This window comes from Nocardiopsis gilva YIM 90087 (genome assembly GCF_002263495.1).
In the GTDB taxonomy this organism is placed as follows: Bacteria; Actinomycetota; Actinomycetes; order Streptosporangiales; family Streptosporangiaceae; genus Nocardiopsis_C; species Nocardiopsis_C gilva.
On record NZ_CP022753.1, the window covers coordinates 504,215 to 558,766 of the forward strand.

Annotated in this window: 59 protein-coding genes, 2 tRNA genes and 1 pseudogene (2 of these 62 only partly in view); 31 read left to right on the forward strand and 31 right to left on the reverse strand. The window is 69.3% G+C overall.

The annotated features are described in order from the left end of the window. The 4 genes from CDO52_RS02525 to CDO52_RS02540 all read right to left on the reverse strand — a co-directional run. A protein-coding gene (locus tag CDO52_RS02525; protein ID WP_094932184.1) for an FtsW/RodA/SpoVE family cell cycle protein crosses the window boundary here: on the reverse strand, positions 1-1,347 show its 5' portion. It extends 54 nt beyond the left edge of the window; only the first 1,347 of its 1,401 coding nucleotides appear in the window; it begins with the start codon at positions 1,345-1,347; its stop codon lies beyond the left edge, outside the window. After that, positions 1,340-2,764 carry a Stp1/IreP family PP2C-type Ser/Thr phosphatase gene (locus CDO52_RS02530; protein WP_017621846.1) on the reverse strand — a complete coding sequence of 475 codons (1,425 nt, stop codon included), beginning with the start codon at positions 2,762-2,764 and terminating at the stop codon, positions 1,340-1,342. Before CDO52_RS02530 ends, CDO52_RS02525 begins: the two co-directional genes overlap by 8 nt. Then, the gene (locus CDO52_RS02535; protein WP_017621845.1) at positions 2,761-3,228 is read right to left on the reverse strand and encodes an FHA domain-containing protein FhaB/FipA; all 468 of its coding nucleotides are present in this window, start codon (positions 3,226-3,228) and stop codon (positions 2,761-2,763) included. Before CDO52_RS02535 ends, CDO52_RS02530 begins: the two co-directional genes overlap by 4 nt. Before the next feature lie 270 nt (positions 3,229-3,498). Beyond that, the gene (locus CDO52_RS02540) at positions 3,499-4,257 is read right to left on the reverse strand and encodes an FhaA domain-containing protein (RefSeq protein ID WP_449406722.1); all 759 of its coding nucleotides are present in this window, start codon (positions 4,255-4,257) and stop codon (positions 3,499-3,501) included. A gap of 254 nt (positions 4,258-4,511) precedes the next feature. Here CDO52_RS02540 and CDO52_RS02545 point away from each other — a divergent pair. Together CDO52_RS02545 and CDO52_RS02550 are read left to right on the forward strand one after the other, a co-directional pair. Continuing rightward, positions 4,512-4,594: transfer RNA gene (locus CDO52_RS02545), tRNA-Leu, on the forward strand. Positions 4,595-4,777: 183 nt separating this feature from the next. Further along, entirely contained in the window at positions 4,778-5,353 is a 576-nt protein-coding gene (locus CDO52_RS02550; protein ID WP_394296744.1) for a TenA family protein, read from the forward strand. 4 nt (positions 5,354-5,357) lie between these two features. Here CDO52_RS02550 and CDO52_RS02555 read toward each other — a convergent pair whose 3' ends face one another. Continuing rightward, positions 5,358-5,831 (reverse strand): SSI family serine proteinase inhibitor, encoded by a 474-nt coding sequence (locus CDO52_RS02555; RefSeq protein WP_017621842.1) that lies wholly within the window; start codon positions 5,829-5,831, stop codon positions 5,358-5,360. A gap of 84 nt (positions 5,832-5,915) precedes the next feature. Here CDO52_RS02555 and CDO52_RS02560 point away from each other — a divergent pair, with 84 nt between their 5' ends. From CDO52_RS02560 to pheA, 7 genes are all read left to right on the forward strand, one after another. Beyond that, positions 5,916-6,248, forward strand: a complete 333-nt coding sequence (locus CDO52_RS02560) for a rhodanese-like domain-containing protein (protein WP_026126436.1) — start codon at positions 5,916-5,918, stop codon at positions 6,246-6,248. Between the two features lie 122 nt (positions 6,249-6,370). Then, positions 6,371-8,272: a PAS domain S-box protein gene (locus CDO52_RS02565; protein WP_051060949.1), complete on the forward strand. Its 1,902-nt coding sequence runs from the start codon at positions 6,371-6,373 to the stop codon at positions 8,270-8,272. Between the two features lie 247 nt (positions 8,273-8,519). Continuing rightward, entirely contained in the window at positions 8,520-8,984 is a 465-nt protein-coding gene (locus CDO52_RS02570; RefSeq protein ID WP_026126435.1) for an ATP-binding protein, read from the forward strand. Between the two features lie 103 nt (positions 8,985-9,087). Then, the gene (locus CDO52_RS02575) at positions 9,088-9,444 is read left to right on the forward strand and encodes an STAS domain-containing protein (RefSeq protein ID WP_193373720.1); all 357 of its coding nucleotides are present in this window, start codon (positions 9,088-9,090) and stop codon (positions 9,442-9,444) included. Positions 9,445-9,505: 61 nt separating this feature from the next. Further along, entirely contained in the window at positions 9,506-10,342 is an 837-nt protein-coding gene (locus CDO52_RS02580) for a glycosyltransferase (RefSeq protein WP_017621837.1), read from the forward strand. Positions 10,343-10,385: 43 nt separating this feature from the next. Then, on the forward strand, positions 10,386-10,952 hold the full coding sequence (locus tag CDO52_RS02585; protein ID WP_232524366.1) for a DUF4446 family protein: 567 nt from the start codon (positions 10,386-10,388) through the stop codon (positions 10,950-10,952). A 78-nt stretch (positions 10,953-11,030) separates the two neighbouring features. Next, a complete protein-coding gene (gene pheA, locus CDO52_RS02590) occupies positions 11,031-11,978 on the forward strand; it encodes a prephenate dehydratase (RefSeq protein WP_017621835.1) in 948 nt (315 codons plus the stop codon). A gap of 161 nt (positions 11,979-12,139) precedes the next feature. Here pheA and CDO52_RS27135 read toward each other — a convergent pair whose 3' ends face one another. Together CDO52_RS27135 and CDO52_RS27140 are read right to left on the reverse strand one after the other, a co-directional pair. Then, positions 12,140-12,298 carry a hypothetical protein gene (locus CDO52_RS27135; RefSeq protein WP_017621834.1) on the reverse strand — a complete coding sequence of 53 codons (159 nt, stop codon included), beginning with the start codon at positions 12,296-12,298 and terminating at the stop codon, positions 12,140-12,142. Continuing rightward, the gene (locus CDO52_RS27140) at positions 12,295-12,477 is read right to left on the reverse strand and encodes a hypothetical protein (RefSeq protein ID WP_152471897.1); all 183 of its coding nucleotides are present in this window, start codon (positions 12,475-12,477) and stop codon (positions 12,295-12,297) included. Before CDO52_RS27140 ends, CDO52_RS27135 begins: the two co-directional genes overlap by 4 nt. A gap of 311 nt (positions 12,478-12,788) precedes the next feature. Between CDO52_RS27140 and serS the strand changes: the two genes are divergently transcribed. Further along, positions 12,789-14,057 (forward strand): serine--tRNA ligase, encoded by a 1,269-nt coding sequence (gene serS, locus CDO52_RS02600; protein ID WP_026126434.1) that lies wholly within the window; start codon positions 12,789-12,791, stop codon positions 14,055-14,057. Between the two features lie 117 nt (positions 14,058-14,174). On the opposite strand, the gene CDO52_RS02605 is transcribed toward serS, so the two are convergent. Then, a complete protein-coding gene (locus CDO52_RS02605) occupies positions 14,175-14,741 on the reverse strand; it encodes a bacterial proteasome activator family protein (protein ID WP_017621831.1) in 567 nt (188 codons plus the stop codon). 39 nt (positions 14,742-14,780) lie between these two features. Further along, a complete protein-coding gene (locus CDO52_RS02610; RefSeq protein WP_017621830.1) occupies positions 14,781-15,764 on the reverse strand; it encodes an NAD(P)H-quinone oxidoreductase in 984 nt (327 codons plus the stop codon). 2,075 nt (positions 15,765-17,839) lie between these two features. Here CDO52_RS02610 and CDO52_RS29650 point away from each other — a divergent pair. Further along, positions 17,840-18,769: pseudogene (locus CDO52_RS29650) on the forward strand (nucleotide-binding protein); the annotation flags it as partial. Positions 18,770-18,827: 58 nt separating this feature from the next. Here CDO52_RS29650 and CDO52_RS02625 read toward each other — a convergent pair. The 3 genes from CDO52_RS02625 to CDO52_RS02635 form a co-directional block, all read right to left on the reverse strand. Further along, positions 18,828-19,727, reverse strand: a complete 900-nt coding sequence (locus CDO52_RS02625; RefSeq protein ID WP_017621827.1) for a phosphorothioated DNA-binding restriction endonuclease — start codon at positions 19,725-19,727, stop codon at positions 18,828-18,830. 342 nt (positions 19,728-20,069) lie between these two features. Then, entirely contained in the window at positions 20,070-20,420 is a 351-nt protein-coding gene (locus CDO52_RS02630; protein WP_017621826.1) for a GntR family transcriptional regulator, read from the reverse strand. Next, on the reverse strand, positions 20,404-21,375 hold the full coding sequence (locus tag CDO52_RS02635; protein WP_152471896.1) for a hypothetical protein: 972 nt from the start codon (positions 21,373-21,375) through the stop codon (positions 20,404-20,406). The genes CDO52_RS02630 and CDO52_RS02635 overlap by 17 nt, the downstream gene beginning before the upstream one ends. Positions 21,376-22,027: 652 nt before the next feature. On the opposite strand from CDO52_RS02635, the gene CDO52_RS02640 reads away from it, so the two are divergent. Beyond that, positions 22,028-22,246: an SHOCT domain-containing protein gene (locus tag CDO52_RS02640; RefSeq protein ID WP_157745387.1), complete on the forward strand. Its 219-nt coding sequence runs from the start codon at positions 22,028-22,030 to the stop codon at positions 22,244-22,246. A 100-nt stretch (positions 22,247-22,346) separates the two neighbouring features. On the opposite strand, the gene CDO52_RS02645 is transcribed toward CDO52_RS02640, so the two are convergent. Next, entirely contained in the window at positions 22,347-22,622 is a 276-nt protein-coding gene (locus CDO52_RS02645; protein ID WP_017621823.1) for a hypothetical protein, read from the reverse strand. A 181-nt stretch (positions 22,623-22,803) separates the two neighbouring features. On the opposite strand from CDO52_RS02645, the gene CDO52_RS02650 reads away from it, so the two are divergent. The 7 genes from CDO52_RS02650 (at position 22,804) to CDO52_RS02680 (ending at position 26,186) form a co-directional block, all read left to right on the forward strand. Beyond that, positions 22,804-23,049 (forward strand): SHOCT domain-containing protein, encoded by a 246-nt coding sequence (locus tag CDO52_RS02650; protein ID WP_232524367.1) that lies wholly within the window; start codon positions 22,804-22,806, stop codon positions 23,047-23,049. A 224-nt stretch (positions 23,050-23,273) separates the two neighbouring features. Beyond that, on the forward strand, positions 23,274-24,290 hold the full coding sequence (locus CDO52_RS02655) for a cytochrome c biogenesis CcdA family protein (RefSeq protein ID WP_017621821.1): 1,017 nt from the start codon (positions 23,274-23,276) through the stop codon (positions 24,288-24,290). Next, complete coding sequence (locus CDO52_RS02660; protein WP_017621820.1) at positions 24,280-25,005, forward strand: peroxiredoxin family protein; 726 nt, start codon at positions 24,280-24,282, stop codon at positions 25,003-25,005. Before CDO52_RS02655 ends, CDO52_RS02660 begins: the two co-directional genes overlap by 11 nt. 3 nt (positions 25,006-25,008) lie before the next feature. Continuing rightward, complete coding sequence (locus CDO52_RS02665; protein WP_017621819.1) at positions 25,009-25,287, forward strand: glutaredoxin family protein; 279 nt, start codon at positions 25,009-25,011, stop codon at positions 25,285-25,287. 33 nt (positions 25,288-25,320) lie between these two features. Continuing rightward, positions 25,321-25,527 carry a hypothetical protein gene (locus CDO52_RS02670; protein ID WP_017621818.1) on the forward strand — a complete coding sequence of 69 codons (207 nt, stop codon included), beginning with the start codon at positions 25,321-25,323 and terminating at the stop codon, positions 25,525-25,527. An 11-nt stretch (positions 25,528-25,538) separates the two neighbouring features. Continuing rightward, positions 25,539-25,757: a hypothetical protein gene (locus CDO52_RS02675; RefSeq protein WP_157745390.1), complete on the forward strand. Its 219-nt coding sequence runs from the start codon at positions 25,539-25,541 to the stop codon at positions 25,755-25,757. Between the two features lie 57 nt (positions 25,758-25,814). Further along, complete coding sequence (locus CDO52_RS02680) at positions 25,815-26,186, forward strand: BlaI/MecI/CopY family transcriptional regulator (protein WP_017621816.1); 372 nt, start codon at positions 25,815-25,817, stop codon at positions 26,184-26,186. 214 nt (positions 26,187-26,400) lie between these two features. Here CDO52_RS02680 and CDO52_RS02685 read toward each other — a convergent pair whose 3' ends face one another. The 5 genes from CDO52_RS02685 to CDO52_RS02705 all read right to left on the reverse strand — a co-directional run bounded on the left by CDO52_RS02685 (position 26,401) and on the right by CDO52_RS02705 (position 29,781). Further along, positions 26,401-26,586: a hypothetical protein gene (locus CDO52_RS02685; protein ID WP_157745393.1), complete on the reverse strand. Its 186-nt coding sequence runs from the start codon at positions 26,584-26,586 to the stop codon at positions 26,401-26,403. Further along, a complete protein-coding gene (locus CDO52_RS02690) occupies positions 26,583-27,350 on the reverse strand; it encodes a class E sortase (RefSeq protein ID WP_232524368.1) in 768 nt (255 codons plus the stop codon). The genes CDO52_RS02685 and CDO52_RS02690 overlap by 4 nt, the downstream gene beginning before the upstream one ends. Next, the gene (locus CDO52_RS02695; protein ID WP_017621813.1) at positions 27,347-27,976 is read right to left on the reverse strand and encodes a TlpA family protein disulfide reductase; all 630 of its coding nucleotides are present in this window, start codon (positions 27,974-27,976) and stop codon (positions 27,347-27,349) included. Before CDO52_RS02695 ends, CDO52_RS02690 begins: the two co-directional genes overlap by 4 nt. 58 nt (positions 27,977-28,034) lie before the next feature. Next, positions 28,035-28,697: a tRNA-dependent cyclodipeptide synthase gene (locus CDO52_RS02700; RefSeq protein ID WP_017621812.1), complete on the reverse strand. Its 663-nt coding sequence runs from the start codon at positions 28,695-28,697 to the stop codon at positions 28,035-28,037. A gap of 319 nt (positions 28,698-29,016) precedes the next feature. Continuing rightward, complete coding sequence (locus CDO52_RS02705) at positions 29,017-29,781, reverse strand: cytochrome c biogenesis CcdA family protein (protein ID WP_017621811.1); 765 nt, start codon at positions 29,779-29,781, stop codon at positions 29,017-29,019. A gap of 371 nt (positions 29,782-30,152) precedes the next feature. Between CDO52_RS02705 and CDO52_RS02710 the strand changes: the two genes are divergently transcribed. Beyond that, a complete protein-coding gene (locus tag CDO52_RS02710; protein ID WP_017621810.1) occupies positions 30,153-30,524 on the forward strand; it encodes a BlaI/MecI/CopY family transcriptional regulator in 372 nt (123 codons plus the stop codon). Next, complete coding sequence (locus CDO52_RS02715) at positions 30,521-31,531, forward strand: M56 family metallopeptidase (RefSeq protein ID WP_017621809.1); 1,011 nt, start codon at positions 30,521-30,523, stop codon at positions 31,529-31,531. Before CDO52_RS02710 ends, CDO52_RS02715 begins: the two co-directional genes overlap by 4 nt. Positions 31,532-31,567: 36 nt before the next feature. On the opposite strand, the gene CDO52_RS02720 is transcribed toward CDO52_RS02715, so the two are convergent. The 4 genes from CDO52_RS02720 to CDO52_RS02735 all read right to left on the reverse strand — a co-directional run bounded on the left by CDO52_RS02720 (position 31,568) and on the right by CDO52_RS02735 (position 35,056). Then, complete coding sequence (locus CDO52_RS02720; RefSeq protein WP_152471894.1) at positions 31,568-32,224, reverse strand: SCO family protein; 657 nt, start codon at positions 32,222-32,224, stop codon at positions 31,568-31,570. Next, positions 32,221-32,814, reverse strand: a complete 594-nt coding sequence (locus CDO52_RS02725; RefSeq protein ID WP_017621807.1) for a TlpA family protein disulfide reductase — start codon at positions 32,812-32,814, stop codon at positions 32,221-32,223. Before CDO52_RS02725 ends, CDO52_RS02720 begins: the two co-directional genes overlap by 4 nt. A gap of 146 nt (positions 32,815-32,960) precedes the next feature. After that, a complete protein-coding gene (locus CDO52_RS02730; protein WP_017621806.1) occupies positions 32,961-34,286 on the reverse strand; it encodes a hypothetical protein in 1,326 nt (441 codons plus the stop codon). 5 nt (positions 34,287-34,291) lie between these two features. Then, entirely contained in the window at positions 34,292-35,056 is a 765-nt protein-coding gene (locus CDO52_RS02735) for a cupredoxin domain-containing protein (protein ID WP_017621805.1), read from the reverse strand. Positions 35,057-35,198: 142 nt separating this feature from the next. Here CDO52_RS02735 and CDO52_RS02740 point away from each other — a divergent pair, with 142 nt between their 5' ends. Beyond that, positions 35,199-35,942, forward strand: a complete 744-nt coding sequence (locus CDO52_RS02740) for a hypothetical protein (protein ID WP_083920149.1) — start codon at positions 35,199-35,201, stop codon at positions 35,940-35,942. 361 nt (positions 35,943-36,303) lie between these two features. After that, a tRNA-Ser gene (locus tag CDO52_RS02745) sits at positions 36,304-36,394 on the forward strand. 71 nt (positions 36,395-36,465) lie between these two features. On the opposite strand, the gene CDO52_RS02750 is transcribed toward CDO52_RS02745, so the two are convergent. Both CDO52_RS02750 and CDO52_RS02755 read right to left on the reverse strand, forming a co-directional pair. Further along, positions 36,466-37,635: a serine hydrolase domain-containing protein gene (locus tag CDO52_RS02750; RefSeq protein WP_083920148.1), complete on the reverse strand. Its 1,170-nt coding sequence runs from the start codon at positions 37,633-37,635 to the stop codon at positions 36,466-36,468. 170 nt (positions 37,636-37,805) lie between these two features. Beyond that, positions 37,806-38,729: a GNAT family N-acetyltransferase gene (locus CDO52_RS02755; RefSeq protein ID WP_083920147.1), complete on the reverse strand. Its 924-nt coding sequence runs from the start codon at positions 38,727-38,729 to the stop codon at positions 37,806-37,808. Between the two features lie 425 nt (positions 38,730-39,154). Here CDO52_RS02755 and CDO52_RS02760 point away from each other — a divergent pair, with 425 nt between their 5' ends. The 6 genes from CDO52_RS02760 to CDO52_RS02785 all read left to right on the forward strand — a co-directional run bounded on the left by CDO52_RS02760 (position 39,155) and on the right by CDO52_RS02785 (position 45,133). Further along, on the forward strand, positions 39,155-39,613 hold the full coding sequence (locus CDO52_RS02760; RefSeq protein ID WP_017621801.1) for a hypothetical protein: 459 nt from the start codon (positions 39,155-39,157) through the stop codon (positions 39,611-39,613). Positions 39,614-39,687: 74 nt separating this feature from the next. After that, positions 39,688-40,593 carry a LysR family transcriptional regulator gene (locus CDO52_RS02765; protein ID WP_017621800.1) on the forward strand — a complete coding sequence of 302 codons (906 nt, stop codon included), beginning with the start codon at positions 39,688-39,690 and terminating at the stop codon, positions 40,591-40,593. A gap of 244 nt (positions 40,594-40,837) precedes the next feature. Then, a complete protein-coding gene (gene alc / locus CDO52_RS02770; protein ID WP_017621799.1) occupies positions 40,838-41,965 on the forward strand; it encodes an allantoicase in 1,128 nt (375 codons plus the stop codon). Between the two features lie 153 nt (positions 41,966-42,118). After that, the gene (locus tag CDO52_RS02775; RefSeq protein WP_017621798.1) at positions 42,119-42,583 is read left to right on the forward strand and encodes a DUF4442 domain-containing protein; all 465 of its coding nucleotides are present in this window, start codon (positions 42,119-42,121) and stop codon (positions 42,581-42,583) included. Between the two features lie 231 nt (positions 42,584-42,814). Then, positions 42,815-43,969, forward strand: coding sequence for a DNA polymerase III subunit beta (gene dnaN, locus CDO52_RS02780; RefSeq protein WP_026126427.1), 1,155 nt, complete (start codon positions 42,815-42,817; stop codon positions 43,967-43,969). Between the two features lie 171 nt (positions 43,970-44,140). Continuing rightward, positions 44,141-45,133, forward strand: a complete 993-nt coding sequence (locus CDO52_RS02785) for an IS481 family transposase (RefSeq protein WP_094932186.1) — start codon at positions 44,141-44,143, stop codon at positions 45,131-45,133. Here the strand turns inward: CDO52_RS02785 and CDO52_RS02790 are convergent. Both CDO52_RS02790 and CDO52_RS02795 read right to left on the reverse strand, forming a co-directional pair. After that, positions 45,130-45,555: a PPOX class F420-dependent oxidoreductase gene (locus tag CDO52_RS02790; RefSeq protein WP_017621667.1), complete on the reverse strand. Its 426-nt coding sequence runs from the start codon at positions 45,553-45,555 to the stop codon at positions 45,130-45,132. The two genes, CDO52_RS02785 and CDO52_RS02790, sit on opposite strands and share 4 nt — an antisense overlap. A gap of 329 nt (positions 45,556-45,884) precedes the next feature. Beyond that, positions 45,885-46,703: a DUF2786 domain-containing protein gene (locus CDO52_RS02795; protein WP_033302280.1), complete on the reverse strand. Its 819-nt coding sequence runs from the start codon at positions 46,701-46,703 to the stop codon at positions 45,885-45,887. Positions 46,704-47,119: 416 nt separating this feature from the next. Between CDO52_RS02795 and CDO52_RS02800 the strand changes: the two genes are divergently transcribed. Continuing rightward, complete coding sequence (locus tag CDO52_RS02800) at positions 47,120-48,229, forward strand: DegT/DnrJ/EryC1/StrS family aminotransferase (protein ID WP_017621665.1); 1,110 nt, start codon at positions 47,120-47,122, stop codon at positions 48,227-48,229. Positions 48,230-48,328: 99 nt separating this feature from the next. Here CDO52_RS02800 and CDO52_RS02805 read toward each other — a convergent pair whose 3' ends face one another. From CDO52_RS02805 to rfbA, 5 genes are read right to left on the reverse strand one after another with little or no spacing between them, the layout of a single operon-like run. Continuing rightward, positions 48,329-49,792, reverse strand: coding sequence for an NDP-hexose 2,3-dehydratase family protein (locus CDO52_RS02805; protein ID WP_094932187.1), 1,464 nt, complete (start codon positions 49,790-49,792; stop codon positions 48,329-48,331). A 59-nt stretch (positions 49,793-49,851) separates the two neighbouring features. Further along, complete coding sequence (locus CDO52_RS02810; protein WP_017621663.1) at positions 49,852-50,808, reverse strand: NAD-dependent epimerase/dehydratase family protein; 957 nt, start codon at positions 50,806-50,808, stop codon at positions 49,852-49,854. Between the two features lie 46 nt (positions 50,809-50,854). Then, the gene (locus CDO52_RS02815) at positions 50,855-51,421 is read right to left on the reverse strand and encodes a dTDP-4-dehydrorhamnose 3,5-epimerase family protein (protein ID WP_017621662.1); all 567 of its coding nucleotides are present in this window, start codon (positions 51,419-51,421) and stop codon (positions 50,855-50,857) included. Further along, positions 51,418-52,485 carry a dTDP-glucose 4,6-dehydratase gene (rfbB, locus tag CDO52_RS02820; protein ID WP_017621661.1) on the reverse strand — a complete coding sequence of 356 codons (1,068 nt, stop codon included), beginning with the start codon at positions 52,483-52,485 and terminating at the stop codon, positions 51,418-51,420. The genes CDO52_RS02815 and rfbB overlap by 4 nt, the downstream gene beginning before the upstream one ends. A gap of 27 nt (positions 52,486-52,512) precedes the next feature. Further along, positions 52,513-53,424, reverse strand: a complete 912-nt coding sequence (gene rfbA / locus CDO52_RS02825) for a glucose-1-phosphate thymidylyltransferase RfbA (protein ID WP_026126390.1) — start codon at positions 53,422-53,424, stop codon at positions 52,513-52,515. Between the two features lie 710 nt (positions 53,425-54,134). Between rfbA and CDO52_RS02830 the strand changes: the two genes are divergently transcribed. Next, positions 54,135-54,552 carry the beginning of a cytochrome P450 family protein gene (locus tag CDO52_RS02830; RefSeq protein WP_017621659.1) on the forward strand. It continues 833 nt past the right edge of the window, so only the first 418 of its 1,251 coding nucleotides appear in the window; it begins with the start codon at positions 54,135-54,137; its stop codon lies beyond the right edge, outside the window.

Here is a 54,552-nt window from a genome sequence, read left to right on the forward strand (position 1 = left end):
CTTACGGGCGTTGTTGCTCATCCGCATCAGCAGGGCGAGCATGACCCAGCTCGACAGCAGCGCGGACCCGCCCTTGGCAACGAACGGGATGGTGGCACCCGTCATCGGGATGACCCGGGTGACACCGCCGATGACGACGAAGGTCTGGAACGCCATCAGGAAGGCGATGCCCGAGGCGAGCATCTTGATGAAGATCTCCTTGGACGCCAGCGCGATCCGCATGCCGCGCTCCACCAGCAGCGCGAGCGCCATCAGCATCACCATGATGCCGGTCAAACCCAGCTCCTCGCCGAAGGCGGAGAAAATAAAGTCGTTCTGCACCTCGGGGACGAACCCGGGCTTGCCGCCGCCCAGACCGGAGCCGAACAGCCCGCCCTCGGCCATGGCGAACAGTCCGCGGACCAGCTGCTGGCTGTTGGCGCCGAGAGGGCCGTTGATGATGCCGTCCGCGAACGGGTGCAGCCAGGTGTCCACACGGACGCTGAAGTGGTGCACCAGCGGGTACAGCGCGAAGCAGGCGGCCAGGAACGGCACCAGGCCGAGGAGGATCCACGAGGAGCGGTGCGTCGCCACGTAGATCATCGCCAGGAAGGTGCCGAACAGCAGCAGGGACGTGCCCAGGTCGTTCATCACGCCGACCATCACGATGATGCAGAACCCCCACATGGCCGCGAGGGGGGCCAGGTCGCGCATCCGCGGGAGGTCGAGCACCTTCAGCGGGCCGACCTTGATCTCCTTGCTGGCCAGGGAGAGCACGTCGCGCTTGCTCACCATGTACCCGGACAGGAAGACGACCAGGGCGAGCTTGGCGAACTCCGAGGGCTGCAGCGAGGTGAAGCCGAGGGAGATCCACTGCCGGGCGCCGTTGATGGTCTGGCCCAGGCCCGGGACCAGCGGGAGCAGCAGCAGGATGATGGCGCTGAGCCCCATGATGTAGGGGTAGCGCTGCAGCGTGCGCGGCTCCTTCAGGAAGAAGATGATCCCCGCGAACACGGCCATGCTGATCGCGGTGAGCACCAGCTGGCTCATCGCGCTGCCCTTGTCGGTGTCGCCGGTGGCCTCGAACAGCCGCCAGAGCATGGCGATGCCCAGGCCGTTGAGCAGCACGGCCAGCGGCAGCAGCAGCGGGTCGGACCAGGGTGCGAAGAAGCGGATGAAGACGTGGGCGAGGATCGCCAGCCCGCCGAAGAGCCCCGCGTAGAGGAAGAGGTCGGGCGGCATCTCGTTGTTGCGGGTGAGGCCCGCCTCGATCATCGCGAACAGGGTGATGGCGATGGCGAACAGCGTCATCACCAGTTCCGCGTTGCGCCGTTTCACCGGCGGCAGCGCGGTCTGAGGTTCACTCATTGCGTCCCCCGGGGGTGGGCGCACCACTCGCACCGCTCTCCCCGGGCGCGGTGCCGGGGAGGTTCGGGGAATCGGTGGCCCCGTCCTTGGCGTCGTCGGCGGCGTCCTTGGCCTTGTCGTCCTGGGCCGTGCCCGTGTCAGCCGGCATACCGCAGGACTCGGGGTCGCGCTCGCAGTCCTGTGCCTTGCCGCGCAGTTCCTCGACCCGCGCGTCGGCCGCCTTGCGGTCGTCCATGGGGATGGTGTTGTTGACCGCGTTGCGCTCGTTCTCCGGGAGCCGGTCGAGCGGGACCTTGGTGTCCAGGATCTCCTCGGCCAGGCTGTAACCGGCGATGTCGGTGTTGATGCCCTGGAAGATGGCGACGCTCTTGTCGTCGGCGGAGGGGCCGATGAAGTACTGGGAGTTGATGTAGTTGGAGCCGAAGTAGTACCCGCCCCCGGCCAGGAGCGCGACGACCACCACGAACGGGATGACCATCGGCCACCATCGGCGGGTGCGCGGCTCGGGATCGGGGTCGTCGTCGTTCGCGTCGAACTCCGGCGGCCGGGTCATCTCGGCGGTGTCGCTACCGCGGCTGTTGTTGAGGCCCTGCGCGCGCCCGGCGGGGGTGTCGGGCGTCATGATGGGCTCGCGCCGCTGGTCGGCCGCGCCGACGACCATCGGCTCCTGCGTGGGGCCGCGGGGGTCGGTCGCGGTGTCGATGACGTCGGCGACGACGCACGTGATGTTGTCGGGTCCGCCGCCGCGGTTGGCGAGGTCGATCAGCCGCCGCGCCGCGGCGTCGGGGTTGGCCTCGGACGCCAGGGTCTCGTGGATCGTCTCCTTGCTGACGATGCCGGACAGGCCGTCGGAGCACAGGAGGTAGCGGTCGCCCACCCGGGCCTCACTGACGGAGATGTCCGGGTCGACCTGGCTGCGGCCGTCGAGCGCGCGCAGCAGCAGGGACCGCTGGGGGTGGGTGGCGACTTCCTCCTCGGTGATCTTCCCCTCGTCGACGAGCGTCTGCACCAGCGTGTGGTCGTGGGTGATCTGCCCGAACTCGCCCTCGCGCAGGAGGTAGGCGCGGGAGTCGCCGACGTGGATCATGGCCACGCGTGCGCCGGACCACAGCATCGCGGTGAGGGTCGTCCCCATGTTCTCCAGCCGGGGCTCCTCGCGGACCCGCTGGGCGAGGGAGGAGTTGGCCAGGTCGACCGCCTGCTGGAGGGAGGAGGCCATTTCGTCGGTGGGAGGGACGTCTTCGTCGAGCGCCATGAGCGTCGAGATGGCGATCGAGCTCGCGATCTCGCCGCCCGCGTGCCCGCCCATCCCGTCGGCGACCGCGAGGATGTAGGGGCCGGCGTAGGCGGAGTCCTCGTTGCCTTCGCGAAGGCATCCCACGTCGGAGTACGCGGCGTAGCGGAGAGCGATTGTCATTTGCGCAGTTCCAGGACGGTCTTGCCGATGCGGATGGGCTGTCCCACCGTAATGGGCTGGGGACGGGTCAGGCGCTCCTGGCCGACAAAGGTGCCGTTCGTCGAGTTGAGGTCCTCGACGATCCAGCGGCCGTTGTCGGTGAAGATACGCGCGTGCCGACCGGACGTGTAGTCATCGTTGATGACCAGGGTGGAGTCACCCGCTCGGCCGATCGTGATCGGTTGGGAGGTGAGGTTGAGCGTGGTCCCGGTGAGCGGGCCCTTGGTGACAACGAGAGTGCGCGGCTCGTTGCGCCGCCCGCGCGGCAGCGAGGGTTTGCGCTGCGGGCTCTTCTTCGGGCGCTTCTCCTTGGACTTCGAGGGGCCGAAGAGGTCGGTGCGGATCACGCCGACAGCCATGATCACGAACAGCCACAGCACCCCGAGGAACAGGATCTTGATCAGCATGAGGGTCAATTCGGACATTGAACTGCTCTTCGGCCCCTGTCGTGCTCCGGCTGGGGATGGCGGTCGTCTTCAGCCGCCACCGCGTCTATCTCGGCGTCCAACCCGTGGGATCGCGTCGTCTGACCTGGCGCCCCACTGGCTGCCGCCATTCTGCCCGGACACGCAGCGTCCTGTCCCGTGCCCGGTGATCACGATCCCGTACTGGTCTGTTGCGCTCAACGTACGCCCCTTCAGACGCCAAGGGGGCGCTGTTGGTTTCGACTCGTTTCCTCGGGTTTTCGAGGAACGTCAGTCCCGGCGGAAGGTCATGGTCGTCCGTCCCAGGCTGATCCGGGTGCCGTCGACCAGACGTGCCCGCTTGACCTGCTGCCCGTTGACGAACGTGCCGTTGGTCGACCCGAGGTCCACCAGGACCGCGTCGTCGTCCTCGACACGGATCTCCGCGTGGTGCCGGGAGACGCCGTTGTCCACGAGCCGCAGGTCGCAGTCGGTGCCGCGGCCGAGCAGCGTGACCTGCGTGTTGAGTTCAAAGGACTGCTGCATGCCCTGGCTGGCCTCGCTGCCCTCCTGCGCGCCGCCGGGGGAGATCAGCAGCCGCGGCTGCCCCTGCACCTGCTGGCCGCCGCGCGGGTGGTCGCTCACGGGCTGGCGGATCTCGCCGCTCTCGACCGTGGACCCGCGGATGACCCCGGAACGGATCCGGAACCGGCCGATCTGCAGGCTGTCATCGGCCTTGAAGTGCACCCGTACCGGGCCGACGAAGGAGTACCCCTGCTCCGTGGCGTAGTCGCGGGCGAGCTTGGCCAGCTCCTGTCCGATGGTGTCGGCGAGGGCCTCCATGCTCTCCTTGTCCTCGGCCGACAGCTCCACGACGAAGTCGTTGGGAACCAGCGTCCGGCCTTGGGCCACGATGGCCGCGCGCTCGTCCATCTCCCGCTGGACGGCGCTGGCGATCTCCACTGGCTCGAGCTTGGACTTGAAGGCTCGCGCGAAGGTGCCTTCGATCATGCCGCCAAGCCTGCGCTCGAAGCGTTGGAGCACTCCCACGAGGTACCTCCCTTGCTCTACTCCGGCTTTACTGGTCGATCGTAGCCGGGTAATCGTTCGGTTGGTTTCACGCACACCTCATCACCACCGCCCGCGGTGGGGGCTCCGCGAGGGGGCCGGGGCCGGGAGGCATCGGATTATGTGTGCACGACCGGTCTCGCGACCGTGCTAGCCTTATCTCTGTCGCCAGGCGGACGGAGCCGGAAAACCGGACTCATCCGACCAGATGCGAACACTCTATATATATGTCACTCGGGCGGGTGGCGGAACGGTAGACGCGCACGGTTCAGGTCCGTGTGTCCGAAAGGATGTGAGGGTTCAAATCCCTCCTCGCCCACACGAATGAAGACCCCGGTCTCGTGGAGATGGTTCTCCCGGACCGGGGTCTTTCTCGTTCCCGTGTCCCCGGCGTGCCAACCTCTCCCGGCAGGCCGCCTTCTCCCGACATGCCACCTTCTCCCGACATGCGACACTGTGCCGCGTGCTGGTGAGCGAGGAACTTCACGAGATCGGCCGCCCGATGGTGGCGGAGCAACTGCGGCATCCGACCGTGGCCGGGATCGCCCGGGGCGACTTGGACGAGCGCGTGTTCGCCTCCTGGCTGGAACAGGACTACCTCTACCTCCTCGACTACGCCCGGGTGTTCGCCCGGCTGGCCTGGCAGGCGCCCGCGCGGCGGGTCGGTGATCTGGTGGATTTGGCGCACTCCACCCTGCACGACGAGCTCGACCTCCACCGGTCGCTGGCCGCCGAGTTCGGGGCCGACCTCGAGGGCGCGGTCAAGGGGCCGGCCTGTGCCGCCTACACGTCCTGGCTGCTGGAGGCGGCGGCCGACTACACCGACGGGCTGGCGGCGCTGTACCCGTGCATGTGGGGCTATTCGACGCTGGGCACGCTGCTGGCCGACGCCACGCCCGCCGACGCCCGCTACCGGCGCTGGATCGACACCTACGCCGACCCCGGTTTCGTCGAGCTCACCGGCATGTGCGCGGAGATGCTCGACGAAGCCGAGCCGGAGCCGCGGCGCGCGCAGCGGCTCTTCGTGGAGGGCATGCGCCACGAGCTCGCCTTCTGGGACGTGCCGGACGGGCCCTGATCCGTCACGGCTCCAGGACGGAGCCCATGTTCTCGTAGCGGGTGATCTCGCAGCCGCCGGACTTGTTGAACTCGGTGTCGATCTCGGTGCCGTCGAGGTGCCCGGTGACCGCGGCGATTTCCGGGCCGCCGTAGATGTGCGTGCACATCTGGTCCTCGGGGACCTCCTCGAAGGCCCTGGGGCCGCCGGCCTTCTCCAGGTCGGCGCAGGCCTGTTCGGGGTCGGGGTGATCGCCGCCCGCGGGGGAGCACGTCAGCGTCCACTCCTTGGGCTCGGCGTCCTCCGGGGTCAGCTCGGACCCCTCGTCGTAGCTGATCTTGATGGTGAGTTCCGTGGCGGCGCCCTCGGCGCCGTTCTCGGTCTCGGTGTCCGGCGCGGGTGTGACCGGGGTGGCATCGCCGCCGCAGCCCGCGACCAGGACGCCGACGGCCGCGAGCGGCGCGAGGCGTGCCAGCACGGTGCGTGTGTGCATGCGCATACTCTGTTCGACGCGGAGGTGTGCGGCGGGGTTCCCTTGGTCACATCCTCCGCGAGTGAATGTCATGAATGAGGGGTTTTCAGCGTGTTCGAAACAAATGTGCCGGTCGTCGCGGTCGGTTCGGTCCCGGACGACAGCTACGTGCTCGACGTCCGGGAATCCGACGAATGGAGCGCGGGGCACGCTCCGCAGGCCGTGCACATCCCGCTGGGTGAGCTGGCACAGAGAGCGGGCGAGGTGCCGCAGGACCGTCAGGTCTATGTGGTCTGCCGGGTCGGTGGCCGTTCGGCGCAGGCGGTGCGGGCGCTGAACGAGGCCGGGTGGCAGGCGGCCAACGTCGCCGGGGGCATGCAGGCGTGGGCGCTTGCGCGCCGCCCCATGGTCAGCGAGGGCGGAGCGGAACCGCAGGTCATCTGAGCCCCCGTCGGCAACGGGGCGGAATTTCGGTTGCCGAAACCGGTCGGTTCCGGCTGAACCGTCGCATCTCGCTTTGGGAAAACGTCAGCCGCGGGGTCGGTGGTCGGTGGCACTATGACCGCGTGGCCCACGAACGAGCTCCCCTCAGCGCTGAATCGGTGCTGGCGTTCTCGGCCGACGCCATCGTCGCCGTGGACACAGAGTTCCGTGTCGTGCTGTGGAATCCGGCCGCTGAGCGGATGTTCGGATGGTCGGCGGAGGACCTCGTCGGGCGCCCGCCGCCGATCATCCCCGACGAGCTGCTCGCCGAGCACCACGCCGTGCTGGAGCGCGTGCGTACCGGAGGCCCGCTGTCGATCGTGAGCCGGCGGCAGCGGCGCGACGGCACGCTCGTCGATGTCCGCATCGACACCAGCTGCCTGTTCGACGACTCGGGCCACGCCACCGGCTGGGTCAGCGTCCTGCACACCCATGAGGACACCGCCGGCGCCGGAGGCCCCCTCCAGGCCCACATGACCGAGCGGGCGCGGCTGGTGCGCCGACTCACCGACGTCGTCGCCGACATCAACGCCGACCTCGACCTGTGCGCGGTGCTCGACCGCATCGCGCACAGCCTCACCGAGCTGACCGGCGCGGACGCCGGAGGCTTCGTGCTCATCGAGGACGACCGGCTGCACCTGGTCAGCCTCACCCAGCTCTCCGACCACCTGCGCGGCTACAGCGCGCCACTGGAGTCCAGCCTTTTCGGCGAGCTGCTGCGCAGCGGGAAGACGGTGCTGCTGGCCACCGACGAGACGCGCAGCCTGGACGACCTGATCTGGGCCGACCTGGACGGCCTGCACACCATCGCGCTGGGCGTGTCCAACGTGCAGGGGCGCCCGTACGGCGCGCTGTACGCGCTCTACAGCCGCCGCAAGGTCGGCCACCTCGAACTGGAGCTGCTGGAGCTTCTGGCCGCGCACGCCGGGAGCGCGCTCGCCAACGCCATGGCCTACCAGGAGATGGTGCGCCAGCGCGCCTACGAACACGCCGTGGTCGACTCCAGCGCCGACGGCATCGCCGTGCTCGACCGCGCCGGGCGGGTGCGCAAGTGGAACCGGTCGGCGGCGGAGCTGACCGGGTACTCCGCGACCGACGTCGCCGGGCGGCTGCCGCCGTTCCCGCTGCCCGCGTCCGTGGACGGGCACATCAAGCACCGGCTCGACAACGGGCGCTGGCTGGAGATCCTGGTGACCGACATCCCGGCGACCGCCGAGCGGGTGGTGGACTTCCGCGACATCACCGAGGCCAAGGAGCTGGAGGAGCAGAAGGACCTGTTCCTGGCGACAGCCGGGCACGAGCTGCGCACCCCCATCACCGTCATCCAGGGGCTCGCCGGGACGCTGATCCAGCGGTGGGGGCGGCTGGGCGAGGGAGCGCGGCGCAACGCCGTCGACACCATCGCCGACCGCGCCCGGACCCTCGCCGAACTGGTGGAGAACCTGCTGCTGGGATCGCACGCGGGCAACGGGGACCTGAAGGTCAACCGCGGCCCTTTCGACCCGGCGCGGCTGCTGCGCGCGAACGCCCTCGCCTTCGAGGGGTTCTCCGACCGGCACACCCTCCGCCTGGAGGTGCCCGACGACCTCCCGGAGGCGGACGGGGACCCCATGGCCACCGAGGTGATCGTCGACCACCTGCTGGAGAACGCCTTCAAGTACTCCCCCGAGGGCGGCCGCGTGGTGCTGCGCGCGCGGGCGCAGAACGGGGAGGTCGTCGTCACCGTCGAGGACGAGGGCATCGGCATCACCCCGGGCGACGAGGAGCGCATCTTCGGACGGTTCGCCCAGGGCGAGGCGGGAGACCGCCGCAGGTTCGGCGGCATCGGGCTGGGGCTCTACATCGTGCGCCGCCTGGCCCGCGCTCAGGGCGGAGATGTCACAGCGCACGCCCTTGAACGTGGCACGCGGATGAGATTTACATTACAGTCAGCTGACGGTGTGATGGCCGACTCGCCTGCCGAGACGGCGGATCCGCGACGCTGAGCAGCGCCGCGACGGCGGCCGGATCAGGTCGATACCGGCATTCAGCGGCGATGACGTGTTTCCCCGGGGACCTAACGGGGCATTTCGGCCCTGGCGAGGTTCACGGTCGTAGATTTGCCGAAAACCGGCCAACGGAATACCGAGCGGGCCCGGAGCCGGTCGTCGGCAAACGCCTGGTCACGTTCCGGCCGGTGCCTGAAGTAGACCGAGCGCGCATCAGGGGCGCCGGGGAACAGGAGAGAGGGACGTGTCGAGGGCCGTACTGCTGCCACATGCGCCGTCGAGCGTGAGCACCGCGCGCCGACGCCTGTGCTCCGACCTGCGCGACGCGGGACTCGACTCCGCGCGGGTCAACGACGCCGCGCTCGTCATGAGCGAACTGCTGAGCAACGCCCTGCGCCACGCCTCGCCCCTGCCCGACCCGTTCCCGCCCGACTGCATCGAGGCGGCGTGGAGCGTCGGTACCGATGACGGCGACGGCTGGCTGGAGATCGCCGTGACCGACGGCGGGGCGGCGACCCTGCCGCGCATCGCGCGGCCGTCGGCATCGGCGCTGGGCGGCCGGGGGCTGGAGATCGTCGCGCACCTCGCGGCCAAGTGGGGCACCGAGGTCGACGGCGGGGTGACCACGGTATGGGCGGTACTGGAGGTCGCGATGGAGGACGTCGCCGAAGCGCCGGTCCTCGACGAACCCGAGACCGCAAGGGCATGACATTCCCCGGATCAGGGGGTTCTAACCGTCGGATCGTGATCCAAGCCACGAAACGCCGCCAACGAGGTGGCCAGCAACCTCCGTGGCCGCTACAGTCACGACTGTGGAGTTGAAGATCTCAAGTCAGTCGCGCGCGGATTACGCGGTGGTCGCCGTGTCCGGCGAGATTGATCTTTACACGGCACCGCAGCTGCACAGCGAGCTGGTCGACGCGCTCGAGGATGGGGCCCGCCGCCTCATCATCGACATGTCGCGGGTGGAGTTCTGCGATTCCACCGGGATGAACGTCCTGCTGTCGGCGATGAAGCGCGCGCGGGAGAAAGAGGGCGACCTCGAACTCGTGGCGCCGAAGCCGGCGGTCATGAAGATCCTTGAGGTCACCGGATTGAACGCTGTCTTCACCCTCAAGGAGTCGACCGACTCCCTTCCGATCACCGCCGGAACCAACGCGGCCAAATAGTCCGGTCGGGCGCGCGTGCGGACACCGGACCCGCGCCCTGGAACCGAGCGGGAGACGCACGATGGGCTCTGATCCAGCGAGCGGCCACGCGGGTGTCGCGGTCGTCATCGCGGCCAAGGACGAGGAGGAGCGGATCGCGCGGACCGTGCGCGCCGCGCGTGAGCTGCGCGATGTCGACCTCGTCGTGGTGGTCGACGACGGTTCCGCGGACGCCACCGCCGAGGCCGCGGCCGACGCCGGTGCCCGGGTGCTGCGGCACAGCCGCAACCGGGGCAAGGGCGCGGCCATGGAGACCGGGGCCGAGGGGGTCCGGCTCATCGAGGAGCACGAGGCCGCCGATGGCGCCGTCGCGCCGCCGCGCCACCTGCTCTTCCTGGACGCCGACCTCGGGGCGTCCGCCGCCGGGGCGGCGCCGCTGATCGACCCGGTGGTCTCCGGCAAGGCCGACATGACGATCGCCCTGTTCCCCGCCACCCGCATGCGGCTGGGCGGGCACGGATTCGTGGTGCGCCTGGCCCGCGACGGCATCCGCCGGGCCACCGGCTGGGAGCCCGAGCAGCCGCTCAACGGACAGCGGTGTGTCACGCGGGCGGCGTTCGAGACGGCTCTGCCGCTGGCGGCCGGATTCGGTGTCGAGACCGGTCTCACCATCGACGTACTGCACCTGGGGTACCGGGTCATCGAGGTCGAGGTGCCGCTGGAGCACCGGGCCACCGGGACCGACCTCCACGCCCAGATGCACCGCGCACGGCAGTTCGCCGATGTCGGGCGCGCGCTCGCCGCACGCGAGCTGCGTCCGGCGATGATCCGGCGGATGCGACGCGCCCGGGAGACGGCACGGGTGGCGGCGGCGTCGGTGACGCGAAAATTCCCGGGTGGTAAGGGCGGGAAACGCTGACAGCGTCCTGCGTCAATCGTGGTCGAGCGGTTACGCTCGGAGTGTGCTCACTCTCACTATGACCCTGGCCGGACTCGGCATGCTGACAGGTGTGGGCGGGCTGGCCGTCGGTGGATACGCGGTCATGCGGTCCCGCACCGCGATCGGTGATTACCAGGCGCTGCTCCAGCGGCAGGTCCCCGATACCGGAGAGACGGACGCGCGGGCCATCCGCGATGTCGCGGTGGTGCGCTACGACGCGCTGGAGGAGATGTCCGGCGCGCGGTCGTTCTCGCTCGCGCTGCTGAACGCCGCGGGCGACGGCATCGTCATCTCCTCGATCAACGGGCGCACCGAGTCCCGCACCTACGCCAAGTCCATCCAGGCCGGACGCGCGGCCGAGACGCTCTCCCCAGAGGAGTACCGCGCCATCCGCGCCGCCCGACTGGGGCAGGGGCTCGGGCAGGTCACCGTCACGGACGCCCAGCCCGTCTCGCGGATCCCCCCGATGGAACCGGCGCGCGCCGCCGCGGAGGAGAAACGGCAGACGGACGCGCCGCAGACGCGCGAGGCCGTCCCGGACACCGGTCCGGCGGTGCGGCTGCGCGAAGCGCCCGATGCCGTGACCTGACGCCGCCGCGCGCTCCCGCACGCGTCGACAACCGCGTTAACTCTCGTCACTTTGGGTAACGGGTATAGCCTTGGCGCTATGCGGAACCGTTACGCCTATCTCGGACCAGCGGGCACCTTCACCGAAGCCGCGCTGCGCGAGCTGCACCCCGGTATCCCCGAGGGTGCCGCCGTCGCCTGCTCCGGTGTCGACGACGTGTTCGCGGCGGTCCGCAACGGCGAGGTCGACGCGGGCGTGGTGCCGCTGGAGAACTCCGTCGAGGGCGGGGTCACCACCACCATCGCCGAACTCATCAACGGCACGCCGCTGCTCATCTCCGCCGAGGCCGCGATCCCGGTGCGCTTCACGCTGGCCGCCCGGGAGGGCGCCGCCATCGCCGACGTCAAGCGGATCGCCACGCATCCGCACGCGCTCGCCCAGGTCCGCGGCTGGATCTCGGCCCACCTGCCCGAGGCCGAGACGTTCACCGTGGCGTCCACCGCCGCGGCGGCCCAGGCCGTGGCCGAACCGGGCGCGCCCTATGACGCGGCCGTGTGCGCCGCCATCGCCGCGGAGCGCTACGGGCTGCGCCCGCTCGCCAACGACATCGGCGACCGGTCGGAGGCCGCCACCCGCTTCATCCAGCTGAGCCGCCCCGGCGCGCTGCCCGCCCCGACGGGCGCCGACCGCACCTCGCTCGTGGCGTTCATCGCCGACGACCACCCCGGCGCCCTCGTCGAGCTGCTCAACCAGTTCGCGCTGCGCGGTGTGAACCTGACCAGGCTGGAATCCCGGCCCACCGGTGACGGCCTGGGCCGGTACTGCTTCTGCATCGACGCCGACGGGCACGTCGCCGACGCCGCCGTCGGCGAGGCGCTGATGGGTCTGCGCCGGGTCTGCCGGGACGTCCGCTTCCTCGGCAGCTATCCGCGCGCCGACGAGGGATCGGGCCCCACCCAGTGCATGCCGGCCAAGGGCACCAGCAACGCCGAGTTCCACGACGCGAAGCGGTGGCTGGAGCGCATCCGCTCGGGCGACGTCGCCTAGACGCGACCGCTCACCTTCGGCAGTCTGCGCGGGCGGCGCGACGGCCGTTCGCGCACCGAGAAGCACCTCCTGAACGCTCCCCACGCCGTGTTCGCCTGACCGTTAGGTCGGCGGGGCGGCCCGGCGAGCCGCCCATGCCTCCGTGGCCCTCCCCGCGGCCGTTACCGCGCCGCGGTACCCTTCGCCGAGTCGCTTTCGCTGCGGGGCGCGTGGTCGCGCACCGCGTCCACCCGGCCAAACCGGGTGCGTCCGGTGCGTGCGCACAGGCGGCAGCCCAGGTGGGGGGTCGCGTGACGCTCCTCTTTCTTCTCAACGCTCATGCCAGGCTCCATTCGGGCTCGGTCGTCGGCTCCTCGCCCAAGATGAGGGCGAGTCGGCCGCGCAGGGCCTTCTCCAGTGCGACGTCGTCCGGGGACACGTAGGCCAACCGCCGCAGAGCCGCCACGAGCTCCGCGGTCGTCATCGAAGCGACCGGCTTCATCGGCCACCATTGCGTCATCGTGATCTCCTCCGTCCGCGTGGGGGACGCGGTCAACAGGCGTGCGGTGTACACCCGGGTCGGGCCGGCCGCGCGGTGCGGCCGGTGGCGAACCGGACGCGGCCCCTCCCGCGAGTCCCGCCCGCCACTTGTGAAACGGGCGTCCTCCCGGGTCATGACGCGAGAAGCGCGGATTTTTTTCTGCGGGATCCCGATCCCGCGATGTGCCCCGCTCGTGTCGAGACGCTAGGGCAAGGCGGTGACGCTTTTGGCGGGGCATCGGCGCGGTGATCGATGTGGCTCCGACGCGCATCACCGGTAACCTGCTGAACGTGATCGACCTTCGCGCACTCCGAGACGAACCTGACCGCCTTCGCGCCTCGCAGCGGGCCCGCGGGGAAGACGACGCCGTCGTCGACCGGCTGCTCGGCCTCGACTCGCGCCGCCGTGCCGCGCTGACGCGCTTCGAGACGCTGCGCGCCGAGCAGAAGAGTGTGGGCAAGTCGGTGTCCAAGGCGTCGCCGGAGGAGCGCGAGGAGCTGCTGACCCGCGCCAAGACGCTGGCCGCCGAGGTCAAGGAGGCCGAGGCCGAGGCGGACCGGCTCGGCGAGGAGCTCGACGCGACCCTCAAGGACGTGGCCAACCTCGTCGAGGAGGGCGCACCCGAGGGCGGCGTGGACGACTTCACCGTGCTGGAGGAGATCGGCACCCCGCGCGCGTTCGACTTCAGCCCGCGTGACCACCTGGAGCTGGGCGAGATGCTCGGCGCCATCGACATCGAACGCGGCGCCAAGGTCTCCGGCGCGCGCTTCTACTTCCTCACCGGGGTCGGCGCCATGCTGGAGCTGGGCCTGCTCAACATGGCCATGCAGCAGGCGGTGGCCCACGGGTTCACTCCGATGATCCCGCCGGTGCTGGTGAAGCCGGAGACCATGGAGGGCACGGGGTTCCTCGGCGCCCACGCCGACGAGGTCTACCGCCTCCCGGCCGACGACCTCTACCTCGTGGGCACCTCCGAGGTCCCGCTCGCCGGGTACCACGCCGGGGAGATCCTGCCCGCCGACGCGCTGCCGAACCGCTACATCGGCTGGTCGTCCTGCTTCCGCCGCGAGGCGGGCTCCTACGGGAAGGACACCCGGGGCATCATCCGCGTGCACCAGTTCAACAAGGTCGAGATGTTCGTCTACACGCATCCCGACCAGGCGCACGAGGAGCACAAGCGGCTGCTGGGCTGGGAGCGCGAGATGCTCGACAAGCTGGAGCTGCCCTACCGTGTCGTCGACATCGCCGGCGGCGACCTGGGGTCCAGCGCCGCGCGCAAGTTCGACTGCGAGGCGTGGATCCCCACGCAGGGCCGCTACCGCGAGCTGACCTCCACCTCCAACTGCACCGACTACCAGTCCCGGCGGCTGAACATCCGGTACCGGGACGCCGACGGCAAGCCGCGGTTCGCCGCCACGCTGAACGGCACCCTCGCCACGACCCGCTGGATCGTGGCCATCCTGGAGAACCACCAGCAGGCCGACGGTTCCGTCGTGGTGCCGGAGGCGCTGCGCCCGTTCGTCGGTCGCGACGTCCTGGAGCCGGTGGCGAAGAAGTAGCGGCCGCGCCGGGCCTCACCCGCCCGGGCGCGTGGACCCGACCTGTGACAAGGGGCGGGGTGGGAGTCGTCGACGACTCCCACCCCGCCCCTTGTCTGTGAAGGAGGCGAGAGGGGGCTACAGGTAGGGCCCGGATCCGGGACCGCCCTGACCCAGGGGGTCCTGCCCCGGCTCCTGGCCGTGGGACGAACCGGCGGGGAGGGCCTTGCGCATGTTCTCCAGCTGGGCGCGGGCCGCCATCTGCTGGGCGAAGAGGGTGGTCTGGATGCCGTGGAACAGGCCTTCCAGCCAGCCCACCAGCTGGGCCTGGGCGATCCGCAGCTCGGCCTCGGTCGGCGTCGTCTCGCCGGTGAAGGGGAGGGTGAGCCGCTCCAGCTCCTCGATCAGCTCCGGGGCCAGTCCGTCCTCGAGTTCCTTTATCGAGTTGGTGTGGATCTCGCGGAGCCGCGCCCGGCTGGCCTCGTCGAGCGGGGCCGCCTTCACCTCGTCGAGGAGCTGGCGGATCATGCTGCCGATGCGCATGACCTTGGCGGGCTGCTCCACCATTTCCCCGACAGAGCGGTCCCCCGACTCCTCCTCCGCGGCGTGCTCGGAGTCGCCGTTGGGGGCGGACCCCAGGGCGGCGCCGCCGGGGCCGACGACCAGGACCTGCGGCTGCTGCTGTTCGTTCACTCCGTCGTTCATTGAACCCTCACCTTGCGGCTGTATCGATTCCCGGCGTTGTCAGGTTGTGAGCACGATCTTGCCGATGTGTGCGCTCGCTTCCATGATGCGGTGCGCCTCGGCGGCCTGTGGCAGCGGAAGCGTCTGATCCAGCACCGGGCGGATGGTGCCGGCGGCCACCAGTGGCCACACCTGCTCGGCGACCCCGGCGACGATCCGTGCCTTCTCGTCGGCGGGGCGCGACCGCAGCGTCGTGGCGTGCACGGACAGCCGCTTGACCAGCATTCGGCCGAGGTCGATCTCGGCCTTGCGCCCGCCCATCAGGCCGATGATGACCAGTCGGCCGCCGATGGCCAACGACCGGATATTGGACTCCAGGTAGGAGCCACCCATGATGTCCAGGATGACGTCGACACCGGAACCGCCCGTCGCGTCCTTGACCCGTGCGGCGAAGTCCTCTTCACGGTAATTGATGCCGACGGCGGCGCCCAATTCCCGGCAGCGGTCGAGCTTGGCCTCGCTCCCGGCGGTGACGATGACGCGGGCGCCCAAGGCGCAGCCCAGCTGGACGGCGAAGGTGCCGATGCCGCTGCCTCCGCCGTGGACCAGCAGTGTCTCCCCGGCACTCAGACCGGCCACCATACGGAGGTTCGACCAGACGGTGCAGGCGACCTCCGGCAGGGTGGCGGCCTCGACCAGGGAGACGCCCGACGGGATCGGGAGCAGCTGCCCGACGGGGACCGCGACGCGCTCGGCGTAGCCGCCCCCGGTCAGCAGGGCGCACACCTCATCACCGACCGACCATCCGGAGCCCTCGGTGCCGGGGCCGAGTTCAGCGATGCTTCCCGAACACTCCAGGCCCGGGTACTCCGAGGCGCCGGGCGGGGGCGGGTAGGCGCCCTGGCGCTGGGCGACGTCGGCGCGGTTGACGGCGGTCGCGGTGACGTCGACGAGCACCTCGCCGAGGCTCGGGACCGGGTCCGGAACCTCGCGCCAGGCGAGGACGTCGGCGTCGCCCGGCTCGTTGATCACGATGGCATGCATGCCTGAACGCTACCCAGGATGCGCGGGTGCGCGGCGGAGGCGGGGGAGCCGTGTGGGGCTGATCCAGTGGCTCTCCCACGCCTGGTGGACGGTGGGCCGGAGTCGGTCAGGATGTGGTGTCCGCGTCGCCGTCGGATGGTTTTATGTTTGTTGACTGAGCTGAAGATAATCGCGAGGCTGGGGGATCGGTCCCCCCGATCCATCCCGAATGAAAGGGGCTCCCGGCTGCGATCGTTCACGCCCCCATGGAAAGCGTCTTGAGGAGAACCGCGGTGGCACACAGAGAACACGACGGTTCGGAGTTCGCGGGTGCGCGTCCGCGAGACGGGGAACGTGACCACGACGCCGCTGCTGAGAACGTCTACGCGGAGCACGGTGAGCAGGCGGGTGGTGCGGGGTACACGACTCCGGCCGATGACTGGTTCGGTGACGGTGGCTTCCCTCCCCCACCACCGTACGCGATCGGGGACATGCCGCCCCCGCCGCCGTACGCGGTAGGCGGGGGAGACGATGCCTCACCCGCTCCGTGGAGCGGGCCGCAGCCTCCACCGGGCCCAGAGTGGCCGGGCGGTCCAGAGACTCCCGGCGACGGTCACCTCCAGCACGACGGCGGCCAGCAGTACCAGGGCCAGTACGGGGAGCAGGACGCACCGGCGGTGGGTCCGCAGGCAGCCCAGCCGCCCGCCGACCCGACGCCGGAATCCGCGCCTGAGCCGTACTGGGGCCAATGGGAGCAGCCGGCCCAGTCCCCGCATGCCCAGATGTCGGCGCCCGCGCCCGTCCAGGAATCTCAGCCCCAGCCGGACGCACAGGTCGACGCGCCTCCCGTGGCGCCCATGGGCCACGACCAGGTACCCGGGGCGCCGCCGGTGTGGCCGGAGGCGAGTCACGCCCCCGCGGCGTGGCCGGACCATGCCGCGCCCCAGCCACCGGAGCCGCCGGAGCCCGCCCCCTCTCAAGAAGCGTGGGACGCGCCCGCGCCCCCCGTCATGCCCGAGGCGGACGCGACCGCGTGGGCACCGTCCACCCCTCCGGGGAACGAGGGGTGGGACCAGGTGGCCCCGCCGTCGACGCATGCCCCCGGCGTGGGGGAGGGCGACTCCCCCGCTGGCGCGTCCATGGGAACGACCGCGGACCCGTACGAGCCGATACAGGCGCCGGACCAGACCGCGTTCGACGACGTCCCCGAGCCCGAGCAGCTCCCCCCGCTGGAGCAGCCCGCCGCGGAACAGCCGCCCGCGGCGGACCCGGCACCCCTGGACGCCCCCGCCGAGGCACCTGTCGAGGGATTCGCCGAAGCGCCCGCTGATCCGGTCGCCGAGGAGGCGCCGCCCGCGACACCGCTGCCTCCAGCGGAGCAGGCGGAGCGGTTCGAGCAGGCCCCCGCCCAGCCCCCCGAGAGTGACCCGGCCGTTCAGGGACCGGCACTCCAAGGACCGCCGAGCGGCCCGCAGGTGCCCCCGCATCTGCCCAACGGGCAGTCCACCCCGAACCAGAACGCCCCCGCCTACCCGGAGCAGCCCCAGCCCTACCCGCCGTACCCGTCCCCCGGCCCGCAGCAGCCCCCGCATCCCCAGCAGCCGGGACCGGGCCCGCAGTACACGGGTCCCCAGACGCCGTACCCGGGGCCGCCGCGGCCGACGGGCCCGCACCAGGCCGGTCCCTATCAGCAGGGTCCGCACCAGCAAGGGCCGCGGCAGCAGGGCCCGCAGCAGCACCCCCACCACCCTGGCCCGCCGACGCAGCAGCCCGGCCCCGGTGGACCGCAGCAGTACCCGGGCCCACAGCAGACGGGACCTCAGCACCCCCACCCGCACCAGCCGGGACCTCAACAACCAGGCCCCCACCACGCGGGGCCGCAGCAACCACAGCAGCAGCCCGGTCCGCCCCCGGTCGGCCCGCCCCAGGGCTACCCGACGGGCGGCCAGCCGCCGATGGGACCGAACAACCCCTGGGGCGGCCCGCAGCAGCAGGTGACGCCGGGCCCGGCGGCGCATCCTCCCACTGGTGGGCACCCCTTCCAGTACCGCGCGCACATCGCCGGAGAGAGTGAGGGAACCCAGGGCGGTTCCAGCGAGACGTCGGACATGCTTGACGCCGATTCGCTGGTGCGCAACCGCCCCAAGCCCTCGGCCACGGGGTGGCGCAAGGTCGTGCAGTCAGCGACGTTCGGCCTGGTGAATCCGGGTGAGTCGGCCAACGAGGTGCGTCGCCGGGAACTCACCGCCCGCGCGACCACGCACGTCGCGGGCGGGCACCACCGTGTGGCCGTGCTCAGCCTCAAGGGCGGTGTCGGCAAGACCACGACGACGGTCGCGCTGGGCTCCATGCTGTCCTCCCTGCGCGGTGACCGCGTCCTCGCCGTGGACGCCAACCCCGACCGCGGCACGCTCTCGGACAAGGTGCGGCTGCAGACGGCCGCGACCATCCGCGACCTACTGAACGAGCGCGACTCGATCCGGCGCTACGCCGATATCCGCGGGTTCACGTCCCAGGCGGCGAGCCGCCTGGAGATCCTGGCCTCCGACCGGGACCCCGCCGTGTCGGAGGCGTTCAGCGAGGAGGACTACCGCCAGGTCACGCGGATACTGGAGCACTACTACTCGATCTGCCTCACCGACTGCGGCACGGGGCTGCTGCACTCGGCGATGCGCGGCGTCCTGGGCCTGGCCGACCAGGTGGTCCTGGTCAGCTCGGCATCCGTCGACGGCGCGCGCAGCGCCAGCGCCACTCTCGACTGGCTGGAGGCCCACGAGTACGGCTACCTGGTCCGCGGCGCGGTCGTCGTGCTGTCGATGGTGCGCACGGACGGCAAGAGCACCATCGACCTCGACCGCTTGGAACAGCACTTTTCCAGCCGCTGCCGCGCGGTGGTCCGCGTCCCGTGGGACCCCCACCTGGAGGAGGGAGCCGAGGTCGACCTGGACCTCCTCACCCCGGCCACGCGCGACGCCTACCTCCAGCTGGCCGCCACGGTCGGCGAGGCCTTCGCCTGGCCCCGCTAGGCGCCGGACGGACGTGGTCAGGCCCGCTCTCTCGTCGAAAGGGCAGGAGAGAGCGGGCCTACGCGGCGGCCGCCTGTCGTGCGGGTCCCCGAAAGACCTGACGGCAATGCCAGTCGATGCGCTCCAACTCGACAGCCGGGAATCCGGCCTGCGGCTCCGCTGCGGGCCGTCCGCTGAGCGCCACCACCAGGTCCTGCGCACTGCTGGCTCGCCCGACGAACTTTGCCGAAACGGCGATCGAATGCTCATCGGTGAGCCCGAGCACGCCTTTGTCGAACAGCTTGTGGTGCAGCGAGCACAGACACAGCCCATTGTCTGGCCGGTCGGGCCCATCAAAGGCCCACCACTGCACGTGAGCGGCCTCCAGGGCGACGGCCACGTTGTCGAGCCAGCCGTCGTAGCCGCAGAAGGCGCAGCGATACTCATAGGCGACGAGCACCTGCTCCCGAAACGCGGGATCTCGGGGCTCAACCGCGCACTGCGCCCCATTCGGCGGAACCTCCACCGCCTCCAGGCTCAGTCCCGTGAGCATGCAGATGTCGGCGTGCAATGAAGGCTCGAAATTGGCATCCAACAGCGACCGCGCGATCCGCGCCAGCAACTGCGGATCCTCCCTCAACGCCACCACCAGCTCCGGTGTGAGCCGCCCCCGCGCATCGCTCTCCCGCAACCGCGTGACATAAGGACCAGGGGATCCGTGGTGGTACGCCGTGTCCACCATCCACAGGCCATCGTTGGTCAGATGATGAAAGGGGTAGGCAGGCGTTGTCGCCGTCGACGGCCCGAACTCATCGAGCAACCTCTTCAGGTGCCCCTCGGCGGCCCGATAGGGGATCGGAGCATCCCCCTCAGCCTGAAACCGGCCAAGCGCATACAAGATCAGCAACGGCTTGTGCGGAGCCCGATACCCACCACGCGACCACCGCTTGATCCCGGCGATCCGCTCAACCCAATCCACAGCGGGAGTCTACGACCCCCGATTCCCCGCCCGTGCCGTGGTTACGTCGGATGTGCCCGCCTCCGGCGTTGTCGCGGGAAACCCCGGTAGATCTCGAACTTGTGGCCAGGGAAGCCGTTCTGTTCGGCTGAGCCCACGCGCCCGGCTTTCCTCCCCGAGCTCGCAGGTTCGGCCCTCCTCCTGAACAGAATCGGAGCCGTCCGGACGCTCCCGAACCGGATGGCGTAGGTTTCTCGCGCCGTGCGGGCGGAGCACCGCACGCGAATTGCCGAGAACGAACGAAATGAGCCCACACCCGACGTGCGGTCTGTCTGGGTACACAGGCGCGCATAATGAGCGACGTCAGTCGCGCATGGCGTTGCGGAACACCTCGATGGCCTCCTCCTCGGTGGCCCCGAAATGCCGGACCGCCTCGGCAAACGTCCGGGCGGCGTCGTTCAGCCCGGAGTGGCTGCCGCAGGCGATGATCACTGCTCCTCTCCCGCGGCGAAGTTCGACGAGGCCCTCGTCGCGGAGCTGTTGGTAGCCGCGGAGCACCGTGTGCAGGTTGATCTGGAGCGCGGAGGCTACGGTCCGGGCCGAGGGTAGCTTCTCGCCGGGCTGCGCGATTCCCTTGGAGAGGGCGGCCCGGACCGATGCCGCGACCTGGTCGGCGAGAGGCTGGGAGGACGTCGGATCAATCGTGATCAGCATGGTTCCGTTCCCGGTGCAGGTAGCCGTTGACCAGAGCGGCCGCCATCTCGGCCTTGCCAGTGGAGAACACGAAGGCCCGGCCGTCGGTCAACCGGAGACCGAGAGCTGGCCCCCTTCCGGTGGACGCGCCCCAGCCACAGTCGCTGCCTGAGGGCGGGAAAGACGTGGTGGGCGGTGACGCCGCCAAAGCGTCGGCCTGGCTTATGTGCTGGTAGGGGACGGTTGAGCGCACCAACCCCGCGATGACGAGCGTGGCGCCTCGATCGTCGATGAGGAGCCGGGCGTGCGCCTGTCCGATTTTCAAGAAGCCGAGAGCGACGAAGAGTAGCCCCGGGACGAGTGCCTGGCCGTCCCTGACGCCTGCAACCGCCAATGCGAGACCCACGGCGAGCAAGGGCGCTCCCATCTGTAGGTTCGACCGCAGCCAGGTCGTGGCGGCGAACATGGCCTTCTGCCGTGGGGCGAGGCGGAGGGTCGGTGCGCCGACGGGCGGCGCCTCCGTCGCGACCGGGAGCGCCTCGGTCCGGCCGAGCGCCCCCGCCAGGGCCGCGACGGCGGCCGCGACCGCGATACCCGGAAGCCAGAACCAGCCGGGCGCTTCCGACAGTCCGAACCAGCTGATGTCAGCGGGCGCTGGGGTGTCGATCAGCGAGACGACATGCAGCGTGGCGTACGTGCCGAAAAGACCGGATATGGCCGCGCTCTCGGTGGCGGCCTGGCGTTGCAGTGCCGCGCTCCGCGGGTGGTTCGCCAGGGCCACCATCGTCGTCCCCCCGATGGCAATCGCCATCAGCACCGAGACCAGGACCACGCCCTTGAACATCTGTTCGGCGATGCGCGACTGGTAGAAGAGGGCGATCACGGAGGGGATAGCGGCCATCAGAACGACGGGTACCAGGGCCACCAACCAGCGGCGCGTCCGTCCGGAGCGGCCGGTTCCGGGATTCGGGTGCATGCGAAACCTCCTACTGTTTGCATAGGACTATAACAGTAGAAACTTTGTGCTGTTATGTCGCGACGTGCGGGAGAGGTCCGAGGGGTAGATGCACCCGAAACGCGGCGGTCGTGCCGTGCACGCAGGTAGCCATCCGGCCGGAGCGAAACCGGTCCGGGCACCCACGGCCGCAACAGCGGGATCTTCGCGCGGATTGTCACCTGGCGGTTTTCCGTCGCGCCCCGTAGAAGGAGCACACCGCCCGCATCGCGTTGGCACGAGCGTGTGGGCACCGACCGTCGGCCCCAGGGCCTGTCAGGGGAGTTTGGCCCAGTCGCGTCCGCGGAGCCAGCCTGTGGCATACCTGGCCACCAGCGCGTCGGCTATGGCGGCGAAGCGGATCTCGCTGACCTGCTACAGCCTTTCCGGCTTGTGCTCGCGGTCGTCATTGGTGCGCCAGCGGGGGTGGGCATCAAGAAGTGCCTGCGGATACCGCACACAGCGTGGAGCTGTAGGACGCGGCGCCGCCGGGCGCTACCAGCGGCGAATAACTATTCGCCTTAGGTGTATGGGTAGAGTGGGGTGCGCGGAAGTCGACATCCGCGCGGAGAGGAGGCCAGCGATGGGATGTGGTGAGTGGATGGCCGCGGCGGGGCCGGCGTGGCAGGGTGTCGTGGCATCGACTCTGTCGACCTTGCTGCTTGTCGCCGCCATCGCAGCTGTCGCCGTGCTGCTCCTGCGCCACGGTCGTCCTGCGGTTGCGGCCGTCGCGCCGCAGGCATCGGTCCCCCAGGGGGAGAGCGCGGTGGACATCCTCAAGGAGCGCTACGCGCGCGGCGAGATCGATCACGAGGAGTTTGACCGTCGGCTGACTCATCTGCTGAACCGGTGAGGCGAGTGGCCGCGTCGTTCCGGGGGTCGAATCCGGCCTCCTTCGGCCGCGCGGCGCCGCCCCCGCCCCAGTGGGTACTGGCGCGGGGGCGGGGTAGTGGCTAGCAGGCCATGTCGCACTCGCGCTGCTCCATCATCCCGGCCATCTCCAGGGGCAACTGCATGTGCTGCATCGCCTCCTTCATGGCCGGGGTGTGCATCGACTCGCACATCCCCGGGGGGCACTCGCCCAGCTGCTCGCACGCCTTGCTCATGGGGCACCCGCATTCGGATGCGGCGAGCGCAGGCGTCACCCCGGCAAAGGCCAGGGCTCCGACGGCGGTGGCCAGCGTGGCCACGGCTCGGGTGCTCCAACGGACGGCCTTGCTCCTGCTCATAACGATCTCCCGAGTGTTGTCGCGGGTTGAACCGGCTTGGCGGCGCCGGCGGAGATCACATTAACAACTAAAATCCTTAGGTGTAGGGGAATCGCCGTGCGGGGCCAGATACCCGGCGGGCACAGGGCTCGCACCGCTTGTTCGGGTGGCTGGCGCGGGTGGGGAGGAGGTGATGGCCGTGATGGACGGCACGGGAATGGGCATGGCCTGGATGCTGCTGTGGGGCCTGGTCGGGCTGGCGCTGCTGGTGCTGATCGTGCTCGGCATCGTGTTGACGGCGCGACGACTCTCCGGCGGGTCACATTGGACAGAAGTCCGCCGCCTGCCGGAGGAATCTCCTCGTCAGGTACTCGATCGGCGTCTGGCCGCGGGTGAGATTGACGAGGAGGAGTACCAGCGGCTGCGCGCGCGGATCGAGGGCGGGTAGCAGCCCGTCGAGCCTCGGTTCGGCCGTGCTCGCGTCACGTAGGTGCCGCTGGCTCATCGGCCCCTGTGGGGCTGTCCCGTGTTGGTGAGGCCATGTGGCTCCGCAGAGCTGGACGACGAGATTCTCACCCGACTCTCACTCTTATTGGCCGAATTACCTAAGGTGTTTCGGTATATTGGTCCGCGACATGCTGACGCCGGAGGAGGAGCGGATGGGGATGGCCGATGGGTGAGGTGCTGTTCGGGACGACGTTGCTGGCGTCGTTCCTGGCCGGGTTCGTGGCGCTGCTGGCGCCCTGCTGTGTGTCGGTGATGCTGCCGGCCTATTTCGCGACGGGTTTTCGCAGCCCCGGGCGAGTGGTGGGCGCGACGCTGGTGTTCGCCGCCGGGATCGCCGCGATCATCGTGCCGATCGGCCTGGGAGCGGCTGCGGTGTCGGCGGCCCTGTCGGACCATCACACGCTGCTCTTCGGTATCGGTGGCGCGGTGATGCTCGTGGCCGGCGTCCTCGTGCTCGCCGGGGTCAAGCTGTCGATGCCGATGCCGGGTGGCAGCGCCCCGATGGGGAGGGGGATCGGGTCGACCTTCGCACTGGGGGCCTTCTCCGGTATCGCGTCGGCCTGCTGCGCCCCGGTGCTGGCCGGGGTGGCCATGCTCTCCGGCGCGGCCACCTCCTGGCTGGCCGCGCTGGGCGTGTCGCTGACCTACGTGGCGGGCATGGTGGCCCCGTTGATGCTGCTGGCGCTGCTGTGGGACCGCCACACCGCCCGGGTGGAAGGTTTCCTGCGCGGTCGCAGCGTCCGGCTGCGCCTGGGCCGGTACGAACACGTGCTGTCGGTGGGCGCCGCGGCCACCGGCGTGCTGCTGGTCGCCATGGGCGTGATCACCCTCGTCTCGGCGGTCAAGGGCCCCGGAGTGCCCAACGACGGCTGGCAGGTCCGGGTGTCGGCGTGGTTGCAGCATGTGGCCGCCCAGGTCACCGACGCGCTGTCCTGGTTGCCCGGCGTCGCCTTCGCCCTGGTGCTACTGGCCGCGGCGATATTCGTGGTGCGCCGGGCCCTGCGGCCCCGCACCTCTTCCGTGGCCGCACCTACTGGCCATCCCACGGATCAGCCCACCGAATCGGGTCCGACCGCAGCGGCCACCGGCCCTGAGATGCCTGGCTCCTGCTGCGGCGACGGCAGCGCCGAGGCACCGGCCGCACCCACCGCGACCGAGAGGAGCGCCCCGGATGAGCGCTAACCGTACCGCCCGGCCCCGCAGCGCCGCCCTGCGCGGCGCGTCCACCAAGCAACAGGCGAGCCGCCAACGACGCAGGACGCTGCTCGTCCTCGGCGCGGCGCTGGCGGCCGTCGTCCTCATCGCCGGAGGCGTCTACCTGCTCAAGCCCGGCCCGGAGTCCTCCGAGGGTGGCCAGGCCGCCGGGGAGATGACCGTGCACGGCACTGACAAGTACCCCTACCTCGTCGGTGAGCCTGGCGCGGGGGAGCAGGCGCCGGACTTCACGCTGCCGGCCACCACGGGCGAGGACGTCTCGCTGTCGGACTATCGCGGCCAGAGTGTCCTGCTGTACTTCCAGGAGGGCGTGATGTGCCAGCCCTGCTTCGACCAGATCACCGCCTTGGAGAAGCAGGCCGACGACCTCGAGAAGGCCGGAATCGACCAGGTGCTGTCGATCAGCACCGACCCGGTCGAGGTCTCCGCGCAGAAGTCGCGCGACATGGGGCTGTCGACCCCCACCCTCGCCGACCCCGACCTGACGGTGTCCAGGAATTACGACACCAACTCCTACGGGATGATGGGCGGCTCGCACAACGGCCACAGCTTCCTGCTCATCTCGCCCGAAGGCGAGATCCGCTGGCGCGCCGACTACGGCGGCAAGCCCAAGTACGTCATGTTCCTGCCCGTGGACCAGCTGCTGGCCGACATGCGCGCCGACCTGAAGGAAGGGGCCTGAGGCGTGACCGCCGAGATCACCCTGCTCACCCAGGCCGACTGCGACCTCTGCGAGCACGCCAAGCGGGTGCTGGAGGCCGTCGGCGCCGACCACGACATCCACGTCACCGAGATCGACCTGGACACAGACACCGGCCGTCGGCTGGCGCAGAAGGCGCGGGTGCTCTTCGCCCCCGGGACCCTGCTGGATGGCGAACCCTTCGGCCACGGCCGGCTGTCCGAACGCAAACTCCGACGCACACTCCAGCGCCGCGCAACCACCCCACCACCCGCCACCCGCTGACACCCAGAACCCATCGACCAAGGGAGTCCGAGAATGGACATGCTCTACATCCTGGCCCTGCTGGCCTGCCCCATCGGCATGGGCGGCATGATGTGGATGATGATGCGCAGGCCCTCCGGCGACCAGGGACAACACCAGTCCCGCACCAGCGCCCACGAGCAGGAACTCGCCCGGCTGCGCGCGGAGATCCACGAGCTGCGCACCGAGCCCGGCCGTGCCGCCACCCCGGACGGGCGGTGATGGTCGTGGAGGTGTTGTTGCCACTGGCCGCGGTGGTCGTGGCCTTCACCGCCACCTACTTCTGCTGTATACGCCCGATGCGTCGCGGCACCTGCGCCATGGGCGGCGCACCACAGCACATGGACGAACGGGCCGAGCGTCTGGAACAGGAACTGCGCGCCGCTCGGGAGGAACTGGCCGAACTCAAACAGCACCAGGCCCACTCCACTGACACCGCCCCCTCTACCTAACCGCGAGGCCGAGTTCTGAAGGCCACGAGAGAGCGATTCGACCGAGAGAGGAGGGCGATGCTGCGGTTTGGCGAGTTGGAGGCGGCGATCATGCGAGCCGTGTGGGCGGCGGACACGCCTGTGCGGGTGCGTGACGTGCTGGAGAACCTGCAACAGGAGAGGGACATCGCCTTCACCTCGGTGCAGACGGTGATGGACATCCTCTACCGCAAGGGGTGGCTGGACCGGGTTAAGCGGGGGCGCGGCTACCGGTACTGGGCCGCCGCCAGCCAGGAGGACTACGCCACGGAGCTGGTGGAGGAGGCACTGGAGGCCGCGCCCGACCAGGCGGCGGTGCTGTCGCGACTGGTGGCGCGGCTGCCCAGTGAGGATCTTGCCGAGCTGCAGGAGGCGCTGGAGGAGTCCAAGCAGCGCGAGGGCCTGAGTTGACCACCGCGCTTCTTCTCCTGGGCTAGGCGTTACTGCTCGCCACGGCCGGGTTGGCTGTCATACGGCGGGCGCGCTGGGTGGAGCGGGGCCGTGCAGCGGTTATGAAGATTCGGCACAGCCCGGGCTGGTCGGGCCGCGACCTGGCGGCCGCGCCTATCGGGACCCGTCCTGTACCAGGGGTCCGCGGGAACGGACGTCGCTCCCTGCCGTCTCGTCACCCCTCCGACTGGTCGACGGCCAGGGTGCTTTCGTTGAACGGCAGGTAGGGATCGGCCCACGGGAAGACGGTGAACCACAGCAGGGCCACCGCCCCCGCGACGAGGCCGAGGGCCAGCACGAGCTTCACCGGCCGCGGCCCCGGCAGGATCCGCCAGATCAGGCTGTACATCGTCCGACTCACCCCTCCTGGTTCTCGGTGTCGGGCGCCATGTGGGCGATGCTCTCGGGCATGCCCTGGTCTTTGGGGCGGGTGTCGGACAACTCGGCGTAGACGATCAGCCGCTTCTCGTTCGACAGCTTCGGATAGCAGGTCGTGAGCGTCACCAGGGCCCGCTCCGGCTCGTCGTTGCCGGGGTCGAACGGGTCGGGTCCGACGACGTCGACCCGGTCGGGGGTCACCACCTCGTTGCCGATGACCTCGTAGGTGTGGAAGTTCTCCCGGTCCTCCAGCACGATGGCGTCGCCTTCCTCCAGCAGGTCGACATCCCAGAACATCCCGGGGCTGCGGTGGGCCGCGATGGCGTAGTTGCCCACTTGCCCCGGCTCGGCCGAGTCCGGGTAGTGGCCGGGCGCGTGCCGGATGTCCTCCTGGGTGACCCCGTGGACGACAACCCAGTCCAGATCCAGGGAGGGGATGTACATCCGGCTGTGCGCTGACCCCGGCAGCGGCTCGGCATCCGGTCCGGCGGTCTGGGACCACTGCTCGTCGAGACCGGTCGCGAGCTGCTCCTGCCCCCGATCGACCTCGATTTGTTTGCCGTGCAGCTCCCATGCCGCCAGCAGCAGCATGACCAGGCCCGCGGTGAGTGCGAGCTCGCCGACCAGGCCGACCACGCCGCGGATGAGGCCGCCGACGGTGAACCGGGGACGACGGGCCGGGGCGCGCCGACGGCGTCGCCCAGCATGGCGTTGTGGTGGGCCGACCTGCGGGATCCTCGTTGTCACGGCGCGTCCGTCTCCTCGTTGCGCTCGTCGAGCACCGGCACGACGAGGTCGGTCAACTGGTTGTAGGTGGTTTCGCCGACGACCGCGGAGGCGATGCGACCCTCGTGGTCGATGACGATCGTGCTGGGGATCGCCTGGGGCGGGACGGTGTCCCGAAAGGCCTGCGGCACCATGCCCGGCTGGTCGTAGATGCTGGGGTAGCCGACCTCCAGTTCCCGCTCGAAGGCCTGTGCGGCGGTACGGTCGTCCTTGATGTTGATGCCGAGGAACTCCAGGCCTCTGCCCTTGTGGTCGGCGTAGACCTCCTTGAGGACGGGGATCTCCGCGCGGCAGGGCCCGCACCGGCTCGCCCAGACGTTGAGGACGAGGACATCGCCGCGGTAGTCGTCCAGGCTGACCGGGTCGCCGTCGAGGGTCTCCCCGCTGACCTCGGGCGCTGGCATCCGCTCGTCGGGGGCGAATTCGGTGGCGGTGCCGTCGCCTTGGATGTAGCGCTGGTCGCCCCCGCCGCCGGTGGAGGCCTCGGTGCTGGCGCAGGACGCGAGCGCGAGCGTCAGCGCGGTGGCGGCCGCACCTGCCCGGAATGCCGGGTACGGGCGGCCACCGGGTCTGTCGAAGAGCATCATCGGGAACCTCACTGAGTGGGTCGGGGCGTGCCCCTAGCGGACGTGCCGCGGTCCGCGGTCACGGGCGAGTGACCACCGCGAACCCCTGCTTGGGTAAGGGGCACCAGGCCAGGCGTCGGTGGACCAGGTGTTCCACGAACTCCGGCGGCCGGTGGTAGCAGAACACCGACACGGATACGTCGACGATCTCGGGGGTGTGGCTGAACAACGGGAGCTCTGCGAGCAGGTAGGGGACCGCGGTCCGCAGCCGCTCCTGGCTCATCTCATCGGGGGCGATCCGGCCGTGCAGAACCCACCGGGCCGCCTCCAGGCACGATCTTCGGAACTCGGAGTCGTGGTCGAAGAGGGCGTGGGCGTCGTTCAGGAGCTCCTGGTAACGCGTGTTGTCCGCGAGCGCGGCCGAGTCCAGGATGAGCTCCTCCGGGGCGGGAACCCCGAGATCGTCCAGGGCACGGACCATCTTGTTGCGCAGGTACCTGCACTGGGAGCGGGCCTTGGCGGCAGCCCGAGCGGGCGCGTATCCGAGGGCTGCCAGCGTCGTCGCCGTCGGCCCGTCGGGCATGTACAGGTGCATCGACTCGAAGCGGTTGAGCGCCCACGCGGCCAGATCCCTGATCCGCCCGGTGGTGAAGTAGCCGTTGAACGGGCTGATGCCAAGGCAGGCGTGCGTGCGCTCGGCTAGGGCGGGGACGCAGTAAGGCGACAACGGTCGTACCAGCATCCCCTCCTCCTCGGTCGGACTCGGCGGGTGGGCATGCCCGTTGGGTGTGTCTTCCGCCGCCTTCTGAGGCTCCGGTTTTCTGTGCACAGCTGCGGTTCTCCCCGTCTGCTCGCCGTTGCCGCGAAGCGCGTTTCGTTGAGTCACGGACTGACGCCCCCGTCGACTATGCAGCTTAGGTGTAGGCGGACTGGGTTGTCCTGGATTTCGGGAGTCTCGCGAGGCGTAGGCGGTCATGGCGTCGGCCGCGTAGTCGGCCGTGGCCGGGGTGGAGGGAGAGGAAGTCGAAGGGGCTGACAGCCAGGAGGTCCGGCTGGAGCCGTCAGAGCCACAGCTCATAGCCGCCGGACCATTGCTGCATGACGAGGATGAACGCGGTCCACAGACCGCTGAGCTGGGCGGCGCCGACCAGGACGAGCATCACCCCGCCGACGCGGGTCACCGTCTGGGCGTGTCTTCGCGCCCAGGCCAGCGCGCGCATCGTCTTGGTCAGCGCGATGGCGGCGATGAGGAAGGGTAGTCCCACGCCCAGCCCGTAGGCGAAGGCGAGAAAGGCTCCGCGCCCTGCGCTGCCCGTCGCCGTGGAAAGCGCGAGTACCGCGGCCAGGGTCGGTCCCATGCAGGGTGTCCAGCCCAGGCCGAACAGTACGCCCAGCAGCGGGGCGCCGGCCAGGCCGCCGCGTGGCAGGAGGCGGATGTGCAGGCTGCGGTTGACCCAGGGGATGCGCTGGAAGGCGCCCACGAACATCAGGCCGAGCAGGATGGTGATCACGCCCAGCGTGCGGATCATGATGTCCTGGTACTCGAACAGCAGGCTCCCCAGGCTGCCGAAGAACGCCCCGTAGGCGGCGAAGAGACCGGAGAACCCGGCTGTGAACAGGAGTGTGCCCACCACCGTGCGCGCGCGGAGCGTACCGCCGCGCGCCTGGCTCTGGCCTTCGGCGCCCGACATGCCGGTGACGTAGGAGAGGTAGCCCGGTACGAGCGGCAGGCAGCAGGGGGACAGGAACGTGATGGCGCCGGCCGCCAGAGCGAGCGGAATGGCGAGCAGCAGTGGGCCGGCGGTGACGATCTGCGAGATGTCCATTGGTCCGGATGCGGTCCTTGTGGCGGTTCGGTCGGATACGCGGTGCGCACCAGTCGGGCATGGATGCACCCAGGAACCTAAGGTGCATAGGTGTACTCTGCCATCCCCTCCCTCAGGTGGTGCATGGGGGTGTAGTTGGGGTAATAAGGGACGTTCCAGGTCGCTGGGAAGGCGCCAGGGTGACCGTTGTGCGAAATTGTCCAAATGCCTAGGTTTCTCAGGCAAATCCGCACCCTCGGGAGCTGAGTGGCGACGCGCCATCATCGCCTAGGCTGGTTGGGCGTACTGGTCGGCCGAGTGGCAGTGCCCCCGTCGGCTCCACGCCACAGGTGGTGACGCCGGCCACGAGGTGAACAGGAAGAGGGGTCCGAATGCCGCGGTTCGGAGATCTGGAAGCGGCGATCATGAGATCGGTGTGGGCCTCCGCGACACCCGTGCGGGTGCGCGAGGTGCTGGCGGATCTGCAGCGCGAACGGGACATCGCGTTCACGACGGTGCAGACGGTGATGGACATCCTGTTCCACAAGGGCTGGCTCGACCGCGCCAAGCAGGGCCGCGCTTATGTCTACTGGGCGGCCGCCAGCCAGGAGGACTACGCCACCGGCTTGGTCGAAGAGGCCCTGGAAGCGGCACCCGACCAGGCGGCGGTGCTGTCCCGGCTGGTGGCCCGGCTGCCGAGCGAGGAGCTCGTCGAATTGCGCGGCGCCTTGGAGGAGGCCAAACGGGGCGAGGGCCTGACGTGACCGTCGCGCTGCTGTTGCTGGCCTACGCCGTGCTGCTGGCCGCGGTCGGCCCCCACGCCATGCGGCGGGCGCGCTGGGTGGAGCGGGCGCCGCGGCTGGGCATCGCCGCGTGGCAGGCGCTGAGCCTCGCCTTCGTTATCTCTCTGGTGCTGGGCGGCCTCGCGTTGAGCGTGCCGGATCTGCGCCTGGGCACCGACCTCGCCGAGTTGCTGCGGGCGTGTCTGGCGGCGCTGCGCGTCCAGTACGCCACGCCGGGCGGGGCGGTGATCGGCGTCAGCGGCGCCGTGCTCGCTCTGCTGGTGGGGGTGCGCTGTGGATGGCGTCTGGCCGTAACGCTGGCGCGAGCGATCACCGATCGCCGCCGTCACCGCGAGACGCTGCGCCTGCTCGGATCCCAGCCTCACCGTAGCGGCGCGGTTGTCATCGAGCACTCGGTGCCTGCCGCCTACTGCCTGCCCGGCATCCGTCAGGACATCGTGTTGACCAGTGGTGCCCTCAACGCCCTCAGTGAGGAGCAGCTCCGGTCGGTGCTGGCACACGAGCGCGCCCACCTGCGCGGTCGCCACGATCTCGTGGCCGCCGTGGCCATCGCCCTGAACTCCGCCTTCCCCGGGCTGGCGCTCTTTCGAGCGGCCAGGGAAGAGACCGTGCGCCTGCTGGAGCTGGTCGCCGACGACGCCGCCGCGCGCTCTACCCACCGCCTGGTCGCGGCCGAGGCGCTGCTCAACGTTGCCGGTCAACCCAGCCCCGCGGGAGCCTTCGCGGCCGGCGGGTCCGGCACAGGCGATCGGATCAGGCGCCTGATCACCGGAGTGCGTCCGTTCGGCCGGGCGCAGGCCGCGCTGGTGGGAAGCGCCACCGCGGCATTGGTCGCCCTACCGGTGGCGGGCTTCGCGGGTCCCGCGGCCACGCTGCTGGACACCGCCTGTTGCGTCACCGACCCCGGCGCGGTGAGCCACGCGGAGATATGCGAGGCGATGCCGGTGACGCGCGACTGCCTGTCGTGATGACTCCTCCGGTTCGAACACGGTCCTCGGCCTTCTTCACTGCTGTTCGGCCAGGAACCGGGTGTAGTCCGCACGCAGATCGCCCACAGCGGTGCTGGGGGTCCACAGCAACCATCCCTCGTCCTTGGCGTTGAACCCGATGACGTGCGATCCGTGGTCGGTGGCGTAGCCGCCACCGGACAGCTCCCTCTTGGGCTCGATCTCCACGACCAGGTCGTCGGCCGCCTGCTCGATGGTGTCCATGTCGGCGGTAAGACCGACGAACGACTCATCGAAGCGGTCGAGGTACTCCCTGATCGCCTCGGGCGTGTCGCGGTCCGGATCGGTGGTGATGAACACCAACTGCACGTCGCCCTTCTGCTCGGCGGGCATCCGGCGGATCGCCGCCGCGGAGTCGGCGAGGACCGTCGGGCAGATGTCGGGGCAGTTGGTGTAACCGAAGAACACCAGCGTGAGCGGCTTGGTGGTGTCCTCGGCCAGGTGGTACTCCTCGCCCGAGGTGTCGGTGAAGGTCAGTTCCGGCATCGCGTAGGGCGGGTCCATGTAGTTGCCGTGGTAGCCGTTCTGATCCGGTCCGCCGACCACCTCCAGGGCGGAATCACCCTGCTCTCCAGGCGCGGCGCACCCGGCGGCGACGAGTGCGACAGCGACCGAGAGCGCCAGTCCCACCCGGTTGAGCCGTGGAATTCTCACTGATCCGGTTTCCTCTCACGTGCGGCTGCATCGACCAGGTCGCGCAGGGTGTCGTCGGTGACGGGGCCGATGACCCGCGCGGCCACCCGGCCGTCGCGGTCGATCACGACGGTGCTGGGGATCGCCTGGACGGGGATAAGCTCCCGCCACGCGCGCAGCCGCTCGCCGTCGGGGTCGATGATGCTGGGGTAGGTGATGCCGAATTCCTCGACGAAGGATCGGGCGCCGGATTCTGTGTCGCGGGTGTTGACCCCCAGGAATTGCACCCCCTCGTCGCGGGTCTCCTCCCAGGTCCGCTGCAGGTCCGGTGCCTCCTCGCGGCACGGCGGGCACCATGAGCCCCACACGTTGACCACCACGACGTCGCCGCGCAGGGAGTCCAGATCCATGCGTCCCCCCTCCAGCAGAGGACCGGCCAGGGGCTCGGCGTCCGGGCGCTCCTCTGGCGCGAACCGGGTGACCCCCGTTGGCGTGCTCGAGGATGAAGGCGCGGGTGGCCGGTCGCCGTCGCCGAGTAGCAGCACCACGCCGACACCCATCACGACGGCCACAACGGCCACCGCGATCAGTGCCCGGCGAAACCCTCCCATGCTGGTGCCCCCTCCGTTCTCGACGGCTTACCGTCGACCTGTCGACTAACAACCTTAGTTGTATGAGTGACAGGCGATTCCCCACCCCCGGGAAACGGGACGAAACGGCACTCCCGCACAGCTTGGCAGCTGACCGGACACCGCTCTCAGGTGGCGAACAGCAGAGTGAGGCCGCCGACGGTGTAGGCCACCATGAGCGCGAGCAGCGGGAGCTGGCTCGCGACGGCCCGGCGGGCGGGGAACAGGCGCAGCGCTCGGTCGTGGGCGGCGATGACGCCGAGAACATGCCCGGTCACCACCGCGATCACCTGGACCAGCGCGATCGTCGCCGGAGTCACCACGTTGAAGTCCACGCCGTGCTCGGCCGTGCCGAACAGGTCCGCGCCGGTGCCCAGAGGGTCGGAGGCGAGGATGAGCGTGCGCTGGCCCTCGAACAGCAGCAGGGAGAAGTAGTGTGCCACCAGGTAGCCCACGGCGACGGGGACCACGGAGTGCGCGAACGCTGTCGGCAGACCACTGAAGCGGGACCCGCCGATCGCCCCGGCCGCCCCCGCCCCGCTGGCCAGCAGCGCCGCGGCGAGCGCGACGGCGATGAGCAGCCCGAGTGTGCCGACGAGGATGTCCGGCAGGGGAGCCGAGCCCATGAACGACATCCACCAGGGGGCGTTGGACACGCTGTCGTAGGCGGTGGTCCCCAGCATGACGGCCACCACGCCCGCTAGCCCGGCCATCGGCGCCAATCCGTCGAGCCCGTCGAACGGATTGCGCACCACGAGGCGCCCATCCCGGCGGCGGCCCAGGGGGGACAGCCGACCGATGAGCGAGGAGTAGACCTCGAACGCGTCACCGCGTTCGAACCAGCGGTCGCCGAACGCCAGCGCTCCCAGAAGCTGAGCGGTGGCGTAGCAGGCGAACCACAGCCGCAGGCTGGCCAGGTCGCTACTGTGCGGCCAGACCAGCTCCAGCCAGGTGAACGCGAGCAGCCCGGCCGCCGCCGGCCAGTAGCCGAGCCGATCCGGGTAGGCCCACACACCGCGTTCAGGAGGCGTACGCAGGAGAAAGGCCAGGCCCCGGTGGATGGTGCGCAGCGGGTTGAGCAGCCGCCACACCGGCCCGAACAGCAGGGACGCTGGTACCAGGCCCACCCACAGCAGCACGTAGACGAAGCCGGGCACGGGGTTGAGCGCGTCGTCACGGCCGAGGACGGCGGCCACGGCGACGAAGGCCGTGACCGCGAGTCCGAGGACGCGAAGCGCCCAGCGCAGGACCGGGCCGTCGAGGGCGGAGGCGAGGTGTCGAGGTAGAGGTCGGCCGGCGGCGACTCCGGTCAGCTTCGGCCGGCGCCACAGCAGGCCGAGCGCGGCGAAGGAGACCACCAGAGCGATCGCCGCGCCAGTCAGGGCGTAGGAGAAGGGCAGCGGAAGGTCCTCGCGGCCGCCCACACCGTGGGCCAGGACGAGGGTCGTGCTCATCGGGTTCATTGGACGGCGATCTGGGTGAGCAGGGTGCCGGACTCGTGGGTCTCCAGCTCGAACACCCCGCTCTTGTCGGCGGTGAAGACGAGCGTGGCGGGCGCGTCCGGGCCGACCGGCTTCTCGATGTCGTAGCCGTGTAGATGCACGGTGTCGCTGCTGTCACTCTCCACCGTGATGCGGACCTTCTCGCCGGTGCCGACCTCCACACGGCCGGGCTCGGGCGAGACCGAGCCGTCCCGCAGACTGATCTCCACCGTCACGTCCGCGTCACCCCCGTCCGTGTCCGCCGCTTGCTCGCCCGCAACCGTGACGCTGTCGCTGATCGGTTCTCCGTCGACCGCCCACGTGGAATGGTCATTGGCCGAGAGTCGCACCGTCAACGTGTGCTCGCCCTCGGGAACCGCCGACGCGGGCAGGTGGTGCCACGGGCCATAGACGCGGGCGACCTTCTCGCCGTCGACGTAGAGGTGCGCGTGGCCCTCCCCCTCCTTCGGCTCCTCACCCGTGCGATCCGGGGTGAAGTCATACCCTTCGACCGTCAGATGGACGTTCCAGCCCGATGCGGGGTCTTCCGTGGCCTCCAGTTCCACCGATGGCGCGTCGTCGCCCGCGACCTCGCGCATCTTGTGGCCGTGATGTTCAGAGGCAGAAGAGGAAGGGGCCGGGTCGGACGCGTCGGCTTCCGTCTTGGCGGCTTCGTTGGCGCACCCTGTGGCGGCCAGCACGAGCACAGCGCCGGCGAGTGCGGTCCACACGCGTATGTGCATTGAAGTACGTCTCCTCCACGTATCGGCCGGTGCACCAGAGATGCTGTGCCTCTGGCGAGGTCGCGCGATGATTTTACCTATAAGACTTAGGTATATCGGTATAGTGTCGGCGAGCGTACACCCCTCATGGAGGTTCCAGATCGTGTCATCGCGTCGGCCCAAGAGCACAGCCCCGTCGGGCAAAGCGCCAGGCAAGGCCCAGCGGAAGCGCGAGGCCGCGCAGAAAGTCGCCACCATGCGCAAGGAGCAGGCGCGTCAGGAACGGCGCCGCCGCATCCTGCTCGTGGGGGCGATGGCTGTGATCGCCGTCGTGCTGGTGGGTCTGGCCGGCTGGGGGCTCACCAAGCTGCCGTCAGGACAGAAGGAGCAGGTGGCGCTACCCGAGGCGGCGACAGGCCAGGGCACCGCCATGCCGCCCTGGCCGCTGCCCGACGACCCGGTCTCGCTGGCCGAGAACGTGGGCCTGCGGGTGGCGCCCATGGAGGGAACAAGTAAGCACTTCCATGCCCACCTCGACGTCATCGTGAACGGTGAAGCCGTCACCGTCCCCGCGAATTTGGGGATCCATCCCTCGGGCAACGCGATGTCAGAGCTCCACACCCACGACGAGCGCGGGGTGCTGCACGTCGAGGCGCCCACCGCGGACAAGCGCTACACGCTCGGCCAGATCTTCGCCGAGTGGGACGTCCTCCTTGACAAGGACACTCTGGGCGGGCTAGAAGCCGACGAGGAGAACACTCTGCGCGCCTACGTCGACGGCGAACTCCATGAAGGCGATCCCGCCGCTATCGAACTCACCAAGCACCGCCAGATCGCCCTGGTCTACGGTCCCAAGGACGCGGACGTCGACGTCCCCGCCGAGTACGAATTCCGCCCTGGGGAGTAGTGGAACTAAGCGCCGCTTCCCGCGTGCTGCGTGTCGGTCCGCGACCGTCACCACCGAAACCGACGCCGTCCGGATCGACCTCCCCGTGACATTCAGTGGGAGGCCTGACCGGTGCATCCCGTGACGGCGATCCGGCCGGTAGTGAAGTCGACGCGGACCCCCGCCCCAGGATTCCCCCCGGTGTGCCCATGTCGCTTACGGGCAGCTGAGACCGAAGCGTGCGGCGACGGGTATCGGCGACGCGTGAGTACCGGTTCTGGCGGGGATTCGACGAAGCGGGGCCGTCCTATCCGTCAGGCGGCCGGCGTCACAAGTCTCCTGAAGTGAGCTAGCATCTGTTCCGGTGCCTCACGCACCTCTAGGAGGGTTCGCATAGCGGCCGAGTGCGGCGGTCTTGAAAACCGCTAAGTCCTTCCGGGGCTTCGTGGGTTCAAATCCCACACCCTCCGCCATCACCAGGGAGAACCCCCGCTGGCGAGGCATGACGCCGAACGAGCGGGGGTTCTCTCGTGTTCGGGGGCGGCTACCTGCCGCAGAACTCGGCTTCGAAGACGTCTTGGTAGAGCTGGCCGTCTTCCAGCCAGTCGCCGTTGATTTGGAAGGTCAGGCTGTGGGAGCCATCCGCAGTCGTGGCCGAGCTGGTCAAGGAGCCCCAGACGATGCCGTCGTGGCCGTAGACCTTCTTGCCGCAGGAGAGGGTGCGGACGATCAGGGCGAGGCCGTAGTCGTAGAACGTGCCCGTCTCGACCGTGGTGAGGAGTTCTTCCTGCTGGGCGGGCTGGAGCAGGTCGCCCTTCATCAGGGCGCTGTAGAAGCGGTTGAGGTTGCCGGTGGTGCTGATGATCTCGCCGGTGGCGCCGGACCAGGCCGGGTTGTATTCGGTGGCGTCGTAGATCTCCGGGCCGGGATCGGCGGCGTACAGCTTTGAGTAGCCGATCGGGTGCGGCGAAGGCATCGTCGGGTCGGTGCCCGGGAACGTCGTCTCGGTCAGGCCCAGTGGCTTGAGGATGCGCTGCTCGGCCTCATGGGCGTAGGAGTTTCCGGTGACGTTTTCGATGATCATGCCCGCGAGCACGAAGTTGGTGTTGGAGTAGTTCCAGTCCGTCCCGGGCTCGAAGTCCGGCTCGTACTTGAGCGCCATATCCACGATCTGCTGGGGCGTCCTGGTCTCATAGCGGTGCTTCAGGAAGCCCTCGCCGTTCATGTACTCCCGCCACTCGGGGGTCGACACCATGTCGTGGACCCCGCTGGTGTGGTTGAGGAGCTGGCGGATGGTGACTTTGTTTCCGTCGTACCCGTTGCCCTGCAGCACACCGGGCAACCGGCTCTCGACGGAGTCGTCGAGGCTCAGCTTCCCCTCCGCCTCCAGCTGCAGGATGACGACGGTGATGAAGGATTTGGTGGTGCTTCCCGCGCGTATGTGGTCCTCGGGTGTGCGTTCGCGTCCCGTCGCGGTGTCGGCGGAGCCTGCGGAGCCGAACCACTGCCTTTCGGGTGTCTGCACTTCGGCGGCGACTCCTGGCATCCCGGCCTCGACCAGAGCGTCGAGAGCGGCCTGGGTAGTTCCATGCGTCGCTTCTGTCTCCGCTGCGGAAGCAGCGGTGGTGGAGCATGCCAGCGCGACCGCGGCGGTGATGGTGGCCGCCGCGCTTCTGAACAGAACGCGGTGTCCTCGCGCTTCCTGCCGTGACATACAGATGCCTTTCAAAGGGGTGAGCGTCTGAATGATCAAACAGGAGGGAAGTGTACGCGCCCGCCAATAGTCGAGAGCATGGGGGTTGCTAATGGGGCAGCTGCATTCCAGCCAGGATTCTTTGTTGGTGTTTTGGAAGGCTGCTCTTGATCAGGGTAATGTGAAAATTTCTAGTTTGTGGGCAGGGCGGAGAGGCCAGGGATGTCTGGGGTATCGACTCGCCAGCCGTCACCCCTGGCTGCTTCCTCGAAGATCTTGATTTTGTAGGCGAGGCCCTCCGGCGCTCCGATGTCGCTGTGTAGCGGGGCTTCCTTCCAGGCCTCTTGGGAGCGAACCAGTGGCCAGCCGTCCATTGCGAGGCGGAGCGCCAGAGTCGCCTTTCCGTGCAGAAGCACGCTCCAGCCGGTATCGCTGGCCGCAAGTTCGCGTTGGAGGTCTGTCTCCTGGAGGAGCAGGCGAGTTCCGTCGCGTTCAGCGGCGACAAGCGGCCGCATCGCGCCGTCGTGTTCGACCAGGAGGGTCGTCTTGTCCTGGTCCGAGTGGAACGTGTGGTGTGGGAACCGGCGGTCCCGGGCGAGGGCGATTCCGTGCTTCCAATTCGCGACCCGCAGGCCCCGACCGAGGTAGAACTTGAGCGAGTCCTGCCAGGCCCAGTGGGTTTCCAAGTGAATTCCACCCAGCCCCTCGGCGATCGCGGCGTTGTACACCGTTTCCAGGACCCGAGACGCGATACCAGATCGTCGGACGCCGGGATGGACATAGAGCGATTGCAGGCGGACGGAGTCGAATCCGACGACATGCGTGCCCACGCCAAGGGTTCCGACGACGCCCCCTTCGGTGACCAGCCAGTACCTGGTGGCGAAATCGTCCTCGTCGCATTCCCACAGGTTGCGGTCGCGCAGATTCCCCACCCGCTGCTGTTGCTCTCCTGAAGTCATGGTGCGGGGGTCAAGGAACTCCTCGAAAGCGAGTTCGCAGAACGACGCAAGTTCCCACCGGCGAAAACGCCGACCCTCGCCGACACCGACCGGGCAGAACGCCGGGCTCGCGCACAGACGAGCGTTGAGTCGATCCAGCCGTTTCTGCTGATGCATCGGAACTCCCTGGGAGAACGCCACTATTGGCGCCAGTTTTGCACGTTGGCGCAGAGGCGGTTGGGGGAATTCGGTATTACGGCGGCGGGATGAACGATGCCAGGGTGGCAGCGGGGACCTTCACCTTCGGTGGCAGACGGATCCGGGGACGGCGGCATCAGGCCCGAGGTGATCGGGGCGACGCCGTGGATGGTCGTTGCGGCTGTTCGTGCGGCTATTGCTGATGGGTGGGAACCGAAGCGGCCTGGGTCGGCGCATCAGTTGGTGATGTGAGGGCGCTGTGGTGCGCGTGTTTGCGGCCGCTCGTGGTTGGGGTGTCGATCTTGTGTCAGGCCAGCCGTGCCTGGTGAGGTGGGCGGCAGATCCGGATAATTGAGTACCCGTACTCATGCGGTCGAGGGGGCGGGAGAGGAAGGATCGGCGTCATGGACAAGAGCTCGGAGAGACTTTCACGGTGCGTGCTTGTCGGGGCCGGGGTCGGAGCCGTTGCTGGGAGTGTCGCCTACTTCGTCGCGCAAGGTGTCGGATGGGTGGTCGGGCAGGTTGCTCCGTCCCCTGACGCCAACATTGGGCTTGGGCTGGCGATGATGGCGTTGACGCCGGCCATCGCCGGGCTGGTGGCATGGCCCGGACTCAGGTGGCAGCGGGTGCCCGGTGCCGGTCTCAGTTCCGTGTGGGCGGTGATCTTCTTCTACGTGCTGTTGTTGCCCCTCAGGGTGCTGATGTCGGCGTTGGACGGCAGTGTCGCCGGAGGGCTGTTCGATCCCGCTCCTCCGCTTGGGTTCGTCGTGGCGGGGGCGGTTCCGATGGCAATCGCCACCGCGCTGGGTGTGGTGGCCGGGCGTGCGATCGCCCTGCGGAAGCGGACTGCTTCGACCACGTGAGACCGTGAGGCGCCGGTCATCTTGATCGTTTGAAGCTGCTGGATGGTTGTGGGAAGTCTGTTTAGTCTTCTTGTATGAACGACTGGGACCTCCGCAAGCTGCGGCTGCTGCGGACGCTCGACGAACTGGGCACAGTGCGGGCGACGGCCGAGGCGCTGCGGATGACACCGTCCGGGGTTTCGCAGCAGCTGGCCATGCTCTCCCGCGAGCTCGGTGTGCCGATGCTCGAAGCGCATGGGCGCCGGGTGCGGCTGACGAGTGCCGCGCACGTTGTTCTGCGTCACGCGGATGCCCTGTTCGCGCAGGTCGAGCGTGCGCAGGCGGAGTTGGAGGAGCACCAGCGGGGCGAAGCCGGTGAGGTACGTGTCGGGGCGTTCGCCACGGCGATTCCCGGATTGGTGATCCCGGCGGTGAAGCGGCTGCGGCGGAGTCATCCGCGGCTGGCCGTGCGCGTCCGTGAGGCCGAGGCCGCTGAGGTGTACGACCTGCTCGCGGGCGGGGAGATCGAGATCGCTCTCTCCCTGGCCGTCGACGCTCCCACCTCCGGCGATACGCGGTTCACCCGGTCGTCGCTGCTGGCTGATCCGCTGGATGTCGCTGTTCCCGTCGGCCATCGGCTGGCCGGTACCCCCGGGCTGCGGTTGGCCGACCTCGCGGACGAGGCCTGGATCTACGGAGACTCCGGCCCCTGGCGCGACATCACGCTGACGGCCTGCGCCGATGCCGGGTTCGTCCCGGAGCGCGCGCACGTGGCGTCGAACTGGGCGGCGATTCTGGCGATGGTCGGCGCCGGGATGGGGGTCGCTCTGGTCCCTCGGCTCGCCGCTCCCGAGAGCGGCCCGGATGTCGCTATCCGGGTGCTGCACGCCGATCGGCCCCGGCGCCATGTGGTGTCCGCCGTTCGGGCCGGGGCTGAGGACCGACCGCATGTGGCGCAGGTTCTGCGTGCTCTGGACCAGGCGGTGGCGACTCGAGGGTGAGGTCGAGGCGTACCTGGTTCTGGCGGCGACAGGGCCGATGGGCGCCGTCAGCGATGAGGCTGCCTTAGCCGATGCGCGCTCGTTTGTTCAGTGATGATGAACAGGCTGAGCGAAAAGTTTTGCTATACATGACCGTTTGTCCGGTGCGAGAGTAAGAGGTGTCCAGGATTGTGGTGATTGCTCTTCTTTGAGGGGTTGATTCCTTTTGGGTGACGTGGCTGGTTCTCTGGCTCAGGATCCGCATGTGAACGACGCGCAGCCGTACAGCGGCGGCGACCCCTACGCCGACTACCGGGACGGCGACTTTGGATTCACCGACCTGGCCGACCTAGCCGACCGGCGCCTGGGCGGCTCGGTGATCGCGGCCAACGACGAGTTCTTCGCAGAACGCGAGAACCTGCTCAGACGCGAGCCCGCGCACTTCGACCCCGAGGCCTTCGGCCACAAGGGCAAGGTCATGGACGGCTGGGAGACACGGCGCCGTCGGGGGACCGGCGCCGACGCCCCGCACCCCGGCGACGACGACCACGACTGGGCGCTCATCCGGCTCGGCGCCCCCGGCGTCATCCGCGGCGTCATCGTCGACACCGCCCACTTCCGGGGCAACTACCCCCAGCAGGTCGCCATCGAGGCCGCCCACGTCGAGGGCACCCCCACCCCCGAGCAGCTGCTCGCCGACGATGTCACCTGGGTCGAAATCGTGCCGCGCAGCCCGGTGCGGGGTCATGCCGCGAACGGTTTCCCGGTCGGCGTCGAGCGCCGCTTCACGCACCTGCGGCTCAAGCAGTTCCCCGACGGCGGCATCGCCCGGCTGCGTGTGCACGGCGAGGTCGTTGCCGACCCGAGGTGGCTCGCCACGCTGGGCACCATCGATCTCGCCGCGCTGGAGAACGGAGGCGCGGTCGAGGACGCCTCGGACCGCTTCTTCTCCTCCCCCGCGAACATGATCCTCCCGGACCGCTCGCGCAAGATGGACGACGGCTGGGAGAACCGGCGCCGCCGCGACCGCGGCAACGACTGGGTCCGCCTGCGCCTCGCCGAGCAGGGCGAGATTCGCGCCGTCGAGATCGACACCGCCTACTACAAGGGCAATGCCGCGGGCTGGGTGGCCGTCTCCGGGTGCGACGCGGCCGTGTCCGACTCCGCCGACGCCGACGCGTGGTTCCCGCTCCTCGCGCGCGTCCCGCTGCAGCCCGACACCGTGCACCGCTTCCACCTCGACGAACGGCGCCCCGTCACGCACGTCCGGCTGGACGTCTTCCCCGACGGCGGTATCGCCCGCGTCCGGCTCCACGGGGCGCTGACCACGCTCGGTGAGAAGGCCCTGGGCGAGCGCTGGAGCGCGTTGACCGCCGAAGGCTCCGATTTCTGAGGCCGCCGCCTCTCTGTCTCCCGCCGCCTCACCCACGCGCCCCTACCGGTTCCTCCGGCGGGTGAGGCGGCGGGTTCCTGCTCTGGTCCCGGCGGCGATTTCCTCCCGCGGGGATCTTGGCGCGGATGGTTACTCGCGAGTAACCTGGGCGCCATGACAACCATGAGCGCCGAACAGGCGGAGCTGGTCAAGTCCGGATTCCTCGCGGCGGTGCCGTTCGCCCGGACCCTGGGCGTCGAGTTCATCGAACTCGACCTCGACCGAGCCGTCATGCGGCTTCCGGACAACGACAAGCACCACAACCACGTCGGCGGCCCGCACGCCGGTGCGATGTTCACGCTGGCCGAGTCGGCCTCGGGCGCCATCGTGATCGGAGCCTTCGGCGACCAGCTGAACCGCGCCGTTCCGCTCGCCGTCAAGGCGGAGATCGGCTACCAGAAGCTCGCGATGGGCGACGTCATCGCGGACGCGCGGCTCACCCGGACGCGCGACGAGGTCATCGCCGAGCTCGACGCCGGTCAGCGGCCCGAGTTCGCCGTCGAGATCGAGCTGCGCACCGAGGACGGGACCGTCACCGGCGCGATGACGGTCGTCTGGACACTGAAGCCGAAGAAGTGACGTGAGTGGCGTCAGGGACGCACGCCGCGCCCGGCTGACAGTTCTGCCGGTGCGTGTCTGATCTGCCTGTGTGCGTCTGGCCGCGCCGTGGCCTCCGCCCGGCCCGGCCGCCTCCTCGGCGGGGCCGACATCCGTTCGTCCACCTGTTCGGTCGAAATGTCGGTCCGTCGGGGTACGGTCACTCCCGACCGGGGCAAACCCCTGGTGGAGAGCAATGCAGCGGGAGGCCGTGTGAGATTCCGAGTAGACCGCGACGCGTTCGCCGAAGCCGTGGCGTGGACGGCCCGCGCCCTTCCCGCACGTCCCTCCATGCCGGTGCTCGCCGGTATGCGCCTGGAGCTGCCCAGTGGCTCCTCCGCCCTGCGCCTGTCGAGCTTCGACTACGAAGTATCCGCACGGGCCGAGGTCGACGTCGACGCCGAGGAGGGCGGCGCCGTCCTGGTATCCGGCCGGCTGCTCGCCGAGATCGCCCGCAACCTCCCCGCCCAGCCGGTGAACATGGAGTGCGACGCCACGCGGGTGCTCGTCACCTGCGGCAGCGCCCGCTTCACCCTGCTCACCCTCCCGCTGGAGGACTACCCCACCCTCCCGGAGATGCCGCGCACCACCGGCTCCCTCGCCGCCGACGCGTTCGCGACGGCGGCGCGCCAGGTGGTCCCGGCGGCGAGCCGCGACGACACGCTGCCCATGCTCACCGGCGTCAACCTCGCCTTCTCCGGCGATTCGCTCATCCTCGCCGCCACCGACCGCTACCGCATCGCCGTCCGCGAGCTGTGGTGGCGCTCCGAGCACCCCGACCTGGCCACCTCAGCGCTGGTTCCGGCGCGCACGCTGAACGACATCGTGCGCTCGCTCGTCCCGGGCTCCAACGTCGACATCGCGCTGTCCACGGTCGCCGCCGGCGGCGGCGTCACCCTCGCGCCGGGCGAGGGCATGATCGGCTTCGAGAACAGCGGGCGCCGCACCACCACCCGGCTCATCGACAGCGACTTCGTCAAGTACGAGTCCCGCTTCCCCAGCGACTTCTCCGCGCGCGCCGAGGTCGCCACCGCCCCGCTCACCGAGGCGGTGAAGCGGGTGGCGCTGGTGGCCGACCGCAGCACCCCGCTGCGCCTCTCTTTCACCGCGGACGAGGTCGTGCTGGAGGCGGGCTCCGGTGACGACGCGCAGGCTGTGGAGGCCCTGGGGGTCAAGTACCACGGCGATCCGATGCGGGTGGCCTTCAGCCCCGAGTACTTCCTCGACGGCCTCGGCGGGGTGCAGAGCGAGACCGCTCACCTGCACTTCACCATGCCGACCAAGCCCGCGGTGATCTCCGATGTCCCCGCGGACGAGGGCGGCCGCCCCGAGTTCCGCTACCTGGTGATGCCGCTCCGGGTCTCCTGACCCGGGTCGAGGCCGCCGACCTCCGCCGTGTCCCGCCGCCCGATCCCGATGGGGGCTAGTTGTACTGACCACTGAGGTTGGTGACATACCGGGACAAGTTGGACACAAAAGGAGGGCCTTCGGTATCGGTGTGGATGTCTGACGTCCGCCCCGAGCACCGCAAGGCCCTCAATGCCTCACGCTACCCACACCAACGCCAAACTCGCACCCGCCGGCCGCCTCGCGCTGGCCCGCTGCATCGTCGATGCCCACTGGCCCCTGCGCCGGGCCGCCGAGCGCTTCCAGGTCAGCCCCACCACCGCCCAACGCTGGGCCGCCCGCTACCGCCAACACGGACCGGCCGGGATGGCCGACGCCTCCAGCCGCCCGCACCACTCGCCCCGACGCACCCCCACCCGCCGCGAACGCCGCGTCATCAAACTCCGCGCCACCCGCCGGTGGGGCCCGGCCCGCATCGCCGGACACCTGGGCATGCACGCCTCCACCGTCCACCGCATCCTGACCCGCTACCGAATGCCCCGCCTGGCCCACACCGACCGGGCCACCGGGCGGGCGGTGCGCCGCTACGAGCGCGACCGGCCCGGCGAACTCCTCCACGTCGACGTCAAGAAGCTCGGCCGCGTCCCCGACGGCGGCGGCCACCGCACCACCGGGCGCGCCCAAGGCAAGCGCAACGCCCGCGCCACCACCACGACCCGCAGGAACTCCCACCCCGTGCTGGGCTACGGCTACCTGCACACCGCCATCGACGACCACTCGCGGCTCGCCTACACCGAGATCCTGGCCGACGAGAAGAAGGAGACCGCGGCGGGATTCTGGCAGCGGGCCCACGCCTACTTCGCCTCAGCGGGCATCACCGTGCAGCGGGTGCTGACCGACAACGGGTCCTGCTACACCTCACGCCTGTGGCGCGATGCCCTGGCCGGAGCCGGGATCACGCACAAGCGCACCCGCCCGTATCGGCCCCAGACCAACGGCAAGGTCGAGCGGTTCCACCGCACCCTGGCCGACGAATGGGCCTACGCCCGGGCCTACACATCCGAGGCCCAACGGCGAGCGGCGCTCCCGGCGTGGCTGCATCACTACAATCACCACCGGTTCCACACCGCGATCGACGGTCCTCCCGCCTCCCGCGTCACCAACCTCTCAGGACGGAACAACTAGTCCGGCCAGCCTTCGGTGCTGCGCGGGGTCTCGTCGTCCACCGGGCGCAGTTCGTAGTGCAGCGTGCGGTAGCGCAGCAGCCGGTGCGAGATCGGCACCGCCCAGCGTTGCAGGAAGGGGTGGCGACGGCCGAGCATGCGCGCGGCGCGCTGGGCCTCGTCGCCTTCGAGGAGCCGAACGTCGCAGCGGATGGCAGCGCCGGTCGGCTGGCCGCGGAAGGTGCACGGACGCAGGTCAGCCACCGGATGCGCCCGCAGCCGCTTGGCCTTGCCCGAGTCCTCCCATGTTCGGAAGAGCACACGATCGTTGTCGACGACGATACTCACGGGGGTACTCACGCAGTGCATGCCGTCGCGGCGGTAGGTCGTGAGCAGGGCCGTCTTGTAACCGTGGAACAGCTTGAGGAGGGTGGCTGCCGACATACTCGTCAACTCCCGGTCGGGGGATACGGTGCGTTACCCTCACCCTTCCCCATTGGGTGATCTACGTCACCTTCCAACACTCAGTTATCGCGAGTGCGTCGAGGCCGTGCGGCGCCGCGGCCATTGGCCGGTGCCCGGGCGACGTGCGGGAACCGGCCAAAAGAAGTCCTCTTCGGGAGGTTTATCCACAGCCATTTCGGGCCGCGTGAGGTTTTCCACGACTTATCCCCAGGCTGTCCACAGGGTTATCCACAGAAACCACGGCCGATGTGGATCAAAGAACGCCCACTGCGGGGCGGGGTAGACGCGCGGACGAGGGAGGCGACCGGCTAGTCGCCATCGGTCAGCGCGGACCCGCCGCCCTGCCCCACGCTGGTCTCCATGCCCAACTGGGCGCTGCGCCCGCGAAGATAGCCCGCCCGGTACCCGGCGCGGTGATGGGTGCGCTCCGGACGGGTGGGGCGCAGCTGGGGGAAGCGCCGCTCGAAGTCCTCTTTCACCCGGTCGACATCGGTGCGGAGCACGACCTCGGCACCGATGGCCGACGCCCCCTCGCCGGAGTCCGAACCCGTGCCCGACTCCGACGCGGAGTCCGCCCCCGGATCCTCCTGCAGCCGTGCGCGGAACTCGCGGATGCGCTCGGCCACCGCGTAGCCGTAGGCGCGGATGAACGACCGGTAGAACCGGCTGCGCTCGGTGGCCAGCGTCGACCGGTCGTAGTTGCGCATCTCGCGCAGGTCGGCGATGTGGTTGCGCGCGGTGAACCGCGCGGACGCCTCCATCTGCATGGTGATCGACGGCAGCAGCACCCGCAGCGCGTCCAGCGCCGTGGCCGTCCCCACGATGATGAGCGTGCGATCGGTGTTGGCCGACGTGTTGCCGCGCACCGCCGACTGGCAGCCGTAGGCCGCGGCGATCCCGGCCAGCGCCTTGACCCGCGCCTTGCCGTGCCCGCCGACCCCGGAGACGGTGAAGTCGAAGCGGGTGACCTGCTCCAGTTCCTCGCCGCGCTCGGCACGCGCCTCGGCCTCGGCGATGGCGTGCCGGGTCATCAGCTCGGCGGCCTTGGCGGTGAAGGCCTGGCTCTCGGCATCGGTGACCGCGGGGTCCTCCGCCATACGGAGGAGGCCACGGACCCGCTCGATCATCTTGCGGCGGGCTTCGCTCTGTGCGTCGGAAGGCACCTGGCTCCTCTCTGCGACCGCCACCGAGACTACCGGCTCCGCTTGACCAGGTGAGGGCCGTTATCCCCAGGCCTGGGGCATGAGCGACGAAAGGTCTCCCATCGCACGACTCGCACCGGGCGCCCCGGCGGGATGAGACCTGCGGAGCCGACAGCGACCACGCTGGTGCGCCAGTGCGCTGGGCACAGCGGGCAATGACGCCGGATTAGGGGCGTTGTCGGAGGCACATAGGGGTTGTCCGACCTGGTGTCGTGCGATTGATTGATACCTGGTCGCATCGGGGAGGGCCGCACGCGCCGTGCGCCCGCAGGTCTACGTCGGGTCGTGTTCTCGCCCCCGGTCCATCATCTCGTTACCGACCCAGCTTGGAGGTGGGACGCATGACGATTCGTGTGTGGAGCTATCTGGAGGAGTACGAGAAGGAACGGGACGACATCCACGAGGCAGTGGAAACCGTATTCCGTTCCGGGCAGCTGATCCTCGGCGAGAACCTGCGCGGATTCGAGAAGGCGTTCGCTGACTACCACGGCGAGGAGCACGCTGTTGGGTGTGACAACGGCACCAACGCCATCGTGCTCGGCCTGCGGGCCCTGGGCGTCGGCCCCGGAGACGAAGTGATCACCGTCTCGAACACTGCGGCGCCCACGGTCATCGCGATCGACCAGATCGGCGCCACCCCCGTCTTCGTCGACGTCCACGAGGAGAACTTCCTCATGGACGTCTCCCAGGTCGAGCCGGTCATCACCGAACGCACCAAGTGCATCCTGCCGGTCCACCTGTACGGCCAGTGCATCGACATGGCGCCGCTCCAGGCCATCGCGGACAAGCACGGGCTGCCCATCCTGGAGGACTGTGCCCAGTCCCACGGCGCGCGCCACCACGGTCGGCTGGCCGGTACGTTCGGCAAGGCCGCGGCGTTCTCCTTCTACCCGACCAAGGTGCTGGGCGCCTACGGCGACGGCGGCGCGACCATCACCAACGACGACGAGACCGCCGCCCGCCTGCGCCGGGCGCGCTACTACGGCATGGAGGACGTCTACTACGTCGTCGAGACCCCCGGCCACAACAGCCGTCTCGACGATGTGCAGGCCGAGATCCTGCGCCGCAAGCTGGGCCGCCTGGACTCCTACGTGGAAGGGCGCCGCGCGATCGCCCGCCGCTATGAGGCGGCGCTCGCCGACACCGACCTGATCTTCCCTCGCGTCGAGGACGGCAACGAGCACGTCTACTACGTTTACGTGGTGCGGCACCCCGAGCGCGACCGGATCATCGAGGGCCTTAAGGAGAAAGGGATCTCCCTCAACATCAGCTACCCGTGGCCGGTGCACACCATGACCGGCTTCGCGAAGCTCGGCTACGAAGTCGGCTCTCTTCCGGTCACCGAGGCGCTCGCCAAGCAGATCTTCTCGTTGCCGATGTACCCGTCGCTTCCGCAGGACCGGCAGGACTGCGTCATCGAGTCGCTGCGCGAGGTCCTCAAGAACCTGTGACCGACCTGTAGACCGCGCAGGGGGCCTGTGATGCAGGCCCCTCAGCGACGGTGGCGACCCCGTCCGTGCTTCGCAACTGGCGCGGACGGGGCAACGGCGTCAGCTGTTGTCGTGGAGCAGGCTGTGGAGGCACGCCACGAGGGTGCGCGCCTCCACGTTCACGTAGTTGCTGTGCCGCATCAGGACTGACAGCTCCCGCAGGGTCACCCACCGGTGCTCGGGCCCCGCGTCTACCTCGCCGTCTGCCGTCGTCTCCACGACCAGGTAACGGGTGCGGGCGTGGTGGAATCGGCCGCCCTCCTCCGACAGCAGCGTGTCGAAGAGGATTGCGGCCGGATCGGCGTCCAACGCTGCGTTCAGAAATCGAGGGCGCCGCTCAGCTGGCAGGTGCGCGTGGTTGGCGACGGTGCACTGCACGGTCGGCCCCAGCTCCAGCACGTCCATCAGCCCAGGCTCGACATGAGCCCGCACGAGCACCTCCAGTACGCCCTCGACCCGCCGCACGAAGAACGCCGCCAGCCCGGTCCCCGTCGGACGCAGCAGCGGCTGCGTCCACTGGCGGACCTCGCGCCCGCCGGTTGTGATGCCGACGCCGACGATCTCGAAGAACAGCCCGTCGGCGTGCCGGACGACACCCTCCGCCAGCTTCCACCCCGTGACCTGGTTCAACGGGATGAGGTCGACCAACATGTCGTTGTGCGTGCGGACGTCGGTGATCCAGTGCAGGGTCCGCGCGAACCGATCCTCGGGCACTTCCGCCGTCGACCGGGCGACCGACGTTCTCAGCCCGCCGTCGTCCGCCAGCGGGTCAGGTGCTCCTGTGTCCGGGTCGGCGGCCCGCACCTGCATGCACCCCATCACCGTGCGGCTGTCCATGTTCACCAGGTCGGGGTAGGTCAGCAGCAGGTGCAACTGCCCCACTGAGACCCAGCAGAACCCGTCCAGGACCTCGACGTCCTCGGTGACCTCCACGACCATGTTGCGGTTCCGCTTCTGATAGAACCACGAGCCCTGCTCTGACTGCAGCACGTCGCTGAGCACGCGGTGGCGGCCAGGGTCGCGGAAGTACTCCAGGTAGGGGACCGCGCGCCCCTTGTGCACGCGCGTGTAGTTGCTGCGGGTAGCCTGCACCGTCGGGGAGACCTGGACACCGTTGAAGTTGCCCGGCTCCACCTTGGCCTGCATCAGGCAGTGCGGGACGCCGTCAAACTCCTTGACCAGGATGCCGAGGATGCCGATCTCCGGCTGTCTGATGATCGGCTGGGTCCACCGTTCCACGGGGCCGCCGGGCCGGTGCGCCCGCAGCCCTTCGATCGTGAAGAACCGGCCGCTGCCATGCCTGATGTTGCCAGTGCCGGGGTCGATGTTCCACTGGTCGAGCCTGTCCAGGCGAACCTGGTGGACCTCGGTCTCGTCCTGGCTCCCGTATTCCTCCAGCCACCGCAGGAAGCGTGGCAGCGGGGTGACGGAATTATGCGGGTCCAGCAGCGAGCGCGCCATGCGCGTGGCCGAATAGCCGGAGGCGGCCTCCGGACCGAACACGGACGGGCCCTGAATCGTCATATGTCCTCACCGGTAACGTGTCGGCCGGATGGCCGGGGCGGTGCACACGACCGGAACGGTCACGTGCCTGTCGTTGTACGGATCCGCGCGCACATGTCCGCCATGGACGTGCGCAATGAGGTCGTGGGAGCCCAGCCCAGCAGTGCGCGGGAACGGGAGATGTCGGCCTGTGTCCAGTCCCCGCCCTTGCTGGTGACCTGAGCCGGGATCTCGACGATGTCCCGGGGGTCCAGCCTGGCGGCTTCGACCAGAGCGGTCACCAGTGTGCGCATGCTGACCGCCTCGCCCCGTCCGATGTTGATGACCGCGCCGACAACCTCGGGGACGGCGGTGGCGGCGCGGACGACGGCGTCGGCGACGTCGCGCACGTCCACGTAGTCGCGCTTGGCGTCGGTGATGGTGAGCTCGATGGGAACGCCGGGCTCGGTGGCGCATAGCCGCGCGGCCAGGGAGCCGAGGAAGCTCGCCGGCTGGGTGCCTGGCCCGCACACGTTGACGACGCGCAGCACGGTGCCATCGATCTCCCCGGCGGCGGTCGCGTCGAGCACAGCGCGCGACCCAGCCAGCTTGGTGCGGGCGTAGGCCGTGGTCGGTTCTGGGACGCGCTGCTCGTCGATGGACGTCCTCGCGGGTACGGGGCCGTACTCGTGGATGGTCCCCACATGCACGAGGCGTGGGCGTCGTTCGAGACCGGCCGCCGCCGCGACCAAGTGCTCGACGAGCTGGACGTGGGCGGCGTGCATCTCTTGCTCGGTCGTTTCCCAGCCGCCGCTCACGTTAACGACCACGCTGGGGTCGTGGGCGGAGAGCACACGGCGGAGCTCGGGCGGGTCGGTCGAGGCGACGTCGAGTGGGACGATGCGGGACGCGGCGACACCGTCCGCGACGGACCGGGCCACGCCGATGACATTGTGGTCGGCGGCTGTGAGCGCGGCACAGATGTGGCGGCCGAGGTTGCCCGTCGCCCCGATGACGACGGCGTTGTGGGCGGTAGCAGAGAAGGCTTCTTGATCCATACGTGCGGTCCGATCCGGAATGGCGAAGGCGTGGATAGGCGCGTGCTCAGGCGCGGTAGGTGGGCAGCAGTCCCTGCTCCTTAGCCTGTTCGAGGGTGGGGGCGGCCGTGTCGCGCGCTGAGATGACGGGGTTGATGTCGGCGGGCCACGGGATGCCGATGGTTGGGTCGAGCGGGTGCACGGCGAGCTCGCGCTTGGGGTCGTAGCTGCTGGACACCATGTAGGACATGACCGTGCTGTCCTCCAGAGCGACGAAGGCATGCCCCATTCCGATGGGGAAGTAGACGGCGCGGAAGGATTCCGGGTCGACCTGGACGATGTCGTAGGCACCGAACGTCGGTGATCCCACTCGGATGTCCACCACGATGTCGAGCGCCTGTCCGCGCGGGCAGTAGACATACTTCGTCTGGCCAGGCGAGGATGTGTAGTGGATCCCTCGGATGACCCCGCGCTTGGACTTACTGTGGTTGGTCTGGGCGACGGTGAAGGGCTGCCCAACGGCCTCCAGGAACGTGGGTTCCTGGAAAGGGGAAACGAAGAGGCCGCGTTCGTCGGGGAAGGCGGTGGGGGTGAACTCGTAGGCTCCCTCGACGGAGAGCTCGCGGTACTTCATGGTGGTTGGCTTTCTTCCTGTGCCGTGAGTGGTCGGATCGCGATGTTGGATGCTGGGTGCGATCGGGTCAGCCTCCGGCGGCGATGGCCGGGGCGGTCGGCCAGAGGGCGCCACCACTGGGGGTGGTCGCGGTACCAGGCCACGGTGGCGGCCAGGCCCGCGTCGAAGGGGACCTGGGGCGCGTAGCCGAGCTCGCTGGAGATCTTCGAGATATCGACGGAGTAGCGCAGGTCGTGCCCCTTGCGGTCGGGGACGCGGCGCACCATGGACCAGTCGGTGCCCATGGCGTCGAGCAGGCGGGCGGTCAGCTCCAAGTTGTTGAGCTCGGTGCCGCCGCCGATGTTGTAGACCTCGCCGGGGCGGCCCTTGTCGGCGACCAGAGCGATGCCGCGGCAGTGGTCGTCGACGTGCAGCCAGTCGCGGACGTTGCCGCCGTCGCCGTACAGCGGGACCGGCTCACCGTCGATCAGGTTGCCGACGAACCGCGGGATGACCTTCTCGGGGTGCTGGTAGGGGCCGTAGTTGTTGGAGCACCGGGTGATACGGACGTCGAGGCCGTGGGTGCGGTGGAAGGCCCGGGCAAGCAGGTCGGAGGAGGCCTTGGAGGCGGCGTAGGGGGAGTTGGGCTCCAGCGGGCAGGTCTCGGGCCAGGAGCCTTCGCCGATCGAGCCGTACACCTCGTCGGTGGAGACGTGCACGAAGGCGCCCACCCCGTTGTCGAGGGCGGCCTGCAGCAGGGTGTGGGTTCCCAGCACGTTGGTGGTGACGAACTCGGCGGACCCCTCGATGGACCGGTCGACGTGGGACTCCGCCGCGAAGTGCAGCACCAGGTCGGTCCCGGCCATCAGGTCCGCGACGAGCGCGCGGTCGACGATGTCGCCCTGGACGAAGGTGAACCGGGGGTGGTCGGCCACGGGGGCCAGGTTGTCCCGGTTGCCCGCGTAGGTGAGTTTGTCCAGCACGGTGACGTCCGCCCCGGCCTGCTCGGGGTAGTCGCCGCCGAGCAGGTGGCGGACGTAGGTGGAGCCGATGAACCCGGCCCCGCCGGTGACGAGAATGCGCATGGTGGGGTGCTCCTGCCTGCGGTCCCTTTAGACCTGGGCCGGTTGGTTGGGGCGGTTCTGCGGCTGCTGTTGGAATTCCTCGGCGATGTTCATGACGTACTGGCCGTAGTCGGACTTGCCGATGGCGGCGCCGAGCCGGTGGCAGGAGTCCGCGTCGATGTACCCCTTGCGCAGCGCGACCTCCTCGACGCAGGCGATCCGCACGCCCTGGCGCTCCTCCAGGACCTGCACGTACTGCCCGGCCTGCATCAGGGACTCGTGGGTTCCGGTGTCCAGCCAGGCGAAGCCGCGGCCGAGGTCGACCAGCCGGGCGGTGCCGCGTTCCATGTACACGCGGTTGACGTCGGTGATCTCCAGCTCGCCGCGGTCGGACGGCCGCAGGTTCTTGGCGATGTCGACGACGTCGTTGTCGTAGAAGTACAGCCCGGTGATCGCCCGGTTGGAACGGGGGTTGGCGGGCTTCTCCTCGATCGACAGGAGCCGACCGTCGCTGTCCGCCTCGCCGACGCCGTAGCGCGTGGGGTCCTTGACCTGGAAGCCGAAGAGGACGCAGCCCTCGGTGAGCCGCGCCTCCTTTTCCAGCACGTTGGAGAAGGAATTGCCGTGGAAGATGTTGTCGCCGAGCGCAAGTGCCACGGAGTCGTCGCCGATGTGGTCGGCACCGATCGTGAATGCCTCCGGCAGGCCGTTGGGGTGGGCCTGCTCGGCGTAATCGATGCGCAGCCCCAAATGGCCGCCATCGCCGAGGAGCCGTTGGAACTGGGGAAGATCATGGGGCGTGCTGATGATGAGAATGTCCCGCACGTCGGCCAGCATCAGGACGGAGAGCGGATAGTAGATCATCGGTTTGTCGTGGACCGGGATCAGCTGCTTGGAGACGCCCAGGGTGACGGGGTGCAACCGTGTTCCCGAACCTCCCGCGAGGATGATGCCCTTCACAATTCGACCACCAGACATCGACAGACAACGAGCCGGACATGGGGATGGCGTGGTGCGCCCGTGCGGGGTCACGGGGGTTTCGGACCGGCGCCGCACTTGACATGCGCACGGGGCGCGACGCTGCCGAACGTAGTCGTGGTGGCGGCGCGAGACCAGGCCTTGGGGCGGATCTAGGGGTGGGTGCCGACGGTATTCAGGGGTGGGTGTGGTCGCCCCGGAGTGTCTTGATGTCGACGTAAGCCACCGCATACGGTCGACCGCAATGGGTGATCAAACCGAATATCATTCGGCTTTGGTGGTTGCGCTTATTGTGACAATTTTAGACATTCTGTACTTTTTTTGTGCGATGGCTCACGGTCAGACGCTGAATGATCATCGCGAGCGCCCTCGTCAGGGGTGCCGTCACGAGGTTTAGGGGTTGGGTTGACCGGAACGTCTTCGTACCGTTTCTAGTGCAGTCAGTGCGCGGCTGTCGTTTTCGCTGTGTGGGAGGGTGGAGAAACTCGGGCGTCTCCCACGCTCGCGTATTCCCGAACGAAAAGACGGGCCCGGGCAGCGGAGTGGGGGGTTCGCTATCCGACCCCCGAATCGTTGACGACTATCACGACCGATAGTCGGCCCCGCCGTGTTCCGTGGTCGATTACTCCGAACACCGGACGGCTGCATGAGAGCGAATTTTCAACGGTTACGGCGACGAGGAGAGAAGACCAATGGCGAAAGGCCGCGAGAACACGGTCATCCGACAACTTCTGGACCACGACGTTTCCGATGTCACCGATAGCGAGCTGGGATTCCACCTGGGCACCACCCGGGCACTGCAGTGGTACTTCGGTTCCCAAGGGGACGCCTATGCCCAGGTTTTGCGCGGACAGGCCGATGATCCCCACCCCCTGTACGCCGCCGTGCGCGAGCGCGGCCCGCTGCACCTCAGCATGGTCGGCAGCTGGGTGACGGCCGATCCCGCTGTCGCCGAAACGGTACTGAGCGGCGACGCCTTCGGCGTGGCCGCCGCCGACGGGCGGGGCGTCGAGCCGCAGGCCCTCCCCTTCTTCGCCGCCGGGCTCACCGGCATTGAGCACAGCGAGGCCGACCGCCTGCGCGAGCTGTGGGAACCGCTGTTCGGGGCCG

Bases quoted from the DNA above. Each gene is read 5' to 3' on its own strand.
- CDO52_RS02775 (WP_017621798.1), top strand. From the start codon at position 42,119: ATGACAACCATGAGCGCCGAACAGGCGGAGCTGGTCAAGTCCGGATTC.
- CDO52_RS02700 (WP_017621812.1), bottom strand. From the start codon at position 28,697: ATGCTGGTACGACCGTTGTCGCCTTACTGCGTCCCCGCCCTAGCCGAG.
- CDO52_RS02760 (WP_017621801.1), top strand. From the start codon at position 39,155: ATGGACAAGAGCTCGGAGAGACTTTCACGGTGCGTGCTTGTCGGGGCC.
- CDO52_RS02805 (WP_094932187.1), bottom strand. From the start codon at position 49,792: ATGACGATTCAGGGCCCGTCCGTGTTCGGTCCGGAGGCCGCCTCCGGC.
- CDO52_RS02530 (WP_017621846.1), bottom strand. From the start codon at position 2,764: ATGACAATCGCTCTCCGCTACGCCGCGTACTCCGACGTGGGATGCCTT.
- CDO52_RS02660 (WP_017621820.1), top strand. From the start codon at position 24,280: ATGAGCGCTAACCGTACCGCCCGGCCCCGCAGCGCCGCCCTGCGCGGC.
- CDO52_RS02645 (WP_017621823.1), bottom strand. From the start codon at position 22,622: ATGAGCAGGAGCAAGGCCGTCCGTTGGAGCACCCGAGCCGTGGCCACG.
- CDO52_RS02555 (WP_017621842.1), bottom strand. From the start codon at position 5,831: ATGCGCATGCACACACGCACCGTGCTGGCACGCCTCGCGCCGCTCGCG.
- CDO52_RS27135 (WP_017621834.1), bottom strand. From the start codon at position 12,298: ATGAGCGTTGAGAAGAAAGAGGAGCGTCACGCGACCCCCCACCTGGGC.
- CDO52_RS02755 (WP_083920147.1), bottom strand. From the start codon at position 38,729: ATGCATCAGCAGAAACGGCTGGATCGACTCAACGCTCGTCTGTGCGCG.
- CDO52_RS02650 (WP_232524367.1), top strand. From the start codon at position 22,804: ATGGACGGCACGGGAATGGGCATGGCCTGGATGCTGCTGTGGGGCCTG.
- CDO52_RS02725 (WP_017621807.1), bottom strand. From the start codon at position 32,814: ATGGGAGGGTTTCGCCGGGCACTGATCGCGGTGGCCGTTGTGGCCGTC.
- CDO52_RS02730 (WP_017621806.1), bottom strand. From the start codon at position 34,286: ATGAGCACGACCCTCGTCCTGGCCCACGGTGTGGGCGGCCGCGAGGAC.
- CDO52_RS02810 (WP_017621663.1), bottom strand. From the start codon at position 50,808: ATGGATCAAGAAGCCTTCTCTGCTACCGCCCACAACGCCGTCGTCATC.
- CDO52_RS02710 (WP_017621810.1), top strand. From the start codon at position 30,153: ATGCCGCGGTTCGGAGATCTGGAAGCGGCGATCATGAGATCGGTGTGG.
- CDO52_RS02795 (WP_033302280.1), bottom strand. From the start codon at position 46,703: ATGATCGAGCGGGTCCGTGGCCTCCTCCGTATGGCGGAGGACCCCGCG.
- CDO52_RS02630 (WP_017621826.1), bottom strand. From the start codon at position 20,420: ATGCTGATCACGATTGATCCGACGTCCTCCCAGCCTCTCGCCGACCAG.
- CDO52_RS02705 (WP_017621811.1), bottom strand. From the start codon at position 29,781: ATGGACATCTCGCAGATCGTCACCGCCGGCCCACTGCTGCTCGCCATT.
- CDO52_RS02750 (WP_083920148.1), bottom strand. From the start codon at position 37,635: ATGTCACGGCAGGAAGCGCGAGGACACCGCGTTCTGTTCAGAAGCGCG.
- CDO52_RS02550 (WP_394296744.1), top strand. From the start codon at position 4,778: ATGGTGGCGGAGCAACTGCGGCATCCGACCGTGGCCGGGATCGCCCGG.
- CDO52_RS02605 (WP_017621831.1), bottom strand. From the start codon at position 14,741: ATGAACGACGGAGTGAACGAACAGCAGCAGCCGCAGGTCCTGGTCGTC.
- CDO52_RS02695 (WP_017621813.1), bottom strand. From the start codon at position 27,976: ATGATGCTCTTCGACAGACCCGGTGGCCGCCCGTACCCGGCATTCCGG.
- CDO52_RS02800 (WP_017621665.1), top strand. From the start codon at position 47,120: ATGACGATTCGTGTGTGGAGCTATCTGGAGGAGTACGAGAAGGAACGG.
- CDO52_RS02680 (WP_017621816.1), top strand. From the start codon at position 25,815: ATGCTGCGGTTTGGCGAGTTGGAGGCGGCGATCATGCGAGCCGTGTGG.
- CDO52_RS27140 (WP_152471897.1), bottom strand. From the start codon at position 12,477: ATGACGCAATGGTGGCCGATGAAGCCGGTCGCTTCGATGACGACCGCG.
- CDO52_RS02635 (WP_152471896.1), bottom strand. From the start codon at position 21,375: ATGCACCCGAATCCCGGAACCGGCCGCTCCGGACGGACGCGCCGCTGG.
- rfbB (WP_017621661.1), bottom strand. From the start codon at position 52,485: ATGCGCATTCTCGTCACCGGCGGGGCCGGGTTCATCGGCTCCACCTAC.
- CDO52_RS02735 (WP_017621805.1), bottom strand. From the start codon at position 35,056: ATGCACATACGCGTGTGGACCGCACTCGCCGGCGCTGTGCTCGTGCTG.
- pheA (WP_017621835.1), top strand. From the start codon at position 11,031: ATGCGGAACCGTTACGCCTATCTCGGACCAGCGGGCACCTTCACCGAA.
- CDO52_RS02670 (WP_017621818.1), top strand. From the start codon at position 25,321: ATGGACATGCTCTACATCCTGGCCCTGCTGGCCTGCCCCATCGGCATG.
- CDO52_RS02765 (WP_017621800.1), top strand. From the start codon at position 39,688: ATGAACGACTGGGACCTCCGCAAGCTGCGGCTGCTGCGGACGCTCGAC.
- CDO52_RS02610 (WP_017621830.1), bottom strand. From the start codon at position 15,764: ATGCATGCCATCGTGATCAACGAGCCGGGCGACGCCGACGTCCTCGCC.
- CDO52_RS02785 (WP_094932186.1), top strand. From the start codon at position 44,141: ATGCCTCACGCTACCCACACCAACGCCAAACTCGCACCCGCCGGCCGC.
- CDO52_RS02790 (WP_017621667.1), bottom strand. From the start codon at position 45,555: ATGTCGGCAGCCACCCTCCTCAAGCTGTTCCACGGTTACAAGACGGCC.
- CDO52_RS02815 (WP_017621662.1), bottom strand. From the start codon at position 51,421: ATGAAGTACCGCGAGCTCTCCGTCGAGGGAGCCTACGAGTTCACCCCC.
- CDO52_RS02580 (WP_017621837.1), top strand. From the start codon at position 9,506: ATGGGCTCTGATCCAGCGAGCGGCCACGCGGGTGTCGCGGTCGTCATC.
- CDO52_RS02655 (WP_017621821.1), top strand. From the start codon at position 23,274: ATGGGTGAGGTGCTGTTCGGGACGACGTTGCTGGCGTCGTTCCTGGCC.
- CDO52_RS02535 (WP_017621845.1), bottom strand. From the start codon at position 3,228: ATGTCCGAATTGACCCTCATGCTGATCAAGATCCTGTTCCTCGGGGTG.